General features: G+C 69.3%; 56 protein-coding genes (2 of these 56 running past the window's edge). 18 read left to right on the top strand and 38 right to left on the bottom strand.

Annotated elements, in window-relative coordinates; all coding sequences use genetic code 11:
• The 3 genes from IG04_RS44210 to IG04_RS44215 all read right to left on the bottom strand — a co-directional run.
• A protein-coding gene (locus IG04_RS44210; protein WP_051770570.1) for a serine/threonine-protein kinase crosses the window boundary here: on the bottom strand, positions 1–916 show its 5' portion. Its footprint begins 359 nt before the window's first position; 916 of the gene's 1275 nt are visible here — the first part of the coding sequence; it begins with the start codon at positions 914–916; the stop codon falls past the left edge of the window.
• Between the two features lie 209 nt (positions 917–1125).
• Positions 1126–1743 carry a ScbR family autoregulator-binding transcription factor gene (locus IG04_RS0124610; RefSeq protein WP_030479069.1) on the bottom strand — a complete coding sequence of 206 codons (618 nt, stop codon included), beginning with the start codon at positions 1741–1743 and terminating at the stop codon, positions 1126–1128.
• Positions 1743–2150, bottom strand: a complete 408-nt coding sequence (locus IG04_RS44215) for a nuclear transport factor 2 family protein (RefSeq protein ID WP_051770572.1) — start codon at positions 2148–2150, stop codon at positions 1743–1745. The genes IG04_RS0124610 and IG04_RS44215 overlap by 1 nt, the downstream gene beginning before the upstream one ends.
• A gap of 253 nt (positions 2151–2403) precedes the next feature.
• Between IG04_RS44215 and IG04_RS0124620 the strand changes: the two genes are divergently transcribed.
• The 4 genes from IG04_RS0124620 to IG04_RS0124635 all read left to right on the top strand — a co-directional run bounded on the left by IG04_RS0124620 (position 2404) and on the right by IG04_RS0124635 (position 8080).
• Positions 2404–2712 carry a helix-turn-helix transcriptional regulator gene (locus tag IG04_RS0124620; protein ID WP_030479071.1) on the top strand — a complete coding sequence of 103 codons (309 nt, stop codon included), beginning with the start codon at positions 2404–2406 and terminating at the stop codon, positions 2710–2712.
• Positions 2713–2861: 149 nt separating this feature from the next.
• Positions 2862–3380 carry a lamin tail domain-containing protein gene (locus IG04_RS0124625; protein ID WP_030479072.1) on the top strand — a complete coding sequence of 173 codons (519 nt, stop codon included), beginning with the start codon at positions 2862–2864 and terminating at the stop codon, positions 3378–3380.
• A gap of 136 nt (positions 3381–3516) precedes the next feature.
• Positions 3517–4152 (top strand): lamin tail domain-containing protein, encoded by a 636-nt coding sequence (locus IG04_RS0124630; protein ID WP_030479073.1) that lies wholly within the window; start codon positions 3517–3519, stop codon positions 4150–4152.
• Positions 4153–4336: 184 nt separating this feature from the next.
• Positions 4337–8080, top strand: coding sequence for a S8 family peptidase (locus IG04_RS0124635; protein WP_051770577.1), 3744 nt, complete (start codon positions 4337–4339; stop codon positions 8078–8080).
• Here IG04_RS0124635 and IG04_RS0124640 read toward each other — a convergent pair.
• A complete protein-coding gene (locus IG04_RS0124640; RefSeq protein WP_030479075.1) occupies positions 8065–9036 on the bottom strand; it encodes a helix-turn-helix domain-containing protein in 972 nt (323 codons plus the stop codon). The genes IG04_RS0124635 and IG04_RS0124640 overlap by 16 nt on opposite strands.
• A gap of 116 nt (positions 9037–9152) precedes the next feature.
• Here IG04_RS0124640 and IG04_RS0124645 point away from each other — a divergent pair, with 116 nt between their 5' ends.
• Positions 9153–9959 carry an intradiol ring-cleavage dioxygenase gene (locus IG04_RS0124645; protein ID WP_030479076.1) on the top strand — a complete coding sequence of 269 codons (807 nt, stop codon included), beginning with the start codon at positions 9153–9155 and terminating at the stop codon, positions 9957–9959.
• Here the strand turns inward: IG04_RS0124645 and IG04_RS0124650 are convergent.
• Positions 9933–11195, bottom strand: coding sequence for a helix-turn-helix domain-containing protein (locus tag IG04_RS0124650; protein ID WP_030479077.1), 1263 nt, complete (start codon positions 11193–11195; stop codon positions 9933–9935). The genes IG04_RS0124645 and IG04_RS0124650 overlap by 27 nt on opposite strands.
• Before the next feature lie 81 nt (positions 11196–11276).
• On the opposite strand from IG04_RS0124650, the gene gabT reads away from it, so the two are divergent.
• From gabT to IG04_RS0124665, 3 genes are read left to right on the top strand one after another with little or no spacing between them, the layout of a single operon-like run.
• Entirely contained in the window at positions 11277–12560 is a 1284-nt protein-coding gene (gene gabT / locus IG04_RS0124655) for a 4-aminobutyrate--2-oxoglutarate transaminase (RefSeq protein ID WP_030479078.1), read from the top strand.
• Entirely contained in the window at positions 12455–13867 is a 1413-nt protein-coding gene (locus tag IG04_RS0124660) for an aldehyde dehydrogenase family protein (RefSeq protein ID WP_420843955.1), read from the top strand. The genes gabT and IG04_RS0124660 overlap by 106 nt, the downstream gene beginning before the upstream one ends.
• Positions 13868–13922: 55 nt before the next feature.
• Positions 13923–14885, top strand: a complete 963-nt coding sequence (locus IG04_RS0124665; protein ID WP_030479080.1) for a LacI family DNA-binding transcriptional regulator — start codon at positions 13923–13925, stop codon at positions 14883–14885.
• Positions 14886–15327: 442 nt separating this feature from the next.
• Here IG04_RS0124665 and IG04_RS0124670 read toward each other — a convergent pair whose 3' ends face one another.
• Positions 15328–15822 (bottom strand): hypothetical protein, encoded by a 495-nt coding sequence (locus IG04_RS0124670; RefSeq protein WP_144065290.1) that lies wholly within the window; start codon positions 15820–15822, stop codon positions 15328–15330.
• A gap of 116 nt (positions 15823–15938) precedes the next feature.
• On the opposite strand from IG04_RS0124670, the gene IG04_RS0124675 reads away from it, so the two are divergent.
• Positions 15939–17261, top strand: a complete 1323-nt coding sequence (locus IG04_RS0124675; RefSeq protein WP_245816058.1) for an amino acid permease — start codon at positions 15939–15941, stop codon at positions 17259–17261.
• Between the two features lie 3 nt (positions 17262–17264).
• Here the strand turns inward: IG04_RS0124675 and IG04_RS0124680 are convergent, their stop codons facing one another.
• The 4 genes from IG04_RS0124680 to IG04_RS0124695 form a co-directional block, all read right to left on the bottom strand.
• Positions 17265–17792, bottom strand: a complete 528-nt coding sequence (locus tag IG04_RS0124680; RefSeq protein WP_144065289.1) for a hypothetical protein — start codon at positions 17790–17792, stop codon at positions 17265–17267.
• Between the two features lie 134 nt (positions 17793–17926).
• The gene (locus IG04_RS0124685; protein WP_030479084.1) at positions 17927–18184 is read right to left on the bottom strand and encodes a helix-turn-helix domain-containing protein; all 258 of its coding nucleotides are present in this window, start codon (positions 18182–18184) and stop codon (positions 17927–17929) included.
• A 267-nt stretch (positions 18185–18451) separates the two neighbouring features.
• A complete protein-coding gene (locus IG04_RS0124690) occupies positions 18452–19087 on the bottom strand; it encodes a UdgX family uracil-DNA binding protein (RefSeq protein WP_030479085.1) in 636 nt (211 codons plus the stop codon).
• Positions 19065–19244: a CsbD family protein gene (locus tag IG04_RS0124695; protein WP_030479086.1), complete on the bottom strand. Its 180-nt coding sequence runs from the start codon at positions 19242–19244 to the stop codon at positions 19065–19067. The genes IG04_RS0124690 and IG04_RS0124695 overlap by 23 nt, the downstream gene beginning before the upstream one ends.
• A gap of 186 nt (positions 19245–19430) precedes the next feature.
• On the opposite strand from IG04_RS0124695, the gene IG04_RS45520 reads away from it, so the two are divergent.
• Positions 19431–19775 (top strand): ANTAR domain-containing protein, encoded by a 345-nt coding sequence (locus IG04_RS45520; RefSeq protein WP_245816057.1) that lies wholly within the window; start codon positions 19431–19433, stop codon positions 19773–19775.
• Here the strand turns inward: IG04_RS45520 and treZ are convergent.
• The 7 genes from treZ to IG04_RS0124735 form a co-directional block, all read right to left on the bottom strand.
• A complete protein-coding gene (gene treZ, locus IG04_RS0124705) occupies positions 19694–21376 on the bottom strand; it encodes a malto-oligosyltrehalose trehalohydrolase (protein WP_030479088.1) in 1683 nt (560 codons plus the stop codon). The two genes, IG04_RS45520 and treZ, sit on opposite strands and share 82 nt — an antisense overlap.
• On the bottom strand, positions 21373–23451 hold the full coding sequence (gene treY, locus IG04_RS0124710) for a malto-oligosyltrehalose synthase (protein ID WP_030479089.1): 2079 nt from the start codon (positions 23449–23451) through the stop codon (positions 21373–21375). The genes treZ and treY overlap by 4 nt, the downstream gene beginning before the upstream one ends.
• Positions 23451–25556 carry a glycogen debranching protein GlgX gene (gene glgX / locus IG04_RS0124715; protein ID WP_030479090.1) on the bottom strand — a complete coding sequence of 702 codons (2106 nt, stop codon included), beginning with the start codon at positions 25554–25556 and terminating at the stop codon, positions 23451–23453. The genes treY and glgX overlap by 1 nt, the downstream gene beginning before the upstream one ends.
• A gap of 676 nt (positions 25557–26232) precedes the next feature.
• On the bottom strand, positions 26233–26535 hold the full coding sequence (locus IG04_RS0124720) for a hypothetical protein (protein WP_030479091.1): 303 nt from the start codon (positions 26533–26535) through the stop codon (positions 26233–26235).
• Positions 26536–26629: 94 nt separating this feature from the next.
• Entirely contained in the window at positions 26630–28444 is a 1815-nt protein-coding gene (locus IG04_RS0124725) for a 4-alpha-glucanotransferase (RefSeq protein ID WP_030479092.1), read from the bottom strand.
• Between the two features lie 105 nt (positions 28445–28549).
• Positions 28550–28975 (bottom strand): RidA family protein, encoded by a 426-nt coding sequence (locus IG04_RS0124730; RefSeq protein ID WP_051770627.1) that lies wholly within the window; start codon positions 28973–28975, stop codon positions 28550–28552.
• Positions 28976–28989: 14 nt separating this feature from the next.
• Positions 28990–29901, bottom strand: a complete 912-nt coding sequence (locus tag IG04_RS0124735) for a LacI family DNA-binding transcriptional regulator (RefSeq protein ID WP_051770629.1) — start codon at positions 29899–29901, stop codon at positions 28990–28992.
• 31 nt (positions 29902–29932) lie between these two features.
• Between IG04_RS0124735 and IG04_RS0124740 the strand changes: the two genes are divergently transcribed.
• Entirely contained in the window at positions 29933–30382 is a 450-nt protein-coding gene (locus tag IG04_RS0124740; protein ID WP_030479095.1) for a peroxiredoxin, read from the top strand.
• Here IG04_RS0124740 and IG04_RS0124745 read toward each other — a convergent pair.
• The 16 genes from IG04_RS0124745 to IG04_RS0124820 all read right to left on the bottom strand — a co-directional run bounded on the left by IG04_RS0124745 (position 30369) and on the right by IG04_RS0124820 (position 47630).
• The gene (locus IG04_RS0124745) at positions 30369–30899 is read right to left on the bottom strand and encodes a hypothetical protein (RefSeq protein ID WP_030479096.1); all 531 of its coding nucleotides are present in this window, start codon (positions 30897–30899) and stop codon (positions 30369–30371) included. The genes IG04_RS0124740 and IG04_RS0124745 overlap by 14 nt on opposite strands.
• A 104-nt stretch (positions 30900–31003) precedes the next feature.
• Positions 31004–31573 carry a TetR/AcrR family transcriptional regulator gene (locus tag IG04_RS0124750; protein ID WP_030479097.1) on the bottom strand — a complete coding sequence of 190 codons (570 nt, stop codon included), beginning with the start codon at positions 31571–31573 and terminating at the stop codon, positions 31004–31006.
• A gap of 2 nt (positions 31574–31575) precedes the next feature.
• The gene (locus IG04_RS0124755) at positions 31576–32526 is read right to left on the bottom strand and encodes an LLM class F420-dependent oxidoreductase (RefSeq protein ID WP_030479098.1); all 951 of its coding nucleotides are present in this window, start codon (positions 32524–32526) and stop codon (positions 31576–31578) included.
• Between the two features lie 61 nt (positions 32527–32587).
• Positions 32588–33244 (bottom strand): O-methyltransferase, encoded by a 657-nt coding sequence (locus tag IG04_RS0124760; RefSeq protein ID WP_030479099.1) that lies wholly within the window; start codon positions 33242–33244, stop codon positions 32588–32590.
• 13 nt (positions 33245–33257) lie between these two features.
• On the bottom strand, positions 33258–34016 hold the full coding sequence (locus tag IG04_RS44220) for a hypothetical protein (RefSeq protein WP_051770585.1): 759 nt from the start codon (positions 34014–34016) through the stop codon (positions 33258–33260).
• On the bottom strand, positions 34013–35524 hold the full coding sequence (locus IG04_RS0124770; protein WP_051770587.1) for an HAL/PAL/TAL family ammonia-lyase: 1512 nt from the start codon (positions 35522–35524) through the stop codon (positions 34013–34015). Before IG04_RS0124770 ends, IG04_RS44220 begins: the two co-directional genes overlap by 4 nt.
• A gap of 96 nt (positions 35525–35620) precedes the next feature.
• Positions 35621–36346: an SDR family NAD(P)-dependent oxidoreductase gene (locus IG04_RS0124775; RefSeq protein ID WP_030479102.1), complete on the bottom strand. Its 726-nt coding sequence runs from the start codon at positions 36344–36346 to the stop codon at positions 35621–35623.
• Positions 36343–37791, bottom strand: coding sequence for an AMP-binding protein (locus tag IG04_RS0124780; protein ID WP_245816056.1), 1449 nt, complete (start codon positions 37789–37791; stop codon positions 36343–36345). Before IG04_RS0124780 ends, IG04_RS0124775 begins: the two co-directional genes overlap by 4 nt.
• Before the next feature lie 73 nt (positions 37792–37864).
• Entirely contained in the window at positions 37865–38605 is a 741-nt protein-coding gene (locus tag IG04_RS0124785; RefSeq protein ID WP_420843957.1) for a M23 family metallopeptidase, read from the bottom strand.
• Between the two features lie 1030 nt (positions 38606–39635).
• Positions 39636–41753 carry a transglycosylase domain-containing protein gene (locus IG04_RS0124790; RefSeq protein WP_036015572.1) on the bottom strand — a complete coding sequence of 706 codons (2118 nt, stop codon included), beginning with the start codon at positions 41751–41753 and terminating at the stop codon, positions 39636–39638.
• Between the two features lie 97 nt (positions 41754–41850).
• Positions 41851–42885, bottom strand: coding sequence for a carbohydrate kinase family protein (locus IG04_RS0124795; RefSeq protein ID WP_030479106.1), 1035 nt, complete (start codon positions 42883–42885; stop codon positions 41851–41853).
• 100 nt (positions 42886–42985) lie between these two features.
• Entirely contained in the window at positions 42986–43681 is a 696-nt protein-coding gene (shbA, locus tag IG04_RS42870) for an RNA polymerase sigma factor ShbA (RefSeq protein WP_036015763.1), read from the bottom strand.
• A gap of 146 nt (positions 43682–43827) precedes the next feature.
• Entirely contained in the window at positions 43828–45054 is a 1227-nt protein-coding gene (locus IG04_RS0124805; RefSeq protein WP_030479108.1) for an SAM-dependent methyltransferase, read from the bottom strand.
• Positions 45051–45731, bottom strand: a complete 681-nt coding sequence (locus tag IG04_RS0124810) for a DUF1365 domain-containing protein (protein WP_245816054.1) — start codon at positions 45729–45731, stop codon at positions 45051–45053. The genes IG04_RS0124805 and IG04_RS0124810 overlap by 4 nt, the downstream gene beginning before the upstream one ends.
• Complete coding sequence (locus IG04_RS0124815) at positions 45728–46966, bottom strand: NAD(P)/FAD-dependent oxidoreductase (RefSeq protein ID WP_030479110.1); 1239 nt, start codon at positions 46964–46966, stop codon at positions 45728–45730. Before IG04_RS0124815 ends, IG04_RS0124810 begins: the two co-directional genes overlap by 4 nt.
• Complete coding sequence (locus IG04_RS0124820) at positions 46959–47630, bottom strand: alpha/beta hydrolase (RefSeq protein ID WP_245816052.1); 672 nt, start codon at positions 47628–47630, stop codon at positions 46959–46961. Before IG04_RS0124820 ends, IG04_RS0124815 begins: the two co-directional genes overlap by 8 nt.
• A gap of 90 nt (positions 47631–47720) precedes the next feature.
• Between IG04_RS0124820 and IG04_RS0124825 the strand changes: the two genes are divergently transcribed.
• Complete coding sequence (locus tag IG04_RS0124825) at positions 47721–48545, top strand: alpha/beta fold hydrolase (RefSeq protein WP_030479112.1); 825 nt, start codon at positions 47721–47723, stop codon at positions 48543–48545.
• On the opposite strand, the gene IG04_RS0124830 is transcribed toward IG04_RS0124825, so the two are convergent.
• A complete protein-coding gene (locus tag IG04_RS0124830) occupies positions 48478–49875 on the bottom strand; it encodes a DUF1349 domain-containing protein (RefSeq protein WP_051770589.1) in 1398 nt (465 codons plus the stop codon). The two genes, IG04_RS0124825 and IG04_RS0124830, sit on opposite strands and share 68 nt — an antisense overlap.
• A gap of 86 nt (positions 49876–49961) precedes the next feature.
• On the opposite strand from IG04_RS0124830, the gene IG04_RS0124835 reads away from it, so the two are divergent.
• Genes IG04_RS0124835 through IG04_RS0124845 form a run of 3 tightly spaced genes read left to right on the top strand, consistent with a single transcriptional unit; the run spans position 49962 to position 52334 of the window.
• Positions 49962–51089: a sensor histidine kinase gene (locus tag IG04_RS0124835; RefSeq protein ID WP_030479114.1), complete on the top strand. Its 1128-nt coding sequence runs from the start codon at positions 49962–49964 to the stop codon at positions 51087–51089.
• A complete protein-coding gene (locus tag IG04_RS0124840) occupies positions 51086–51748 on the top strand; it encodes a response regulator transcription factor (protein WP_030479115.1) in 663 nt (220 codons plus the stop codon). The genes IG04_RS0124835 and IG04_RS0124840 overlap by 4 nt, the downstream gene beginning before the upstream one ends.
• A 10-nt stretch (positions 51749–51758) precedes the next feature.
• Entirely contained in the window at positions 51759–52334 is a 576-nt protein-coding gene (locus IG04_RS0124845; RefSeq protein ID WP_030479116.1) for a nucleotidyltransferase family protein, read from the top strand.
• Here the strand turns inward: IG04_RS0124845 and IG04_RS0124850 are convergent.
• On the bottom strand, positions 52309–52917 hold the full coding sequence (locus tag IG04_RS0124850) for a C39 family peptidase (RefSeq protein WP_030479117.1): 609 nt from the start codon (positions 52915–52917) through the stop codon (positions 52309–52311). The two genes, IG04_RS0124845 and IG04_RS0124850, sit on opposite strands and share 26 nt — an antisense overlap.
• Positions 52918–53142: 225 nt before the next feature.
• Here IG04_RS0124850 and IG04_RS0124855 point away from each other — a divergent pair, with 225 nt between their 5' ends.
• Positions 53143–54093, top strand: coding sequence for a MarR family transcriptional regulator (locus IG04_RS0124855; protein ID WP_030479118.1), 951 nt, complete (start codon positions 53143–53145; stop codon positions 54091–54093).
• Between the two features lie 31 nt (positions 54094–54124).
• Here IG04_RS0124855 and IG04_RS0124860 read toward each other — a convergent pair whose 3' ends face one another.
• On the bottom strand, positions 54125–54307 hold the full coding sequence (locus tag IG04_RS0124860; protein WP_030479119.1) for a hypothetical protein: 183 nt from the start codon (positions 54305–54307) through the stop codon (positions 54125–54127).
• A gap of 101 nt (positions 54308–54408) precedes the next feature.
• Here IG04_RS0124860 and IG04_RS0124865 point away from each other — a divergent pair, with 101 nt between their 5' ends.
• Both IG04_RS0124865 and IG04_RS0124870 read left to right on the top strand, forming a co-directional pair.
• The gene (locus tag IG04_RS0124865) at positions 54409–55149 is read left to right on the top strand and encodes an SIS domain-containing protein (RefSeq protein WP_030479120.1); all 741 of its coding nucleotides are present in this window, start codon (positions 54409–54411) and stop codon (positions 55147–55149) included.
• An 80-nt stretch (positions 55150–55229) separates the two neighbouring features.
• A complete protein-coding gene (locus IG04_RS0124870) occupies positions 55230–56789 on the top strand; it encodes a penicillin-binding transpeptidase domain-containing protein (protein ID WP_084401055.1) in 1560 nt (519 codons plus the stop codon).
• On the opposite strand, the gene IG04_RS42875 is transcribed toward IG04_RS0124870, so the two are convergent.
• Together IG04_RS42875 and IG04_RS0124880 are read right to left on the bottom strand one after the other, a co-directional pair.
• On the bottom strand, positions 56779–57027 hold the full coding sequence (locus IG04_RS42875; RefSeq protein WP_030479122.1) for a LuxR C-terminal-related transcriptional regulator: 249 nt from the start codon (positions 57025–57027) through the stop codon (positions 56779–56781). The genes IG04_RS0124870 and IG04_RS42875 overlap by 11 nt on opposite strands.
• A gap of 307 nt (positions 57028–57334) precedes the next feature.
• Positions 57335–57401: the final stretch of an ABC transporter ATP-binding protein gene (locus IG04_RS0124880; protein WP_051770591.1), read on the bottom strand. The gene runs 1823 nt beyond the window's last position; the window shows 67 of its 1890 coding nt (coding positions 1824–1890); its start codon lies beyond the right edge, outside the window; it ends in the stop codon at positions 57335–57337.

Raw genomic sequence — 57401 nt, forward strand, 5'->3', positions numbered from 1 at the left:
CGATCGCCGCGCGCTTGCCGCGCCAGGACCGGGGCTCGGGCACGGCCGCGGGCTCGTCCGGTGCGACGGCCGCGTCCGGCAGCAATGCCGGCAACCCGCGGCTGGCCTCGAAAGCGGCCTCCAACGACCGGGAACACTGAGCGGCGGACGGACGGCGCGCCGGGTCCATGTCCGTCATCGCGGACAACAACGACACCCACGCCAGCGGCAGGTCGACGGGAATCCGCGGCGACCGGGCGAGGCGGGCGAGCGCGGCCTCGGCGTCGCCGCCGGGGTACTCCGTCCGCCCGGTCAGGCACTCCAGCAGCACGAGGCCCAGCGAGTAGACGTCCGCGGGCGGGCCGACGTCGGCGCCGCGCACCTGTTCCGGCGACAGGTACCCGGCGGTGCCGACCAGCACGCCGGACGTCGTCACCCGCGTCACCTCGGCCACCAGCGCCAGGCCGAAGTCCGCCAGGTAGGCCTGCTTTTCGGTGTCGTCGAGCAGGATGTTGGACGGCTTGATGTCCCGGTGCACGACACCCAGGTCGTGCACGTGGTCCAGCACCGCGGCGACCTGGCTGCCGACCCGCGCCACGAACCGGGGTGGCAGCGGTTCGCGCATGCGCTGGCGCAGCGTGCCGCCGGTGATCTCGCGCATCACGAAGTACGGGCGGCGCGACACCGTCCCGGAGGCGTAGACCGGGATGATGCCGGGGCAGTCCAGCGAGACCAGCATCGAGGCCTCGCGCTGCAGGCGCAGTTCGTCGTCGGGCAGGCCGGGGCCCGAGAAGATCTTGATCGCCACCGAGGACGTCGTCGATCGGTCGTACGCGCGGTAGACCTCCGCCATCCCGCCGGACCCGAGGAGTGTGCCGACCACAAAACGGTTGTCGATCACCGACCCGGTCAGATCGCCGTCCCAAGGTGCGCTCATGGGCCTCCGCTCGCCTGCGCAGCAACCTAACGGGTCGCCTGGAATTCCGGTACCCGCCCTACCCGAAGATCAAACTATATTCAGTCCGGCTTCGATCTCCCGGATCACCGCCAAGTCGTGTTCCCGCTGGTGAAAGCCACGGTGCCCTCCGCGAGTTCCTGCACAAGCACCTTGTCGTCGCCAAAGGTCGGCTTGTTAACGAGCGACAGTCACTCGAACCGCAGCCTCTCCCGGACGGGAGCGGTCACGAGGCAGCCGGAGGTGGCCCGCCAGAGCCGGCTCAGCCGGACGCGGAGGTCGGTGCCGCCGGTCAACGCCTGTGCCACGAACTGCAACCCGAGCAGCTCGGCCACTATCTGTTCGGCCGCGTGCCGCACGTTCACCTCCGGCCGCAACTCGCCGCGTTCGGACGCCAGCGACAGCAGGTCCCGCACCACCGTGACCCAGCCGATCACCTGCGCGGCCGCGGCGACGTCGAAGAACACCGCCTCCCGCAACAGCTTCGCGCTCACCCGCACGGTCAGGTCGGTCTCGAGCCGACCGACGAACTCGAAGGACATCACGATCAGCGCCTGCACCGGTGACGACTCGACCGCGAGCACCTCGTCGCGCAGCCGGTGCCACAACAGGGACTGCTCCTCGATGATGGCGACGCCAAGGGCTTCCTTCGAACGAAAATGGCAATACAGCGCACCTTTGGAAACATCCGCCCGCGCGCACACGGCCGTGAGGCTCGACCTGGAGAACCCCTCGCGGTCGAAGACCTCCGCCGCGGCCCGCAGCAGTTTCGCCCGCGTGTGCGCCGACTTCTCGCGCTTGGAACTCATCACGTGGCCCGTGCGACGCCGGTCGCGACCGCTGTGGCGAAGGTGTCCGGCATCTGCCAGTACTGCTCGATCTCCCCCAGGTGCACCGATATCACCGCGGCGAAGCGCACCTCCACCGGTGTCCCGCCGGCACGGACCCGCCAGCGCGCCGAGCCGATCACGGCGGCGTCTCCGCCGTCGACGATCACCTGGCGCACCGAGAGCTGCTCCAGGTCGAACGTGGCGAACAAGGTCAGGAACTGGGACTCGACCTCACGGCGGGTGCGCCTGCCGAGTGCCCAGTGGACGCCGTTCGGGTCGGGCGCCTCCCATTCCACGGCCGGTGCGCACAACCGCGCGATGCCAGGTGCGTCCTGTGCCGCGAGTCGTGCCAGGAAGACCTGCACCGCTTCGACCGTCGAGAACATTTCACTCACCTTCTCATCCCGGTCATTGCTGCGGCAATGAACTCGGTGCAGTCACAGTAGCGAGGCGCTCGAAATGTGAGTGCGCACACCCCATTGGACCAGCTTCGTTTCACCCAAACATCCGATCGGTCGATTCCGTTGGTACCTGAACTTTCAACGACCGCCGGTATCACCGCAATGCACGGCACGAACTCGTGGACTTTGCGGCATGGTTGATGGCGCACCCGTCATCTCACTGAAACGGAGCAGAACCGTGCTCAAGGCAGCCACTGAAGCCCGCGAGCACCAGGACACCCCGCCGATTACAGCCTTGATTCCACAGGCACGGCGAGAACAAGGGCTCACCCAGCGCGACCTCGCGGACCTGTTGTGCGAGATCTCACAAAATGACAGCGTCACCCGTGAGGAAGTGTCGAGATGGGAACGCGGTAAACGCATTCCCGGCCCTTACTGGCGTGCCTGGATCAGCGAGGCCCTCGACGTGCCGCACGCGGCCCTCGACCGGGCCGCCGTGATCGAGCGGGAATGCCGCAGGGCGAAGGAGGAAGACCACTCCTGCTAGCGGTGCGCGGGCAGACGGCAGGGGTCTGCCCGCCCGCAGCAGGGCGGTGCCCGCAGCGGCCGCCGCGGGCACCGCCCTACCACAAGTCCCAGGCAGGAACGACCTTTGGCCCCCTGTGCGTCCGCGCACAGGGGGCCAGACTGCGTCACGTGACAGCCTTCGGACACTCCTTCGCGACATTGCTGCTACTCGCCGGTAGCACGATCGGCGGCACACCGGGCGTTTCCCCGGTCAAAGTCAACGAGATCACACTCGGCCCCGCCGGATTCGTCGAACTGCGCAACACGGCCTCCACCACGGCAGACATCGGAGGGTGGACGGTCCAGACCTGCACCGGCGGCACCGCCGAAATCCTCGCCACCATCTCACCCGGCACGCCCCTGGCCCCCGGCGAATACTTCGTCATAGTCGGTGCCGCGTTCAGTGGAACAGTGCCGAACGGCCTGATCGTGGAGACCGTGGACGGAAGTGGCGTAATCGCCAGGAACCGGCATGGCGCACACACCGACAGCGTCGGCCTCAGCTCCTCCTCGCCGTGCCGGGAAGCGGGCCCCGCGACACCCTGCGCAGATTCATCGCTCGGCCGTGACGGCTCCTCGCGGGACACAGATCACAACTCGGCCGACTTCACCTGCCGAATTCCCTCTCCCGGAGAAAGCAACCACTGATCAATAAACAATGGCCCCTTTCGAGTCCGAACGAATGCGAGCAAAGTCAGTCCCAGCGGCAATACAGGTCGTTCCCCTCGATCAGAGGGCCGCTACGAGGAATACCCCGAATTCACTTTCTCGAAGGGACAGGACTATGCGTCGACTGCTGAGCGGAGCTGCCGCCCTGGCAATCGCGAGCACCATCGCGTTCGCCGGACTGGCAACGGCCGCCGAGGAGCCCGAGTCTCCCGAGGTCATGCAGCTGCCGGCAGTGCTGATCAACGAGGTCTCCACCATGGGACCGAACGGCCAGCTCGACGAGGCGATCGAACTCATCAACACCACGAGCGAGCAGGTCGACCTGAGCAACTGGGTCATCAGGATCTACAACCAGCGCAACGAGGTCGTCCAGACGATCCCGTTGGTCGACGCTCTCGGCGGGCCGCTCACGCTGGCACCGGCCAACAACGTCGGCAGCACGCTGGTGCTGACGGGTGCGGAGTTCTCCGGCACCACGTCGACGCCGAACGTTCTCCCGGTGCGATTCACCGGTGCCGAAGGCATCCCGGCCCTCGGTGGCGTGGCGGTGTTCGGCAGCCTGGCCCCGACGGCCTTCAAGATCGACGGTGTCGCATTCTCGTCGCCGGTGACCACCGCCAAGGAAGGCGTCCACGCCCAGCCCGAGAACCAGCGCACCGCGCAGCTCGCCGGTTCCAACACGCGCAACCTGCTGAACCAGGACACCAACAACAACCAGCGGGACTTCTCGCTGCAGGAACGCACCTTCTGATCAAGTTGATCTGACCGTCAAGCGGGTGCACCGATCGAAGTGCCCGGACCACCTCCCCCGGTGGTCCGGGCACGTCCGCGTGTGGCGTGAAGTCGCCAACGGCGACTAACCGCCGCTTTTTACTGTTTCCCAACGATTTGCGGCCCCTCATCCTGCTGTGACCTGATCACCGAGGGAGTGCGCCGTGATTCGACAAGTTCTGGCACTTGCCGCAGCTGCCGCAACGCTCGTCGCACCAGCCGCGTCCGCCGCGTCACCACCGACGCAGGCGCAGACATCCGAGGCCTCACACCGGATCACACTCATCACCGGTGACGTCGTCGACTACACCGAACGCCCGGACGGGCGAAAATTCGCCCAGATCCACGCCGCGCCAAGGGATGGCGAGCAGCCGATCTTCCACACGATGACGACGGCCAAAGGTCTGCACGTCTACCCGTCGGACGCGATGAGCGCCGTCACGTCCGGAACGGTCGAGCGCACACTCTTCAACGTCACCGATCTCGTGCGCACCGGGCAGTCCGATGACCGCACGCCAACGGTTCCGGTGCTGATGACCGGTGGCTTCTCCGCCAGTGCCCACACCCGGATCAGCAGTCTGGACGCCTCGGGCATCCGGGTCGAGAAGTCGAAGGCGCAGGAGTTCTGGCGCTCCCTGGACATGAGCGCGAAGTCCGGCGTGCGGCTGAAGTACGACCGGCCGGTCCGCGTCGCGCTCGACCAGACCACCAGGCAGATCGGTGCCCCGGAGGCGTGGAAGGCCGGCTTGGACGGCACCGGTGTCACGGTCGCCGTCGTCGACACCGGCATCGACGCGAACCACCCCGACATCGCCGGCAAGATCACCGCGACGGAGAACTTCTCCGACGAACCGGACGTCGTCGACCGGCACGGCCACGGCACGCACGTCGCCTCGACCATCGCGGGCACCGGTCAGGTTTCCGCCGGCAGGTACAAAGGCGTGGCCCCCGGCGCGACCCTCGTGATCGCCAAGGTGTTCAACGGCGCCGGCGAGGCGGACACGTCCCAGGTGCTCGCCGGCATCGAGTGGGCGGCCCGCTCCGGGGCGAGGATCGTCAACCTCAGCCTCGGCGGTGCCGTCACGGACGGCAGTGACGAGATGAGCGCGCTGGTCGACCGGCTCTCCGCGGAGACGGGCGCGCTGTTCGTGGTGGCGGCGGGGAACAACGGCCCGGCCGGCCGTTCGGTCACCTCACCCGGCGCCGCCGCGTCGGCGCTCACCGTCGGCGCGGTGGACCGGCAGAACAGGCTGGCTCCATTCAGCAGCACCGGTCCTCGCGTCGGTGACGCGCACGTGAAACCCGAGATCAACGCACCCGGTGCCGGCGTCGTGGCCGCCCGGGCGGCGAACACGTCGATGGGCGCCCCGGTCGACGGCCGCTACACGGCCGCCTCGGGAACGTCGATGGCGACACCGCACGTCGCGGGCGCCGCGGCGCTGCTCACGCAGCAACACCCCGGCTGGGACGCGCAGACGGTGAAGGACGCGCTCGTCACCAGCGCCGCCGACGTCGGCATGCCGTGGTACGAGCAGGGTGCCGGCCGTCTCGACGTCGCACGGGCCATCACGCAGAAGGCCACGGCTACCGCGTCGGCGAGCTACGGGCGCCACGAGCGCGGTGCGGGCGGCGTGCTCACCAGGGAGCTCCAGTACGTCAACACCTCCGGCACCGCGCTGACCCTCGACCTCACCGCGACGATCAAGGGCTGGGACGGGAAGTCGACGACCGGGTTCGCCCTCAGCGCCTCCCGGGTGACCGTTCCCGCCCGCGGCAAGGCGTCGGCCACCCTCACCCTCGACCCGGAGGTGGGCCCGGCCGGCGTGTACGGCGGCGTGGTCACGGCGACCGGGACCGGGACGACGTTGCGCACCCCGGTCAGCGTGTACGAGGCACCCCAGACGTTCCCGGTCTCCGTGCGAGTCCGCGACGCCGTCGGCAAACCGCCCGCACCGGCGATGGGACAGCTGATCGACGACACCAACGGTGGCGACGACGTCAACGACCCGTTCGACGAGACCCTGAGCTACTACTTCGACGTCGTGAACGGCGAAGGCATCGCGAACGTGCCGACTGGCCGCTATTCGGCGGTGACGTGGGCGACCGAGAACACGGCGGGAGTGCGGCGCTGGTCCGCGCTCGCCGCACCGGAGCTCACCGTCACCGGCGCCGCAGCCATCTCGCTCGACGCACAGAAGACCGTGCCGATCGAGATCGTGCCACCAGGCCCGGCCGAACAGCGCGACCGCACCGTGACGATGCGCCGCGTCCTACCGGCCGAAGGGGAGAAGTCGCAGCTGATCACCGAGATGGCCGCCGCGCTCGGCAGCGCACCGTGGGAGATCCGCGCGACGCCTTCCGCGGCGGCGAAGAAGGGCGCGATCTCGTTGCAGGACAACGTGACCCTGCAGACCGCGACGGTCACCGCGTCCTCGGGAGGCCGCACGATCACAACGGACGGCGACGTGGCCGTGCTGTCCGCGAAGTGGTCCGGTGAGCGCGACCTGACCCTCGGCGGGGACACGGCGCTGGTGAAGATCAAGCCGGACACGCCCGCCAACATGGTCAAGGCGGCGAACATCGCCGCCACCGCCGCGGCCCAGGCCGGCCAGAAGGCGATCTTGTCCTATGTGGACGCACCGGGTGCGCTCGCGCTCACCGGGCTCTCCAGCGCCGCGCTCCCGGCGCTGGGCGTCGGCAACGCGGACGGGGAGTTCCTCGCGAACCAGAAGTCCTTGCGGCTGACCGTCAAACCCGGCCCGGAGTCGGTGTTCAACCTGAGCTTCCTGGACGCCAACGGCATCCCGGCCGACCACCGCCGAGTGGTGGACCCCGCCAAGCTGGTCAAACGGCCGACCGCCTACCACGCCGACAAGCCGGGCCTGACCGTGCAGAAGACGTGGTACCCGTTCCCGACCGGCCTGTGGCAGACGCAGATCCTGCGCGGCACGACGTTCACCCCGCCGGCCGCGTGGACGGAGTACATCGGCCCGGGAGACGACCGGATCGTCTGGAAGCGGCACGTGACGCTGAGCGGAACCGACTCCAGGGGCCAGCGTGCGGCCATGACCATGTTCCAGGAGAACGTGTTCCGCGAGGGTGCCGCTCCCGCGCCGGAACGGTGGTTCGCGGGACCGATGCACAGCACCGCGGTAGCACTGCAGTCCGACCACCCCGCCCGCTACCCCGCCGCGAACGGCGCGTGGCGGCAACTCTGCTCGAACTGCCGGACGGGCGACACGTTCGTCCCCGCCCTGCAGTGGACCGACGGCAACCCCGGTCACTACACGAACCCTTATCAGAACAGCAAGTTCTTCACGACCACCAAGGTCCGCCTGTTCCGGGGCGACGCGGAGATCCCGGCCACCCAGCAGCCACTGGCCTTCTACCCCACCTTCACGATGGCGCCGGAGAAGGCGGCCTACCGCCTCGAAACGGTCGAGACGCACGCTCCGGGAGCCGTGGCGGGCGCGGTCAACCCGGTGCTGTTCACCCTCGCCCCGCGCACCGAGACCACGTGGACCTTCCAGTCCTACCGCTCACAGAACCCTCCTCCTACCGGATACGCGTGCCACGCGGGCCAGCCGGCCTGCCAGTTCCAGCCGCTCATCCGGCTCCGCCACGACCTGCCGCTCGACCTCACGAACTCCGCACCGGCGGGGACACCGTTCACCTACCACGTGCACGCGTCCAACAGCGCGCCCATCACCCTCGTGAAGGTGCGGTGGTCGGCGGACGAGGGCAGGACGTGGAGCCAGGCGGCGATCCAGCCGAGCGGAGATCGTTGGCAGGTCACGATCGACAATCCCGGCGGCGACGTGTGGCTGCGTACCGAGGCCAGGGACGGGGCGGGGAACACGGTCGTGCAGACCATGCAGAAGGCGTTCCGCACTCACTCCGGTAGCTGAGGTGGCAGCAGAGAGGTAGCACCCCGTGCTGCGGCGCGCAGACCCGCCTGGAACCGGGTCTGCGCGCCCAGTTCGTCCATCAGCCGGTGCAGCCGCCGCTGGAAGGTCCGATAGCTCAGCCCGAGCTGCTTCGCGATGCTGCGATCCGGCAACCCGGTGGCCAGCAACGCGAGCAGTCGCGCGTCCTCGATCGAGATCTCGGTGCTCGCGGGCTGCCCCGGCAACGACAACGGCACCGCGTCCTCCCACAACCTCGCGAACAGCGCGCCGAGCGAGTCGAGCAACGCCGACCGGTGCACGATCACCGCGCTCTCCAGCGCCGTCTCGGTGCTGTGCAGCGGGATGAGCCCCAGCTGGGCGTCCGCGAGGATCATCTTCGTCGGCGCGGCGGCGACCACCCGCGCCTCCTCCCCCAGCGACAGCCCCATCTCCAGGTCGGCGCGCAGGTCGTGCAGCTCCAACGCCTGGCGCTCGTAGATCCCGCGGAACCGGACGCCGCGGCTCAGCAGCTCCTCCTCCACCGGGTGCAGGGACGTGGGCGCCTTGGCATACGGCGGCTTGTCCACGAAGCAGACCTCCCGCCGCGCGGTGCGCATGACCAGGTCGACGCGCCGCGAGATCGCCTCGGCTCCGTGCACGACCTCGACGAGATCGGCGGGCGCGCGCACGCCGGCCGCGCGTTCGTACCGGACCTGCAGCTCACCGGCCAGCAGCCGGTCACGCCGCAGGTCGTCCTCCCGGCGCAGGAAGTGCATGGCCAGCGCGACGTCCGGGGCCACGGCCGTGTGCAGCCCGTTGACCTGGTGGACGAACCCCAGCTCCGTCAACGACCTCAGCACGGGGCCGACGGCCGGCTCGGCCAGGTCCGTGGCGAGGCAGAGTTCGGCCACACCGAGCTGGTAGGAGTCCACGAGCGCCTCGTACACCGCGAACTCCGCCGGACGCAATCCGAGCACGCAAGCAGTATGCCGACTCCCGGGCACTCGCCGGCGTCGACTGCGGAGCAGCGGCAATAAAACACAGACAGGTTCTCCACAGGCGGCTCACAGGATTCGGCCGCAATCTGGGTCGCATGACGGACAACCACGACCGCGGCCTCCAGTTCGACCTCGCCACGCTCTTCGGGCGCAGGCGGGCGTTGTCGCTGCTCGGCGGCGCAGGCCTCACGCTCGTGGCCTGCGCCCCGTCGACCACCACCACCGCCGGCTCGACCACCACCACCGCCGGCTCGTCCACCACGGCCGACGGCTCGCCGTTGGAGACCATCCCAGAAGAGACCGCCGGCCCCTACCCCGGTGACGGTTCCAACGGCCCGAACGCGCTGACGCAGAGCGGAATCGTGCGTTCGGACATCCGGTCCAGCTTCGGTTCCTCCAGCCGCACGGCCGAGGGTGTGCGGCTGACCATCGACCTGACCGTCCAGAACGACGACGGCAAGCCGTTCGCGGGAGCCGCGGTCTATTTGTGGCACTGCGACATCAACGGTGACTACTCGATGTACTCGGACCGCGTGAAGAACGAGAACTTCCTGCGCGGGGTCCAGGAGGCCGACGCGTCCGGCAAGCTGACGTTCGTCAGCGTCTTCCCCGGCGCGTATGCCGGGCGCTGGCCGCACATCCACTTCGAGGTCTACCCGAGCCTCGCCGAGGCGACCAAGGCCGGCAACAAGATCACGACCTCGCAGCTCGCGTTGCCCGAGACGACGTGCAAGGAGGTCTATGGCACGGCCGGGTACACGCAGAGCGTGCAGAACATGTCGCGGACCTCGTTGAAGCAGGACATGGTGTTCCGCGACGGCGTCGACCACCAGATGGCGACGATGTCGGGCGACGTCCGGTCCGGCTACACCGCCTCACTGACCTTCTCGGTGGAGGGCTAGCCACAGTTCCGCGCGCAGGCCGGGCGAGTCGAGCGAGCGGTTCAGCGCCTGCTCGGCCCTGCGCACCCGGTTGCGCAACGTGTGCCGGTGCACGCCCAGTTCCGTCGCCGACGGGTCCCACGCGCCGTGGTGTCCAAGCCACACTCGAAGCGTGGCACGGGTTTCCGCGTCGAGCGGCTTCAGCAACGCGTCGGCGAACCCGTCCGGCAGCGGCAGGTTCCCGGCGAGCTCCTCGAACGTGCGGACGCCGGCCTGACGGGCCTGACGGGCCTCGCGGTACCCCCGCGCGACGCCGGTCTGGTCCACTTCGGACGAAGCGACGCCGTCGAACTCGTCGGTGAGCACGACGATGTCGCCGTCGTGCTCGGCCCAGAACACGTCGTCGTCCGGTGGCTCGGCGGCGAGGAAGACCCGGAACCGGCGGGGCAGTCCGTCAACCGCGAGCCCGGCCAGCAGCATCCGGAACTGGCCTGCGCGGAGTTCTCTCCTGGCCGCGTCGACGGAGTCGTGCTGGACGAGCGCGAGGACGAGCAGCGACGCGGCCGTGTTGACGATCCCCGGATCCGGCCTGGCGGTGCCGACCGCCAGAACGCCTCGGGCGCGGCTGCCGAGGACCTGCAGGAACACGTGCACGCCGGCGAGCTCGAACGCGACGCTGGCCAGGCCGCCCGCGGTCTTCAGCCGGGCGAGCTCGGCGGTCAGGTCCGGGACGAGGCGGGGGTTGTGGGCGTGCACGGGCTCACCGGCCGCGTCGAGGAGCACGACCCAGCCGTCGATCCACTGGCCGAGCCTGCGCACCACTCCCCCGACGCCGGTCCGGACCGCGGCTCTGGTGAGTGCGCGCTGGGCTTCGCTGGTCCTGGCCAGCGCCGCGTACTCGTCGGCGGCCAGCGCCTTCGACACGGCCTTGCTGATCGCGATGAACGGCACCTCGCGCGGCACCTCGACCAGCCCCAGTCCCGCCTCTGCCGCCGCTGCCACCAGCGCGGGCGGCACGACGTCGTGCCCCAGGCCGGTGCCGAAGCCGAGCCCGACGACCCCAGCGCGCACGAGCCGTTCGACATAGCCGTCCCGCAGGGCGTTGAGGCCCGTCGTGAGCAGCAGTTCGCCGCCCTCCAGGAACGGGGTGGGGTCCGCGAGCTCCGTGCCGTGCACCCACCCGACCGGCTTCGACACGTCCCCCGCCAGCACCGGGAGGCCCAGCGATCGAGCGAGGTCGTCCAGCGTGATGGGCATGTGCCAATTTGTACAACTTCAGTCCTGAAGATCGCCATTTCGGACACTGCGCACGCCGCTGACCAGGGCCATGCTGGGCACATGACCCGACTGCGTACCGCGATCCCCGGTCCCAAGTCCCTGGAGCTCCAGGCTCGGCGCAAGGGCGCCGTCGCCGCCGGAGTCGGTTCGACGCTGCCCGCCTACATCGACTCCGCCGACGACGGCCTGCTGATCGACGTCGACGGCAACCAGCTCATCGACCTCGGTTCCGGCATCGCCGTGACGAACGCCGGCAATCCCGCGCCCGCCGTCGCCGAGGCCGTGCACGCGCAGATCGACAGGTTCAGCCACACCTGTTTCATGATCACGCCGTACGAGAGCTACCTCGAGGTCTGCGAGCAGCTGAACGACCTCACCCCCGGCGACCACGAGAAGCGGTCGGTGCTGTTCAACTCCGGCGCCGAGGCCGTCGAGAACGCGGTCAAGATCGCCCGGCACGTCACCGGCAGGCAGGCCGTCGTGGTGTTCGACCACGGCTACCACGGCCGCACGAACCTCACGATGGCGTTGACCGCCAAGAACATGCCGTACAAGCACAGGTTCGGCCCGTTCGCGCCCGAGGTCTACCGCGTGCCGGCGTCCTATCCGCTGCACGACGGCCTGACCGGTCCCGAGGCGGCGTCCAGCGCGATCGCCGCCATCGAGAAGCAGGTCGGCGCAGACAACACCGCCGCCGTCGTGATCGAGCCGATCCAGGGTGAGGGCGGGTTCATCGAACCCGCCGAGGGCTTCCTGCCGGCGATCGCGCGGTGGTGCCGGGACCGCGGCGTGCTGTTCGTCGCCGACGAGATCCAGACCGGCTTCTGCCGCACCGGTTCGTGGTTCGCGCTCGACCACGAGGGCGTGGTGCCGGACCTGATCACCACGGCCAAGGGCATCGCGGGCGGGCTGCCGCTCGCGGCCGTCACCGGTCGCGCCGAGATCATGGACGCCGTGCACGTCGGTGGTCTCGGTGGCACGTACGGCGGCAACCCGGTGGCGTGCGCGGCGGCGCTGGGCGCCATCCGCACGATGCGCGAGCGGGACCTCAACGCCGCTGCCCGCCGCATCGAGGAGACGGTGCTGGGCCGGCTCAGGGCGATCGCGGAGAAGACCGACATCATCGCGGACATCCGCGGCCGTGGTGCGATGCTCGCCATCGAGTTCACCGAACGCACGCCCGACGTCGCCGCGCGCGTCGCGAAGGCGTGCCACGAACAGGGTGTCGTCGTGCTGACGTGCGGCACCTACGGCAACGTGATCCGCCTGCTGCCCCCGCTGGTCATCCCGGACGACCTGCTCGCCGAAGGACTCGACGTGCTCGAAGGAGCCCTGCTCGCATGATTGACTTCCACACCCCCGAAGACGTCGAGAACGCCGTCGCGAAGGCGCACGCCGTCGCTCCCGAACTGGCCGCGCTGCCCGCACACCGCCGCGCGTCCGCCCTGGACCACGTGTCGCGGCGCCTGGCCGAGCGGGCCGAGGAGTTCGCGCAGGCCATCAACGACGACTCGGGCAAGCCGCTGAAGTGGGCGCGGGTCGAGGTGACCCGCGCGATCTCCACGTTCCGCTGGGCCGCGGAGGAGGCCCGCCGGTTCTCCGGTGAGCTGCAGCGCCTCGACACCGACCCGTCCGCCGAGGGCCGTCTCGCGCTGGTGCGCCGGGTGCCGCGCGGTTCGGTGCTGGGCATCGCGCCGTTCAACTTCCCGCTGAACCTGGTGGCGCACAAGGTGGCGCCCGCGCTGGCCGTCGGCGCGCCGATCGTGCTGAAGCCCGCGCCCGCCACGCCGAAGGTCGCGTTCCTGCTCGGCGAACTGCTGGCCGAGACCGACCTGCCGGGCGGCGCCTTCGCGATCCTGCACCTGTCCAATGAGGACACTGCCGCGCTGGTCGGGGACCCGCGCCTGCCGGTGGTCTCGTTCACCGGTTCCGGTCCGGTCGGCTGGGGCATCAAGGAACGCGTGCCGCGCAAGCACGTCACCCTCGAACTGGGCGGCAACGCGGCCGCCATCGTCGCCCCCGACTGGCAGGACGTCGAGTTCGCGGCGCAGCGCATCGCCACGTTCGCGATGTACCAGGCCGGTCAGTCGTGCATCTCGGTGCAGCGCGTCTACGTGCACACCGACGTGTACGACGCGGTCTCGGAAGCCGTTGTGCAGCACGTGAACAAGCTCGACGTGGCCGGAGACGTCGGCCCGTTGATCAACGACGCCGCGGCCGACCGCGTCGAGTCGTGGGTGCGGGAAGCCGGTGCCACGGTCCTGACGGGCGGAACCCGTGACGGTCGCACGTACGCGCCCACCGTGCTGACCGACGTGCCGGAGGACTCGAAGGTCAACGCCGAGGAGGTGTTCGGCCCGGTCGTGACCCTCACGCGGGTGGACAGCGTCGAGGAGGCGTTCGACCGCGTCAACGCGTCCCGGTACGGCCTGCAGGCGGGCCTGTTCACCACGGACGTGCGGCTGGCTTTCCGTGCCGCGCAACGGCTCCAGGTCGGCGGCGTGATCGTCGGCGACGTGCCGAGCTACCGCGCGGACCAGATGCCGTACGGCGGCGTGAAGGAGTCCGGCATCGGCCGGGAGGGCCTGCGCGCGGCCATGGACGACCTCACCGAACAGCGCGTCCTGGTGCTGACCGGCCTGGAGCTGTGACCACCGGACGTCCGGTGAATGGGCCGTTCTTGACCTTGACTGCGATGATTTGCCCGTGGCCGTCACGATCAGGGATGTCGCACTCCAGGCGCAGGTCTCCGTTTCGACCGTCTCGCGCGCGCTGAGCGCGCCGGGACTCGTCAAGGAAGCCACCCGGCAACGGGTCCTGGACGTCGTCGCCGGGCTCGGCTACCAGCCGAACCGGGCGGCGCGCAGCCTGATCACCGGCCGCACCGGGAACCTCGGCATCGTGGTGCCCGACCTCCTCAACCCGTTCTTCCCCTCGATCCTGCGCGGCGTGCAGACGAAGGCGGGCGAGGCGGGCACCTCGGTCTTCTTCTGCGACAGCAGGGAGGACCCGGACACCGAGGCCGAGCTCGTGCGGACGATGGCGGCGCAGGTCGACGGCGTGGTGCTGTGCGCGTCGCTGCTGTCCGACGACACGATCGCCGAACTGGCGGCGGTGACCCCGCTGGTGCTGATCAACCGCATCGTGCCGGGCGTCTCGTCGGTCCTGATGGACAGCGCGTCCGGCATGGACCAGGTGGTCGCGCACCTGGAGTCGCTGGGCCACGAGGACTACGTCTACCTGGGCGGCCCTGCCGCGGCGTGGTCGAACAACCGCAGGATGCAGGGCCTCGCCGGCCGCGCCCGGCTGCTCGGCTCGTTCGAACCGAACTTCAACGGCGGCTACGCGGCGGCCGAGCAGGCGCTCGGCACCGGCGCGACGGCGTTCATCTGCTACAACGACCTGATCGCACTGGGTGCGCTCGCCTGCCTCGCCGCGCACGACGTGAAGGTGCCGGAGCAGATCAGCGTGACGGGGTTCGACGACATCCTCTACGCGACGATGTGCTCCCCCGCGCTGACGACGGTCCATATGCCGACCGAGGCCGCCGGCGAGGTCGCGGTCGACCTTCTCGCCTCACTGCTCGACGGCGGACCGGCCGAGCACCGGGAACTCCCGACGACACTCGTGGTCCGCGCGAGCACGACCGGACGTCCGATGTCGGCCTGATACCCGGGAAGGCTTGAACGCATTCCTGGCGACGAACGGACAACTGGCTCACTCGGGCCGAGGGAGTCGCTTCGGGGTGACTCCCTCACGCAGCCGATGAGTGATGTCTAGTCGTAACCGCGAACGTGCCCGTCCTCGTCGGCGAGAATTTCGTAGCCGTCCATGCCCAGCTCCTTCCGTTGGTGTGTGACTCATAAACCGTAGAGCCTCAGACGCGTCCTGTGGAGTGAATTTACATCGCAACCGGGGTAGCCGCCGATAACCCAGAGGAGTCGTGGTGACGGCTCTATCTCGATTCCGAAGTGTCAAGAACGGCGCAAGAATGGGCTGATCACCTACGCGTAACAAAGCGTTCCCGGACGTAACGGGAAATCGATCCAGTGATCGTGAAAGCCCTGGAAGACCGGTATGGCGAATCGCGCCGTTACGACTGCGCGAAGAGTCAGCTCGACCCGGCAGTCTCGGTGACCGCCCTCAGCGCCGCGACCACGGCCGAGAACGGCGGCAGGAACGGCTTCGCGGCCGGCACCTCGCCGAGCCACCGCACCCCGCCCCCGTCGATCCGCGACGGCGGCAACGGCACGAGCGTCCCCAGCCGGTGCGTCAGCGCGCCTCGCGCCCGCAACCGGATCAGGTTCACCTGCGACGCCTCGTCGGCGGACTCGGTGAGGATGAGCCATCGCCCGGGAGCCGCCGCGGCCGAAGGCAGCACCACCACCGGACCGCCCAGCATCCGCATGGACAGGTAGTGCTGCACCTCCTCACCGATCCCCGCCGCCATCTCCACGGCGGACACCGTGTGATCGGTGGTCAGCAGCAGCCGGTTCTCCGACCGCAGCACCAACCATCCCCAGCCCGAGCAACGCTCGAGCGCACCGGCGAACGTGTCGAGCCGCGGCAGAACTCCGGACGGTAGTACTCCCTTAGGCGAGTTCATGGATCTCACCCTCACTTGTTTCAGTGCCGTGTAACTCCGATCACACGATTTGACTCTCCGCCGCCATGAACTCACTATCGGCCCGCCATCGGCACACTCGAACGGGGCTGGAGAGCGTGAGTCACCTGCGGGAACGGCATGTCACCATGATCGCGCTGGGAGGCGTGATCGGAGCGGGCCTCTTCGTCGGGACGGGCACCGGTATCGCGCTCGCCGGACCGGCGGTGCTCATCTCGTTCGGTCTCGCCGGAATGCTGGCGTTGCTCGTCCTGCGCATGCTCGCGGAAATGGCGGCCGAGCATCCGAGCGGTGGCGCGTTCTCCGTGCACGCGGAGAAGGCGATCGGGCCGTGGGCCGGATTCACGGTCGGCTGGACGTACTGGGCGGCGGTCGGTGTCGTGCTCGCGGTCGAGGCGACCGGTGCGGCCAAGATCGCGTCGGGATGGCTCCCGGCGGTCCCGCAGTGGGCCTGGGTGCTGCTCTTCATGAGCACGCTCACCGCCGTGAACCTCGTGGGCGTCCGCAACTTCGGCGAGTTCGAGTTCTGGTTCGCGGGCCTCAAGGTCGCCGCGATCGTCCTCTTCCTCGCGCTGGGCACAGCCGCCATCGCGGGCCTGCTCCCCGGCGTCGACTCCCCCGGCACGCAGAACCTGAGCGACTTCCTCCCCCACGGCTGGGGCGGCGTCATCGCCGGGTTCATGGCGGTGGTGTTCGCGTTCGGCGGGCTGGAGGTCGTCACGATCGCGGCCGCCGACGCCGAGGACCCCCGGCACGCCGTCAAAAAGGCCGTCCGGACGTCCATGACGCGGCTGCTCGTCTTCTACCTCGGCTCGATGGCCGTGGTCGTGACGCTCCTGCCGTGGAACAACTCCGAGGTAGGCGCCAGCCCGTACGTCGCCGTGCTGAACCGGATCGGGATCCCGGCGGCCGGGCAGATCATGAACGTCGTCATCTTCGTGGCTCTGCTGAGCGCCATCAACGCCACGCTCTACGGCGCCGCCCGCATGCTGAGCTCACTGGCCGAACGCGGCGAGGCTCCGAAAGCCTTGCTGACCAAGAAGAACGGCGTGCCGCGCAACGCGGTGCTGGCCTCCACGGCGTTCGGGTTCTTCTCCGTGCTCCTCAACTACCTGTGGCCGGACACGGTGTTCCTGCTGCTGCTCAACGCGGTGGGCTCGGCGCTGCTGGTCGTCTGGGCGTTCATCGCGATCTCGCAGATCCGGCTGCGCCGCACGATGGCGAACCCGGCGGTCCCCATGTGGGGTTATCCGTACCTCTCCTGGCTGGCGCTGGCCGTGATCGGCGGCATCATCGTGCTGATGCTGAGCGACGAGCAGGCCCGCGGGCAGATCCTGTCCACGGGCGTGCTCGTCGCCGTCGTCGCGGCGGTGGCGCTGGGCAGGTCGGCCTTGCGCCTGCGCCACCACGACCGAACCTGACGGTCAGCCCGTGACGTTCTTCAACCGGTAGGGCTTGTACTTGGTGTTCTTCAGGCCGTAGGTGAGCACGCGGTGGTCCGTGCCGTGGCTGCCGCGCTGCTCGTAGGCCATGTACTGCGACTTGTCGGCCTTCGTCCACTTCTCGAAGATCACGACATGACGGAAGTCGTCACCCGGTTCGTCGACCGGGTCGATGAAAAGATCACCGGGCTTCATATCGGCGATCTTGATCTGTGTCGTGTACTTGCCGGTGGCTAGAGCGACGGTGTTCGGCCCGCCCTTGGGATTGGCGTTCCCCAGTGTCGCGGCCATCGAGACAAAACCCGAACAATCTTGCCGATACCCGTCCTTCCAGTACTTGGACATGCTGTACGGCACCTGCTTGCCGTTGTTCGCGGTCAGCCACGTCGCCGCCCGCTTGAGCACCTCACCCCTGCTGATCTGCGCTTCCGGTGTCGCGGACGCCGCGGGCGCACCGACGAGAACGAACGCGAAGAAAGCAGCGACCACAGCTGAAATGAATTTCACCATTTCCCCCTGCTTCAAGAAGAGCGAATCTCGCGGATCCACCCGAACACGGGGAACGATGAGACGTCAAGGTCACCTACTGGATTGCCGGTGATCTCAAACTATAGTGGTAACTCGACCGAGCGAATTCTCCGCGATCAGGCCGATCGGCTCTGCGGAGTCAGCAGTTCGTTGATGGAATCGAGAGAGATCCCGAGTGCACCGGCGAGGGCGGCGATGGTGAAGAACGACGGCGTGGGGGCACGTCCCGTCTCGATCTTGCGCACGGTCTCGGCGGACAGGCCGGCGCGGGCCGCGATCTCGACCATGCTCTCCTCGCCGCGGGCATCCCGCAGCAACTGACCGAGCCTCCTGCCGCGCTCCCGCTCCAGCGACGTCAGTGGGATGCGCACCATGCCTGCGGATTCTACGCGAATCAGGCGCACGGCGTGGCGTGAGAAAAGTCCGTTGCGAGCCCGGACGAGCTCGACGTAGGTTCGTTGTACACACGAGAGGAGGTGGTCCGAAGTTGTATAGCAACAGGACTCGTGAGGTGGCTGTCCGATAGGACCGCCTTTTGGTGACGCCTAGTCGTAAACCCAGGCAGCCACCCGACCCCCGGACTTCGAGCGCTGGTCCCGCTCGGCCTGCTCGCGCAGGAGTCGTCCGGGGGTTGTCCCGTTTCAGGACTCCCGCACGGCCTTCAGGTCAGCGACGAACGCGTCGAACGCCTCGGTGAAGTTCTCCGCGCGCACGACGGACGACGGGTGCACCGTCACCCCGACCCGCAACCCGTCGTGGTCCAGCACCTGACCGCGGTGCTCCGTCAGCTTGAACGACGGCCCCAGCACCGCCTTGGCCGCCACGGCCCCCATCACCACCACGAGCCGGGGCCGCACCACCCGGATCTCCTCGCGCAACCACGGGAAGCACGCCACGACCTCGCTGCGCCGGGGCTGCTGGTGGATCCGGCGCTTCCCGCGCTCGGTGAACCGGAAGTGCTTCACCGCGTTCGTCAGGTACGCCTTCGAACGATCTACGCCGGCGGCCTCGAACGCCTTGTCCAGCAACCGCCCGGCGGGCCCGACGAACACGTGCCCCTCGGTGTCCTCGCGATCACCCGGGCACTCCCCGACCACCATCAGGCGGGCCGGTACCGGCCCCTCACCGAACACGGTCTGCGTCGCGTCCCGGTAGAGCTCACAGCCGTGGCACCCCGCGGACGCCGAACGCAAAGCCGCCCAGTCCGCCCCCTCAGGGACGTACTGGGCGGCATCCGCGGTCTTGCCAGGACTCCTACTTGTCCGAGCGGAAGGCATCCTTGACCTTCTCGCCGGCCTGCTTGATGTCGGCCTTGGCGCGCTCCGCGCGGCCCTCGGCCTGCCACTGCTCGTTGTCGGTGGCATCGCCGACGGCTTCCTTGGCACGACCCTTGAGTTCTTCGGCCTTGTTGTCGAACATCTCATCGGCACCCATGCAACCCGGTTACCCGGCGAGCACCGTCCGAAACAGTTGATAAGGTGATCACTCGCGGTTGAGAACCCAGCCGCAAGCCGATGTGACGGCTTGCCCTGGGTGTGCCCGCCCTTCGCAATGCAGCTCCAGAGCACCGTCGTCACACCGGCATGCCGCTGTGACATGACGACGCGAAAGGAGCCGGCGGTGTCGTCCGCGAGAATCACCGCCCTCGAGGCCGAGGTGGCGGGGCTGCGCAAAGCTCTGGTGTCCCGGACTGTCATCGGGCAGGCCACAGGCCTGATCGCCGCACGCAAACCCTGCACACCCCAGCAGGCTTTCCAGCTGCTGGTGCACATCTCCCAGCACCACAACATCAAGCTGCACGTCGCCGCGGACCGGCTGGTCATGGCGTTCGTGCAGGCGTACCTGGGACGGCCCGTCGACCTGGCCGACCAGATGCTGTGGGATCACGTCGACGCGACGACCGCGAACGAGTCCGGCGGGAGCAGCGACGGGTTCGCCGAGGAGGCGAGCAGCACTTCTCCGTGAGGCAGCGGAACGGGGGTCGTGCCGAGGTTCACCACCACGCGGATCGCTCCGCGGTGCAACACGAAGCACTCCCCGTTCTGCGTCACGACGAACCGGTCCAGTCGTGGGTCGGCCAGCTCCGGGCGGGAGCGCCGCAACGCGATCAGGGCCTTGTAGGTCTCCAGGACCTTGCCGTGGTCGCCTTCCCCTGCCTCGTCCCAGCGCAGGCGCGAGTTCTCGACGGTCTGGGGCGACATCGGGTCAGGCACGTCGGACTCGCCCCAGCCGTGCCGCGAGAACTCACGCCGCCGGCCGGTCCGGACGGCCTCCGCGAGCTGCGGGTCCGGGAACGACGCGAAGAACTGCCACGGCGTGGACGCCGCCCACTCCTCCCCCATGAAGATCATGGGCGTGTACGGCGAAGTCAGCACGATTGCAGCGGCACACAACAACTTCCCCGTCGACACGGACGCGGGCAACCGGTCGCCGGTGGCGCGGTTGCCGACCTGGTCGTGGTTCTGCGTGTACGCGAGGAACCGGTAGCCGGGGATCAGCGCGATGTCGACCGGCTTGCCGTGGTGCTTCTCCCGGAACGACGACCAGGTGCCGGCGTGGAAGAACACCTTCTCCAGCGTGTTCTTCAACGCTCCCGGCGCCGCGAAGTCCTCGTAGTAGCCGAAGGTCTCACCGGTCAGCGCGACGTGCATGCAGTGGTGCAGGTCGTCCGACCACTGCGCCTGCAGGCCGTAACCACCGGCATCACGAGACGTCACGAGCCTGGCGTCGTTCAGGTCGGACTCGGCGATCAACGTGAGCGGGCGGCCGACGGACGCCGACAGGGCGTCCACCTCGGCGGCCATCTCCTCGAGGACGTGGGTCGCCCGCTGGTCGGCCAGCGCATGCACGGCGTCGAGCCGCAGCCCGTCGACGTGGAAGTCCCGCAACCACTGCAGCGCGTTGTCGATGACGTACCGGCGCACCTCGTCGGAGCCCGGCCCGTCCAGGTTCAGCCCGGGGCCCCAGTCGTTGCGCCCGGCGAAGTACGGCCCGAACTTGTCGAGGTACGCGCCGGACGGCCCGAGGTGGTTGTAGACGACGTCCAGCAGCACGGCCAGACCACGTGCGTGGCACGCGTCCACGAACCGCTTGAACCCGTCCGGCCCGCCGTAGGGCTGGTGGACCGCACCCCACAGCACACCGTCGTAACCCCAGCCCTCGACGCCGTCGAAGCTGTTGACCGGCATGACCTCGACGAACGAGATGCCGAGGTCCACCAGGTGGTCGAGCTTGCCGATGGCCGCGTCGAACGTGCCCTCGGGCGTGAACGTGCCGATGTGCAGCTCGTAGATCACGCCACCCGGCAGCGCCCGGCCGGTCCACGCGCCGTCGGTCCACGCGAACTCGTGGGTGTAGACCCGAGAGGCCTCGTGCACCCCGCCCGGCTGCCACAGCGACCGTGGATCCGGGTACGCGTGGCCCTCGATGACGAACGCGTAGTCCGTGCCCACCGGGGATTCGGCATCAGAGTGCCACCAGTCGCCGTCGCGCTTCATCTCGTGGTCGAAGCCGTCGACGCGCACGTGCACCGACTCGGGCGTCGGCGCCCAGACGGAGAAGCTCACTGATCCCCCTGCACCAGCAGCGCTACCGGATAGGTGTCGAGCAACGACGCCAGGTCCTCCGTCGCCGGACGCCCGGTGAGGACGTCCGTCCACTTCGTACCCGGCAGCGGCAGAACCGTGTCCTGCCAGCCCTTCTGCTCCAGTCCGACGGGCAGCCGCGTCGCCACCGTGATCACCCCGGACCGTTCGAACGCCAGCACGTGCTCGGCGGCCGGGCCCTCGGCGTGCAGCGGCCGGTAGCCGTGCAGGCCGCGCTTGCGCACGTGCAAAGCCTTCTGCACCACGAGGAGCTTGGCCGCGCCCGAGTCGTCGACCTCCGGCAGCCAGCCGGACTCGATGCGCGCCAGCAGGTCCCGGCGCACGTCGTAGTCGACGGGCCTGCGGTTGTCCGGGTCGACCAGCGAGAAGTCCCACAGCTCGGTGCCCTGGTACACGTCCGGCACGCCCGGTGCGGTGAGCTGCACCAGCTTCTGCCCCAGCGAGTTCGACCAGCCGGGAGCCTTGATCCGTTCGGCGAACGCGACGACCTCGGGCTCGTTCAGCGCCTTCGCCGGCCACGCGGCCACCTCGGCGTCGAACTCGGCGTTCCGGTCGACCCACGAGGTCTTGATCTTCGCCTCACGCGAGGCCTTCTCCAGGTACCGGCCCAGACGGTCCTCGGTGAGCGGCCACGCGCCGACGACCGACTGCCACGCCAGGCGGTTCAGCGTCGGTTCGGAGATGCCGTGCTTCTCGCTCATCGCGGTCTCGAACGCCAGGTAGGCGTCCGGGATCTCCGCCAGCACCGCGAGCCTTGCCCGCACGTCCTCCGAACGTTTCGTGTCGTGCGTCGACAGCGCGGTCATCGCGGCCGGCTCCGCGGACTCACGCCGGGCCGCGCGCTGGTGGAACTCGCTGACGGGCAGGCCGAACCTGTCCGGCGAGCCGCCGACCTCGTTGAGCGCCACGAAGTTCGTGTACCGGTAGAACGCCGTGTCCTCGGTGCCCTTCGCGACGACCATGCCGGACGTCTGCTGGATCCTGGTCGCCAGCTCACCGTGCGGGTCGGCACGAACCTGCTCGTCCAACGCGCGCACGGCGGGTGACCTGCTCAGCCTGACGGCGGTCTCCCAGTACCGCAGGCCTTCCGGCAGGTACGACCGGTACACCGGGAAGTTGACCATCACCTCGGCGACGGCCCGGCACGCCTCCTCGAACTCCACCCCTTCGACGAGGTGCGCGATCCGGCGCACCTCCGCCACCAGGATCGAGTCCGCGACCTGCCGCCGTGAGGCGTGCTCGACCGCGTGGAAATCGCCGTCGTAGGCGTCCGTGGGCGCGATGAACACGCCGCAGATCTCGCGCAACGCGTCGTAGCCCGTGGTGCCGTCGACCGGCCAGCTCTGCGGCAGCGACTCGTCCGGTCCGAGGATCTTCTCCACGACCAGCCAGCCGTCGAAGTGCTCGCGCAGCCGCCGGAAGTAGCCGCCGGGGTCGGCGAGCCCGTCCGGGTGGTCGATGCGCAACCCCGTGACACCCCACGACAACACCGCGCGGTGCGTCGCCTCGAACACCTCGGGGTCCTCGACCCGCACCGCCGCGAGCTCGGTGATGTCGAAGAACCTGCGGTAGTTCAGCTCGGTGTTCCCGCGCCGCCAGTTCGCTTTGAGGTAGTGCTCGTGGACCTCGTCGGGAGCGTCCTCGGCGAGCACGGGCAGCAGCACCTTGCCCGACGACCAGTCGATGTCGAAGTACCGCGCGTACTTCGAGGTCTGGCCGTGCGCGAGCACGTCCTCCCACCACGGGTTCGGCACGACCATGTGGTTCGGCACGATGTCGACCACCAGGCCGAGGTCCAGCGCCTTCAGCCGGTCCTGCAGCGCGACCCGCTCGGCGTCGCCACCCAGCTCCGGGCGCGCGAGAGTCGGATCGGTGACGTCGTAGCCGTGGTTCGAGCCCTCCCGGGCGTCGAGCATCGGCGACCCGTACAGCGCGCCCACTCCCAGGCGCGCCAGGTAGTCCGTGATGCCGGCGGCGTCGGCGAAGGTGAACGACGGGGTGAACTGGACGCGGTAGGTCGAGGACGGCGCGCCCATCAGCCCACCCGCTGCAGCACGACGAGTGACCGCGCGGTCAGCGCCAGCCGCCCGGACGCGACGATCGGCTTCTCGTTACCGCCGACCTCCCCGGTCGTGGTGTCCACGACGACCCTCCACTCAGGACCGTACTCGGGATCGGGCAACGTGACCTGGATGTCCTCGTGGTGCGCGTTGAACGCCATCAGGAACGAGTCGTCGACCACCCGCATGCCGCGCGAGTCGAGGTCCGGGATGCCCTCGCCGTTGAGGAAGACGACGATGCACCTGCCGAAGTCGTCCTCCCAGTTCTGCTCGGTCATCTCCTCGCCCGCCGGCGTGAACCACGCGATGTCGCGCAGCTCCTCGCCCTTGCGGATCGGCCGGCCGGCGAAGAACCTGCGGCGCCGGAACACCGGGTGCGCCTTGCGGAACGCGGCGAGCGCCGAGGTGAACTCGGCCAGCTCGGCGTTGGCCTCCAGCAGCGACCAGTCGACCCACGAGACCTCGTTGTCCTGGCAGTAGGCGTTGTTGTTGCCGTTCTGCGTGCGGCCGAACTCGTCGCCGTTCACGATCATCGGCACGCCCTGCGACAGCAGCATCGTGGCCATCAGGTTGCGCCGCTGCCGCCGCCGGAGCGCGAGGATCTCCTCGTCGTCCGTCGGCCCCTCGACACCGCAGTTCCAGGACCGGTTGTGGCTCTCGCCGTCCTTGTTGTCCTCGCCGTTGGCCTCGTTGTGCTTCTCGTTGTACGACACCAGGTCGTTCAGCGTGAAGCCGTCGTGCGCCGTCACGAAGTTGATCGACGCGTAGGGCCGGCGGCCGTCGTCCTGGTAGAGGTCGCTGCTGCCGGTGATGCGCGACGCGAACTCGCCGAGCGTCGCCGGCTCACCGCGCCAGAAGTCGCGGACCGTGTCGCGGTACTTGCCGTTCCACTCCGTCCACAGTGGAGGGAAGTTGCCGACCTGGTAGCCGCCGGGCCCGACGTCCCACGGCTCGGCGATCAGCTTGACCTGCGACACCACCGGGTCCTGCTGCACGACCTCGAAGAACGTCGCCAGCCTGTCCACGTCGTAGAACTCGCGCGCCAGCGTCGCCGCGAGGTCGAACCGGAAACCGTCGACGTGCATCTCGGTGACCCAGTACCGCAGCGAGTCCATGATGAGCTGCAGGGTGTGCGGCGAACGCACGTTCAGCGAGTTGCCGGTGCCCGTGTAGTCCGTGTAGTAGTGCGGTTCGTCGTCCTCGAGCCGGTAGTACGACTCGTTGTCGATACCGCGCATCGACAGCGTCGGCCCGAGGTGGTTGCCCTCCGCCGTGTGGTTGTAGACGACGTCGAGGATGACCTCGATGCCCGCCTGGTGCAGGGCCCTGACCATGCCCTTGAACTCCTGCACCTGGTTGAGCGGCAACGCCGAGTAGCCGTCGTGCGGCGCGAAGAACCCGATCGTGTTGTAGCCCCAGTAGTTGCTGAGCCTGCGCTCCGCCAGCGTGTGATCGCTGATGAACTGGTGCACCGGCATCAGCTCGACCGCGGTGATGCCCGTCTTGACGAGGTGGTCGATCATCACCGGATGCGCGAGACCCGCGTACGTGCCCCGCAGGCGCGGCGGGATCTCCGGATGGTCGATGGTGAGACCGCGAACGTGCGTCTCGTAGATGACGCTCTCGTTGTACGGCGTCTTCGGCAGCCTGTCGTTCGTCCAGTCGAAGAACGGGTTCACCACCACGGACTTCGACACGTAGGGCGCGGAATCCTCGTCGTTGCGCTCGTCCGGCGACCCGAACTTGTACCCGTACAGCGCCTCGTCCCACGACAGGCCGTTGGAGATCGCCTTGGCGTACGGGTCGATCAGCAGCTTGTTGGGATTGCACCGCAGGCCTCGCGCCGGGTCATACGGGCCGTGCACGCGGTACCCGTAGCGTTGGCCGGGGCCCACGCCCAGCAGGTAGCCGTGGTGGACGAAACCGTCCACCTCCGGCAGCCTCACGCGTGTCTCCGCGCCGTCCTCGTCGAAGAGGCAGAGCTCGACGTACTCCGCGACTTCGGAGAACAGGGCGAAGTTGGTGCCCACGCCGTCGTAGCCGGCGCCAAGCGGGTAGGACCTACCGGGCCAGGGTCGCACAATGCTCCTCGTCACAAAAACTAGTGGTGTGGCCCGGAACGTTGCCGGGGGAATTCGGGGTCAGACGGGTGCATCGTGGTGTCGCCCCCACGTTCTCGTACTGGTAGTACGGGGACGTGGGGGCGGCGCCGCGAGGTGCCCTGCTGAGCATGGATTACCTCGCCAACGTTCCGGGTCGCGCCACTAGCTACCGAAAAGACCATATCCGTGCGGCAACGTCGCGGCATCACGTCGTTGTGGCACGGCAGGCCGGGTTGTCAGCTGATCCGGTTGCCCGGTGCGGGGTCGACGTTTCAAGGCCACCAGCCCACGTGCAGCGGCTCTTCCGGTGTGTCGGCTCGGCCTTCACCGCAACACGAACCGAGGGGGTCTTGGACGACGGGAACCAGGCCACGACCGCACAAGTACCCCGTCGACGCGTTTTGTACTCCTGCCGCCGCCGGAACTCCGCGCGGGGGCTGCGAGGCGCACGCGAACCTCGCGGCACCACGGTGCGCGGGCAACACCCGTACCGGGGCCGGGTTCGGTGCGAACCGGTAGGCCTGGTGGACGATCACACTCGAACCCTACGAGCGGGCACTCACGATTCCGGCCCGCTGCAGCAAGGTTCTCACGAGAGTGGGAGCGGCTTTATTCGATCGTGTGATCGTCACCCGTCGGCGACTACCGGACGCAGTCACACTCCTTCGTGGGCCAGCACCAACTGGCCGCGGGCGGCGGTCAACAATGTGCGGGCTTCCTGGATCTCCACGTACTTCAGGTGTTCACACGCGGCCTGCGCACACGCCAGCGCGTGCTGCAGGGCGGTGTTGTCGTCCACGGGACCAGCGTCCCGCAGCGCGTCACGCAGGGATTCCTCCGCGCGCCGTGCGCCGACGACCGGGTCGCCGAGCGCAGTGGGCCTCACCGAAGCGAGGACCTGCTCGACGGCCAGTTCAAGCACGCCGGTCGATGTCCGCGTGCCCACGGCTGAGCTCATTTGGTACGCCACCTCCAAGAACGTTCGTCTTCCGCCGTCCGGTGACGGCCTTAGGGTACTCCTCAGGTCTATGACCTGCCGTTACGCAAAAGTTTCATCTTCCGCGGCTGCGGAGCGGCCGGGTGATCTCCCGGACGCGGGGGAAGAACTCGTCCAGTACCACCGGCAGGGGGATTCTCCAGTTCGGGTGCTCGTCGATCGTGCCCGGCACGTTCGGCTGCCGGGTTTCCCGCAGAGCGTCCTGAGGTGAAGTCAGTACCAACGCGCAGGGTGCCTGCGCGAGCAGTTCGTGGGCGCCCTCGACCCTGTCGGCGGGCTTGACGCCCTCCTGGCGCATCAGCTCGTCGAAGTCGGGGCCGTCCGGTCCGGCGAAGAACGTCGCCGCGGTCGGCAGGTCGTGCGTCGAGATGCTGGCCATCTGGTTCGGGTTCCACTGCGACGGCGGGACCAGCGGGTGACCCTCGGCGTAGTAGTCGCGCTGGAAGTAGAGGACGGCGCTGGTCAGCATGCCGTTCTCCTGCAACGTCTTCGTGACGATCGGTTCGACCGTGCCGAGGTCCTCGCCGACCACGACCGCGCCCGCCCGGTACGCCTCCAGCGCGAGCACGCCGAGCATGGCGTCCGCGTCGTAGTGGACGTACGTGCCGCGTGACGGCGGTTCGCCCGGCGGGATCCACCACAGCCGCCACAGACCCGCGACGTGGTCGATGCGGATGCCGTCCGCGTGCTGCAGGACGCTGCGCAGCACCTGCCGGAACGGCCGGTAGCCGGTCTCGGCGAGCCTGTCCGGGCGCCACGGCGGCAGGCCCCAGCCCTGGCCGTCCGCGCTGAACGCGTCGGGCGGCGCACCGACCGTGACGTCGATGGCGAACGCGTCGGGGTCGGCGAACGTGTCCGCGCCACCGGGATCGACGCCCACCGGCAGGTCGTGGATGACGCCGACGGCCATGCCGGCCTCGTGCGCGGCGAGCCGGACGTCCTGGAGCTGGCGGGTGCAGAGGTGCTGCAGCCAGGCGTAGAACCCGACCCGTTCGGCGGGTGGGTCTGCGCGGTCGGCCGGCCACCGGCGCCAGTCCTTGCCGTGGATCTCGGCGAGCGCGCAGTAGGTCGCGAACTTCTCGAGTTCGGCGTCCATCTCGACCTCGCCGCCGGGGAAGAGCAGCTCCAGGGCCTGCTTCTTCGCTTCCCACACGGCGTCGTAGTCGATCAGGTCCTGGTTCGCGGGCTTGAGGTCGCGGATGAGCTGCCGGGTGCGCGGGCAGGCCTGCAGGAACTCGGCCGTGTCCGTGACGCGCAGGTACAGCGGGTTGACGAACCGGCGGCTGGTCGGCGAGTACGGCGAGCGCTCGACGGGGTGCGTCGGGCTCGGCGCCTGCACCGGGTTGACCAGCACGACGCCGGCGTCGAGTTCGAGGGACGACCTGCGGGCGATCGTGGCGAGGTCGGCGAAGTCGCCCATCCCCCACGATTCCTTCGAGCGCGCGGCGTAGAGCTGCAGCATCCAGCCCCACGTGCGGGGCACTTCGGGCAGCGTCCTGGGCGCGACGGCGAGCGTGACGGTCTGGTCCTCGGTCACCACGCGGTGCCAGCCGAGTGGCACCGAGTCCGGGACGTGCCGTTCGACGGTGAACGAGGTGCCGTCCTCCAGCTCGATGGTCGCGGGCCCGCTCAGGTCGTACGTCTCGTACTCGCGGATGACGATCGTGGGCGGGAGCTTCCGCTCGGCCCTGCGCCGCTCGACCTCGGCGAGCTCGCGGGCGACCGAGTCCTCTGTGGACGCGTCGACTCCGAACTGGGCGAGGATCTTGACCACGACGTCGCGATCGACCGAGACCTCTTGCTGGTCCGCGTTTTCGTACCGAGTGGCCACGCCCCAAGCGTCCGCCAGCCGCGTCACCGACTCCTCCACAGGTACAAGCTATGTCACAGCTCGGTCCGCATTACCAGAGCAAATGGTCCCTGGTCACCCGATGGGTGCAGGCCGGTTGGGACACACACGCAGAGATGCTTTTACTTAGACATCCGATGCTTCACTCGGAATGGCGACGACGGCCTCGACCTCGACCAGGAAGTCGGGCCCGAACAACGCCGCGACCTGAACCAGCGTGCTGGCCGGGTTGTGCACCTCGCCCAGCGCGGGCCGCAGGATTTCGTCACGCACGGCACGAATGGTCTGAATGTCTGATGCGTCGAGCACGAACCAGGTGAACTTGACGACATCCGACCAGTCGGCGCCGAAACTGCGGATGACGTGATGAAGATTGCTCAGTGCCTGCCGCGTCTGCGCCGCCAGGTCGTCGACCCCGACCACGCAGCCGGCCGCGTCGATCGCCACCTGACCGGAGATGAACGCGAGCTTGCCGGTGACCGCCACGGCGTGGGCGTAGCCGGGGGTGGCCGGCAGCGCGGCGAGCTCGGTCAGGCGTTCTTCGGCGGGCATGGCCGCCACCCTACTCAGGCGACGGGCCCGCTGGAGTTGCGCACGACCAGCCGCACCGGGTGCTCCGCCGGTTCGATCTCCCCGCCCCTGATCAGCGTGAACAGGTCGGCGACTGCCCGCTCCCCCTGCGTCTTCGCCGCCCCCTCGACGGCGGTCAGCCCGACGACGCGGGTGAGCTCCTGCCCGTCCAGCGACACGATCGACAGCTCGTCCGGCACCGCGCGCCCGTCCCGCTGCATGCGCAGGAAGATCCCCACCGCCGCGGCACCGTTCGAGCTGATCACCGCGGTGGGCAGGCGTTCGCCGTCGAGCAGCACGTCGACCACCTGCTCGCCACCGTCGACGGTCGGCGAGCACCACACCGTCCACTCGGGACGCACGGTGAGCCCGGCGGCGACCAGGATCTCGTCGTAGGACTCGTCGACGCCGTCGGCCAGCACCAGGGCCACGTCGCGGTGCCCCAGCCCCTGCAGGTGGGACACGGCGGTCCGCAGCGCGTGGCGCAGGTCGGTGTCGTCGACCGTGACGTGCGGGACCTCCAACGACTCCAGCGCGACCTGCTCCACCGGGGACAACGACATCGACAGCAGCAGCACGCCGTCCACCCGGCGTCCCAGCGGCAGTTCGCCGAAGAACTTCGCGCGCGCGTCCGCGTCACCCAGCACGTAGAGCAGCACGTCATATCCGGCCTGCCGCAACGCGCCCTCCGCGCCCGCCAGCACAGGGCTGACCTCGGATGTCAGCACCGCGATCGCGTACCGGCGGCCACCGGCCAAAGAGGATGCGTCACGCGCGATCGCGTACTTCATCCGCCGCGCGATCTCGCTCACGTGCTGCCTGGTCGCCTCGGACACGCCCGGTTCGCCCCGCAGCGCACGCGATACGGTCGCAGCGGACACCCCTGCGGCCTTGGCCACGTCGGACATGCTGGTCACGGCCCGAGCGTATTGGAGATCCATGAAGCCCGGCGACCTCGCCCCCGACTTCACACTGCCCGACCAGGACGGCACCGACCGCAAGCTGTCGGCACTGCTCGAGGCCGGCCCGGTCGTGCTGTTCTTCTACCCCGCCGCGATGACGACCGGGTGCACCGCGCAGAGCTGCCACTTCCGCGACCTCGCCGCCGAGTTCGAGGAGGCGGGCGCCCAGCGCGTCGGGATCTCGATGGACGACGTGGCGAAGCAGAAGCAGTTCGCCGAGCTGAACAACTTCGACTACCCGCTGCTCTCCGACACCGGCGGCGACGTCGCGGAGCAGTACGGCGTGCGGCGCCGGTTCGGGCCGATCCCGGTCAAGCGGCACACGTTCGTCATCGGCGCCGGCCGCGAGGTCATCGAGGTGATCAGGAGCGAGTTCTCGATGAACGCGCACGCGGACAAGGCGCTGGCGGCACTCAGGAGTCGGTGATCGTCAGGACGCCGTAGGGCCCGGAAGCCTTGCCCTCGCGGACAGTCGCGCCGTCGATCGTGTACCTGCCGTGCACCTCGGCTCCGTCCGGGCCCGCCACCACCACGAGCATCACGGAGTCGGACGCGGGGTCGGCGGGCACCTCGACGGTGCGTGTCCACGGCAGCGTCACGCCCGCCTCGTTGTGGATGGAGGTGCCGACGGTCGCGGTGACGTTGAACGCCTTGCCGGTGCCGGTCACCTCGAACACCACGACCCGCTTCGACGGTGGGGCGGGCGGTTCCGGCCGCGCCACGGGCGGCGGTCCGGGCGGCGGCGGCCCGGGCTCTGGTTCGGCCTGCGAAACGGCGTCGCGCACCGCGTCCACCGCGCCAGGCCCGTACATCACGCCGCCCACCGCCAGCAGCGCGATGATCAGGAGGAAGATCCACGGACCCTTGCGGGTCTTGCGCACCTCGTCGTGCAACGGCGGCGCGACGCCGTACTCCGGTGGCTGGTGTGGTGGCAAGTGCGACATGTGACCCCCTGCTGAGGGAGTCGATCTCGCGCCTCCCGCCGTTACTCAGGAGCTAAGACGCGGCGCGGCACGAAAAGGATCCGTGCGGCACCTCGTGCACTTCGTCATCTCAATCCGGCCAGCACGAAGTCCGCGATCTCCCCGGCCAGCTGGGCGGGCGTCTTCTGGCCGTCCGGCCGGAACCACATGGGCAGCTGGTTCACGACGCCCAGCGCGATCCGCACGACGGTGTCCGCGGGCACGACGGAGCTGAACTCGCCGGCCGCCTGCCCCTTCTCCACGACCGCGAGGAACGTCTCGTGGTAGCGGCGGCGTTCGGCGCGGAAGTCCGTCATCCGGTCCTCGCCGAGCCGGTGCAGCTCCCGGACGAACACCGCCGTCTCGTCGACCCGTTCGGCCGTCGAGGTGACGAGCGACGCCAGAATCTCGCGCACCGTCTCGGCGGCGGACAGGCCGAGGCCGATGATCCGGTCCATGTCGGCGGACTGGGACGTGATCAGCAGCCGGTAGATCTCGAAGAGCAGGTCGTCCTTCGAGCGGAAGTAGTGGTACAGCGCGCCCTTGGTGACCTCGGCGGCCTTGACGATCTCCTGCACCGAGGTCGCGTCGTAGCCCTGCGACGCGAACAGGCGCACGGCCGCATCGATGATCTTCTGCTCGGTCGCGCTGGGCACGGTTATCCCCGGGGTGCGAGCGCGCGTGCCTGCTCGGCCTGGTCGCCCCCGGTCGGGAGCAGCGCGATGATCGGGGTGTCGACGCCGTTGGCCTGGTACTCGGCCACGCGGTCACGGCAGTGGCCGAGCGATCCGTGCACGACCAGCGCGTCCACGACCTCGTCCGGGATCGCCTTCGACGCGGCCTTGCGGTCGCCCGCCGCCCACGCCTCGTGCATCGGCCGCAGCGCCTCGCCGCGGCCGAGCCAGTCGTGGAACGCGGCGTACGCCGGCACGGTCAGGTACGTGCTGATCAGCATGCGTCCCAGCGCCCGTGCGGCATCGGCGTCCTCGGTCGGGCACACGAAGATCCGCGCCGCGAGCTCGGCGTCGCCCAGTTCGGAACGCACCTGGGCCACGTCGGAGGCGGCGAGCCAGTTCGTGATCGCGCCGTCGGCCTCACGACCGGCCAGGCGCAGCATGTTCGGCCGCAGCGCCGCGAGCATGATCGGCACCTTCTCCGCGGGCGGGCGCTCCAGCTTGAAGCCCTTCACCGAGAACGTGTCGTAGTCGGCGGAGACCTTCTCCCCCGCCAGCGCGGCCTTCAGGAAGCGCAGCGTGTCGCGGGTGCGCTTGAACGGCTCCTCGAACGGGATCGCGTTCCAGCGCTGCACGATGGCGGGCGACGACGAGCCGATGCCCAGCACGAACCGGCCGCCGGTCACCTCCGCGAGCGTCGCGGCGGTCATCGCCAGCGTGGCCGGGCCGCGCGTGTAGACGGGCGCGATCGCCGTGCCGAAGCGCAGCTCCGAGGACCACTGCGCGGCCAGGGCGAGCGGCGTGAACGCGTCGGTGCCGGTCGTCTCGGCCGACCACACGTCCGTGTAACCGAGCCCGGCGAGCTCGGACACCAGCGCGCGGTGCTCCAGCACCGGCATACCGATCAGCGGCAGCGTGATTCCCCAACGAGCCATGAACGCCTCCAGTTCAGCGACTTCAGGGCCACCCTACCGACCGGTCGGTATGCCCACAACCTCACCTCTTGCGGGCCATGGTCAGCCCGTCCGCGATCGGCACCAGCACGGACTCGACCCGCTGGTCACTGAGCACGAACCTGTTGAAGGCGTCGATCGCGGCGGCGTTGCCCTCGGGCTGATCGCCGGCCGCCTCGCCGTAGTAGAGGGTGTTGTCGGCGAGCAACAGGCCGCCCTGCCGCACGCGCGGCACCAGCAGGTCCCAGTAGTGCACGTATCCGACCTTGTCCGCGTCGATGAACACCAGGTCGATGACCGGTTCCTCCGGCATCTCGGCCAGCGTCTGGGCGGCCGCGCCGAGCCGCAGGTCGATCCGGTCGCGCACGCCCGCCGCCTGCCACGCCTCCTCCGCGATCGAGGTCCACTCGGCGGAGACGTCGCAGGTGATGACCTTGCCGGACGGGGGAAGTGCCTGCGCGAACGCCAGCGTGGAGTAGCCGGTGTAGGTGCCGACCTCGACCACGGTCTGCGCGCCCGTGATCTTGACCAGCAACGACAGCAGCACCGCCTGCTCGTGCGGGATCTGCATCTCCGCCGAGTCGCCGAGCTCCAGCGTGCGGGCGATGAGCTTCTCCTGCACCGCGCTGGGCCGGCCGGCCTGCTCGCGCACGTAGCGGTAGATCTGCGGGGTCATGACCACGGCCTTGAAGTCGTTCACGCGCGGCCTTCTCTCATAGTCGGGTGGCGAACGTCCTGAGTGTCTCTCCGTACTCCGGGCTCAGCGGGTGTTTCGCGAGGTCGTGACCGATCGCGGACAGAACGGCGGCGCGGTGCGCGCGGTAGCGGCTCACGCACACGTTCTCCCGGCTGACGAGGAAGAACTCGTCGAACCGGGCCCGTTCGGCCTCGGTGGTGAACATGCGCGCACGGCCGGACTCGCGCAGCAGCGACGGGCCGCCGGGCACGAGCCTGCGCATGACCTCCATGTGCGCCACCAGGTTCGCCTTGCTCGCAGAGGTGAGCGGTGCGGCCGCCACGGACCCCAGTGCGGTACGCGCCCGGCGCAGCAGGCCGGGCAGTGGCTCGTGGTCACGTGCCCATCGCCCGCTGAACGCCGGGTCGAACGTCACCATCATCGGCCGGATGACGTCCTCGTACACCTCACGGGAACAACTGCCCGAATAGGCGAGCATCACCGAGTACGCGTCGTATCCAAGCGCAGCGAGGCGGACCAGCTGCGAATCAGGCTCACGTATCAGCCGATCGAGTGAAGCCGAAAGAAACCTCCAGACCAGGAACGCGCCGTGATGGCCGAGGAACCACCGGTGCACGGCGCGCTCGACCGGATCTTCCGGGGTGTCGATGGTGATCGGCAGCTGGAAGCAGCCGGTCGCGCACGGGATCAGTTCCTCCTCCGGCATCGGCAGTCGCAGGACGGGCAGGTCGACCCAGGTGTGCCCCCACCGGGGGAGGCAGACGGGAGCACTCATGAAGCACCCTCCACTTCGGACACGAGACTGTCGAGGACGTCCGCCACCCGGCCCAGCGCGGTGTCGAGCGGCCGGTCCTCGGTGATCGGTGGCACCTCTTGCGCGAGCCGGTCGAACACCGCCGCGAGCCGCGGTCCCTGCGGACGGCGTGCGCCGACGTGCACGGCCTGGCGCAGCCCGATCGCGAGTCCCGCGTGCAGATAACGCAGCAGCCGCGCCTGGTCGAGCGCCGTCAGCGCGGCCTGGGTGCCGAACGGGACGACGTCCTGGTTGTGCAGGTTCGTCGGCAGGCTCTGCACCGAAGCCGGCGTGGCCGCCCTGCGCATCGCGGCGACGGTGGCGGTCGCGCAGAGCTGAACGCCCTGCAGCGCGTGGTGCTGACCGGGCAGCGGACTGAGCATCGGCGGCAACCCGTTGCTGCGGCAGGGATCCACCAGCAGGTCGAGCTGGCGTTCGGCCAGATTGCCCAGCTGCACCAGGGCGACGTTGAGCTGGTCGGCCGCGAAAGCGCTGGGCTGGCCGAAGAAGTTGCCGCCGTGCACGACCTCCCCGGTCTCCGGGAAGAACAACGGGTTGTCGCTCACGCCGTTGAGATCGCGGCGCACCACCTCGCCGGCGTGCCGCACGCTCGTGCCGGCCGCGCCGATCAGCTGTGGCGTGCAACGGATGCTGTACGGCTCCTGCAACGGGCGCGCACCGGATGGCGTACTGCCTTCGAGCCAGGTCCTGATGGACGCGCCCGATTCAGCGACGTCCGGATGCCCGAACGCGGCCAGTAGTCCAACCGAGGTGAACTCGGTGCCGCAACCGAGGACGTCTGTCATCAAGGCGGACAACAACTCCGCCGTCCGGTGCGCCCGAACGGCCTGTGCGACAGCGAGTCCGAGTGCTGCGGCGGTCACCGAAATGCCGTTCACCAGCGCGAGCGCGTCACGCCCGTCCAGCACGAGTTTCTTGAGTCCAGCAAGTGCGAGCGCTTCCACGGCAGGCATCAGCCGCCCCTGGAAGAAGGCGTTCCCGTTACCGCGCAAAGCATGTGCCACGTAGGCGAGCGGCTGGAGATCACCACTCGCACCGACTGAGCCCAAACGTGGTACGGCTGGGGCGAATTCGGTGTCCAGCATGGCAGTCAGCGAGTCCACGACCTGCTCGGACACTCCGGATCGCCCTTGCGCCAACGAGAAAAGCCGCGCGAGCACGGCCGCCCGCGCGACGGCGGGCGGCAGCAGTTCACCGTGGCCGACGATGAGGTGGAAGATGGTGTTGTCACACTGACCGGCACTGTCCGGACGGCCCGCGAACTCGACCAGCGGGCCGAAACCCGTTGTGACACCGTAGATCGCGCGTCCGGACGCGCTGACTTCGAGCACGAACCCGCGGCAGCGCGCGATCCGGTCGCGCACGTCCGCCGGCAGTTCGACGTGCACCGGGTCGCGGGCGAGTTCGAGGTGAGCCGGTTCGAGGTGTTCGGCCAGATTCAGGGCAGCAGGGGATGTTCCGACAGGCACGACGCCTCCTGAGGACTTGGGGAGCCACTCGCGACGATCCCCGTTGACCCGTCGGCGAGGAAGGGCCTTATGTACGCATCAAACGAGGAAAATTTCTCAGCTGTCCTTCGGAGTGATCAAGCCACCGGAGAGATGATCGAACTCTCCGCGCACGATTCGTGCCAAAAGATCGGCCGACTGCTCCACCGGGGTGAACATGCCCGCGGCACGCTGAGACCTCGCCCACTCCGCGATCTTCCGCCGGTGCGGATCGCCGGAGTCCATCGTGGCGCCGCGGCGCATCAGGCCGATGTCGACCATGCCGGGGTCGTAGCTCAGCACGGCGATCGGCCGGTTCTTCAGCTCGACCGCGAGGTTCTCGGTCAGCTTGACCACGGCCGCTTTGGACACCGAATACGCCGTGACGTAAGGCCATCGGTGCACACCGGCGTTGCTGACCACGTTGATCATCCGCCCGCTCGTCATCGTGCGAATGGCGGCGTTCGCGGCGAACGCCGTGCCGCGCAGGTTCACCTCGAACGTGTGCCACCAGTCGTTCTCGTCGACCTGCCACGTCGGACCGACCGGCCCGCCGAGCGCACCGTTGTTGACCAGCACGTCGATCCCGCCGAGGCTCTCGATCAGCTTGGCCGTCGCGTGCGGATCAGCGAGGTCCGCGACGTGGGTCTCGACGGCGACGCCCTGGGCTTTCAGTTCGACTTCGGCGGTGGCGAGCGCCTCCTCGTCGCGGCCGGTGAGGACGAGCTGATGTCCCTGCGCGCCAAGGACACCGCTGAACGCCCTGCCGAGCCCCTTGGCGCCACCGGTGATCAGCACCTTCACTGCGAGGGGTCCTTCAGCAGGCGACGAAGGATCTTGCCTGACACGGATCTCGGTATCTCTCGCACGAACTCAACCTTGCGGATCTTCTTGTAGGGCGCCACCTCCGCCGCCACGAAACCCATCAGTTCGTCCGCCGTGACGTCGCCTTGCGTGACCACGAAGGCTTTCGGGATCTCGCCGTTAACCCGATCGGGCGCACCGATCACCGCCGCGTCCCGAACTGCGGGATGGCGCCGCAACACCGCCTCCAGCTCGGCAGGCGCGACCTGGTAACCCTTGTACTTGATCATTTCCTTGATGCGGTCCACGACGTGGAACCGGCCGTTGTGGACGCGCACCAGGTCGCCGGTGCGCAGCCAGCCGTCCACGAAGGCTTCGCGCGTGGCCCGTTCGTCGCCGAGGTAACCGTCCATGACCTGCGGGCCGCGGATGAGCATCTCGCCCTCCGCCGCATCCGTCGTGGTGCCCGGCTCGACGATCCGCGCTTCCGTGCCGGGACACAGCACACCGACGCTCATGGGATCGGATTCCACGTCGTCGTCGAATGTCTGGTGTGTACCACCGGCTTCGGTGAGGCCGTAGCCCTGGCGGACGGGCGCCTGGAGTGTGCGCTCGGCTTCCCGGCGGACGGTGTCGTCGAGTGGCGCGGCGCCGCAGAGGACGAGCTTGAGGCCGAGTTCCGGGACCGGTTCTGCGTGGTCCGCGATGGCCGCGGCGAGTGGCGGCACCAGGAACGCCCGCGTGACGCGGTGTTCTTCAAGGCGCCGCAAGTAGGTGCCGGCGTCGCTGCGGGGCATGGTGACGAGCGTGGCGCCGCCGAGCAGACCGGAGTTGAGGATGATCGTGAAGCCGTAGACGTGGAAGAACGGCAGGTTCGCGGCGAGGACGTCGGTCTCGTCGATGCGCCAGCCAGGCCGGTGCTGCTCCAGGTTCGCGACGAGCGCGCGGTGACTCAGGCCGACGGCTTTGGTGAGACCCGTTGTGCCGCTGGAGAAGAGGACGACGGCGGTACCGGCGGGGTTTCCCGGTGGGAGCGAATCTGCGTCGCTCGCGGGAAGGTCGTCGAGGTCGAGCGTCTTCGTGACGTTCGCGAGTTCCTTGAGCCGCGCGATCTCCGGCGGCGTGAGCATCGGGTTGATGAGCGCGACCGTCGCCCCCGCAGCCAGGACCGCGTGCAGTCCGACGGCATAGCGCGGCCGGTTCAGGCTGACGATCGCGACGGTGTCACCTGGCCTGATCCCGTTACGCACCAGGCCTTTGGCCGTCGTCTCGACCTGTCGCGCCAACTCGGCGTACGTGAGCGACTCGCCCGTGACAGCGTCCACGAGAGCGAGCTTGTCGTTGTGCCGTGCGCGTTCCAGCACGTGCTCGGGGACGGTGCGTTCGGGAACGGCCACCGCGGGCAGGGGGCTGCGGTAGATCACTGGCTCGGCTCCGGTCTCCACGCCGCCGCACCTCATGCACGGCGGCGTGGCCGGAGACTATCGAGACTTCTCGTGATCGTGTGACCGGATTCGGTCAGAGACTCACACCGCGCTCGGCCAGCCAGCCGACGGGGTTGACCTTCTGCCCGCCCGCGACCCACACCTCGAAGTGCAGGTGCGGCCCGGTCGACTGGCCGCGGTTGCCGATCGTCGCGATCTGCTGCCCGGCCTTGACCTTCGCACCCTGCGCGACGTCGATGGTGTTCATGTGCCCGTAGACGGTGATGGTGCCGTCCCCGTGCTGAACGCGAACCCACAGCCCGAACCCGGACGCGGGCCCGGCTTCGACGACGGTGCCCTCCATGACGGAGACGATCGGCGTGCCGATGGCGTTCGCGATGTCGACGCCGTTGTGGCTGGTACCCCAGCGGGCACCGAACCCGGACGTGAACGAGCCCTGGGCGGGCCGCACACACTTGGGCCGCTTCGCCTCCTCCTCGGCCGCGATCCGCGCCTTCTCGGCCGCGATCCGCGTGGCCTCGGCCTGGGCGACCGCCTGCCGCTGCGCATAGGCGCCCTCGGCGGACCTGAGCGCCCCGGCGATGTGGAACTGCGCCTGGATCTGCTCGGCCTGCAACAGCTTGCGCGCCTCAGACCCGGCGTTGACGTCGTGGATCGTCTGCGGACCCTGCGGCCGGGCCTCGGCGGTCATCACCGCGGCGAGGTTCTTGGTGGCCGCGACGGGGGCGATCATGCGGTCCACCGGGCTGACGGTCGTCGCCGCCTGGGCGAAACCGGCGCCGGCGAGGGCGCCCGCGGCGACCACCACCGCCACTACCTTCTTGCGGTCCAGGTCCACCTTGGTGATGACGTCGACCAGGGGACCCTTCGTACGATGCCGTGCCAAACCTGTCTCCATGCACTCGGGGGAGTTCGGCATCTGCGCTTCGCCTGGCGTCGGGGGGCCTGGCTGCGGGCTTCGGGGGCCCGGTGGTGGACTGGACCGCTTCGGGGGAGATCCGTGTCCTTGCAGTTATCGAACCGTGACATGCGGCGCAGAACGTAACCTCGCGTGACCGGCGCGGGCAAGCGATGTGGGCGTTCAGGTGATTAGGCCCACTGTTGGTTACTTTGCGTAGTCGGTTGATTTGAGGCTTGGTCAACTCTGTTTGGACCAATCCTTGGGTTGGTGTTTGTACTGGTCAGTCGCTTTATCGTGAAAGGTTTGGTGGGGGTGGGGTGGGGAGTTGACCTTGCCTGGGTGGTCATTTGTGGGGGTTGGGTCGTTTGGGTGGGCGTTGGGGTGGGGGTGGTGGTTTCGGGGGCGGTGCGCGGGCTGGGCGGACGGTCGGGTGCGTGGGTGGCGGCGGACGGCGGTGGGGAGCGTGCGGGCGGGCGGGCAGCCGGCGGCGGGCGCGCGGCAAGCAGGCGCGCGGCAAGCAGGCGCCGGCGGACGTGAACGGGCGCTGCCGGGTGAGCGGGGTCGTGCGGGTCGGCTTGCGTTTGCGTGTCGCGTTCCAGCGGGATGGTCACCTGCCGTGCGGGCGGTCACCTTGCGAGGGTGGTCGGGCGGGCAGTACCGGGCCGGTGCCGGTCATCGCCGCTTCGCGTCGATAGCGATTGGGGCTTGACCTTGAGCCTCTGGCGGGATGCTTGACGGCCGGAAAAGGCCGGGCTGAAAAGCGCCCGGCGCGTCCTACGTCCTGCCTCGCTCTGACCGAACGGCCTTGCCTCGCTCTGGGCTGCCCACCTCATCCGGTCCCACCCCTGCCTCAGCCCGCTCCGCCTGGCCCTGGGCTCCCCCGCCCAACGCAAAGGGCCGCCGGACGCGCTTGGCGTCCGGCGGCCCTCTGGCCGAGCTGTGCTTACTTGTACCTGGCTGCTGCCGGGGGCAGTGGCGCCACCGGGAGGCCCTCGTGGATCACCTTCATGGCGTTGAACCAGGTGGGTGCGGCTACCTGGCCACCGAAGACGCCCTGCGAGCTACCTGGGCAGAGGCGGATCGGGTTGGCGCAGATTACCTGCGGGCTGTTGCCGTCGGCGTAGGTCATGACGGCGCCCGCGTACTGCGGGGTCGCGGCCAGGAAGGCCACCGACTTGTGCTCTTCGGTGGTGCCGGTCTTGCCGATGGCCGGGCGGTTCCAGCCGGAGCCGCTCGCCGCGGTCGCTGCCGTGCCGCTGCCGGTCGTGTCGTGGGACATGCCCTGGGCGAGGCTGTTTGCCAGGTCCGGTTCCACGGCCTGCTCGCAGGGCATTTCCTTCAGCGGGACGTCCTTGCCGTAGCGGTCGATGACCTTCTCTACCGGGGTCGGCGGGCACCAGGTGCCGCTGGAGACGATGGTCGCGGCCACGTTGGCCAGCTCGAGGACGCTGGTGGCGCCGGGGCCAAGGGTGTACGAGCCGGCGTTGTTCTGCTTGGTCCAGTCGCCCTGGGACGGGCCGTTCGAGCCGTCGGACTTCAGGGGCTCCGCGCCGCGGTTGACGCCGGTGAGGGTCTCGCGCATGCCGAGCTTGTAGGCCATGTCGACGACGTTGTTGAGGCCCGCCTGCTCCTGCAGGATCACGAAGCCCGTGTTCGGGGACGTCGCGAGGGCCTGGGTGAGCGTCATCTCCTCGGGGTAGTCGCCCGCGTTCTGGACGCGCCAGGCCGAGCCGCCGTTCGGGTAGACCCGGGAGTTGTAGACCTTCGGAACCTTGATCTTGCGGTCGATTCCGGTGACACCGTTCTTCATCGCGGCGGCGGCGGTGAAGATCTTGTTCACCGAGCCGGGACCGAACGGCAGGACCTCGGCGGGCACGGGGCGGGCGACCTGGCCGAGTTCGGCCTTGTTGCCGTAGTCGCGGGAGGCGACGAGGGCGCGCACGCGGTGCTTGTCGGTGCCCGGCTGCACGACGGACATGACGTTCGCGATGCCGTTCTGGGTCTTCGGCACCTGCTGCTCGGCCGACTGCTTCGCGGCCTTGGTGGCCTTCGGGTCCATCGTGGTCTTGATGGTGAGGCCGCCGCGCTGCAACTGCTTGTTCGTGATGCCGGAGGCGCGCAGGTAGTCGAGCAGGTAGGAGCAGAAGAAGCCGTAGATCGGGCCGTCACCCGCGCCGACGCAGCCCTTGGGCAGGATCTGCAGGTTCTCGACGATGCCCATCGGCTGGGCCTTGAACTCCTCGGCCTTCTTCTTGGCCTCGGTCTCGTCGGAGCCGAACGCACCGTTCTCGCGCATCTTGTCGATGACGATGTTGCGGCGCTCCAGCGCCTTCTCCGGGGACGCGCCGGGGTTCAGCGACGACGGGCGGTTCGCGATCGCGGCGAGCAGTGCGGCCTGCGGAACCGTCAGCTTGTCGGCCGTGGTGTTGAAGTACGCCTTCGCGGCCGCACCGACGCCGTAGGTCTGGTTGCCCAGCGGCACGATGTTGAGGTAGCCGGTGAGGATCTCGTCCTTCGTCATCTGCTGCTCGAGCTGCAACGCGACGCGCGCCTCGCGCATCTTGCGGCCGACCGTCGCCTCGGTGGCCTTCTCCCAGGCCTCCTGCTCGTTGTCGGCGCCGAGCACGAACGCCATGTAGTTCTTGACGTACTGCTGGGTGAGCGTCGACGCGCCCTGCGTCGCCCCACCGTCCACACCGGCCTTGGCGGCGGCACGGGCGATGCCCTGCCAGTCGACGCCCTGGTGCTCGTAGAACCGCTTGTCCTCGATGGCCAGGATCGCGCCCTTCATGGTGTCCGCGATGTCCTTGGTCTCCAACGGGATGCGGTACTGGTCGTACAGATAGGCGATCGGGTCGCCGTTCATGTCCTGAATGGTGGTGACGAGCGGCAGCTCGCCCTTCGCGAGGTCGCCCGACGTCTGGTCGACCGTGTCGGCCGCGCGGTTGGACGCGAGCCCGAGACCTCCGACGAACGGGAACACCATCGCAGCGAGGAGGACGCCCGCCGTCAGGCACAACCCCAGCAACTTGACCAAGCCTGACGCGCGTGCGGCGAACAACCCGCAACTCCTTCCGAACAAAACCCCAGAGACTCTCTACGTATTAAGTCGCGCGGGAGGCCCGTGAGGTTGCGTCCGCTGATCGACTGTTTCCAACCTACCGGAGTAGCCGGAGACCGATCGTCGGACTGGCCCTGCGCACCTCGACGCCCGTGTGCTCGGGAAGCAGGTCGTCCAGGAACCCGTAGCGCGACAGTTCTTCGTCCGGCCGCCTGCTCACCGTCCGCCACCAGACCGCGATGTCTCCCCAGCCCGGTGCCGACAGCGAACCACCGAAGTGCTGCACGGACAGCGCGGCACACAGGTTCGCGAACCGCACCCGGTGTTCGAGCGGCCACCCGGCCAGAGTGCCCATCACGAACCCCGCGCCAAACACGTCACCGGCACCTGTCGCGTCGAGTTGCGCGACGTTGAGCCCCGGCACGTCCACGCATTCGCCGGTGGCGCCGTCGACCGCGACCGCTCCCCCGCCGCCCCGTGTGACGACCACCACTGGCACGTGCTCGGCGAGCCGGCGCGCGGCGGCCTCCGGGGTGTCGGTGCGGGTGTACCCCTGCGCCTCCACGTGGTTCGGGAGGAACACGTCGTACCCGTCGAGCCTGCGCAACAACTCCGGCGACCACGCCCCGGTGCGGTCCCAGCCGATGTCGGCGAAGAGCTTCGCCCCGTTCTCCTTCGCCGTGCGCACCCACTGCTCGTCCTCCGCCTGGATGTGCACGAAGCACGCCCGTGTCAAAGGCGGCGGAGAGAAGAGGTCATCGGCGATGACGGGCGACTTGTGCCCGTGCGTGACCATGCTGCGGTCGCGCTCCATCGCCATGGACACGGTCACGGGCGAATGCCACCCGTAGAAACGGCGACAGTAAGAGAGGTCGACGCCTTCCTGGTCCGCCAGCACGTCCCAGCAGAAGTCGCCGTACGCGTCCTCCCCGAACGCCGCCGCCAGCGCTGTCTTCAGTTCGAGCCGGCGCAACGCCACGGCGAGGTTCGCGATGCCGCCGGGACACGACCCGAGTCCCTCGGCCCACACCTCGGTCCCCGGCTCCGGCGGCCGGGGCAGACCGGTGAAGATGATGTCGAGGAAAACGGTGCCGGTGAGCAGCACGTCGTAGGCGGGTTCCGGGTCGGCCATGCGTAAACCTTGCCATCCGCGGCCGATGATCATGCGTTACGTCGTCACCGACGCGTCGGTAGCGGCCCGGGCGACCGCGGCGCCGCGATCAGCGAGCGCGTCAGCCTTCCTCGGCGATCATCTCCCGCATCCGGGTGAGCGCGCGGTGCTGTGCGACCCGCACCGCACCCGGAGTCGACGAGACCGCCAGCGCGACCTCGTCGGCGGACAGGCCCACGGCCACCCGCAGCACGAGGATCTCGCGCTGGCGGGGCGGCAGCTTGTGCAGCAGGCGCGTCACCTGGGCCATCATCTCGCCGTTGACGGCGTGCTGTTCCGGGCCCGTGTCCAGCGACGGGCAGTCCGGCAGTTCCGGTACGACCTCGGCACGGTTGCGGACAGCACGACGGCGGGCGTCGGCGACCTTGTGCGCGGCGATGCCGTACACGAACGCGAGGAACGAGCCGGGTTCGTAGCGGTACTTCGACAACGCGCCGAGCACCGCCACGCACACCTCCTGCGCTATGTCCTCGGCTGAGACCAGCGTGCGTTCACGGCCGCCGACCCTGGCGCGGCAGTAGCGCACGATCAGCGGCTGGATCCGGCCGAGCAGGTGCTCGACCGCCCGTCTGTCTCCGGCAAGAGCGGCATCGACGAGGTCGGCGAACTCGGCTTCGGCGAGCCACTGATTGGAGACCGGTGCCTGGAGCACCCGACGGCGCATGGGCACCGTTGGCCGGTTCCAGGCCTCTGTGCCTTCACCGGGCACGAGAACCGCGACACCGCCACCGGCCCGCACGGCTGTGGGTAGAACCATCCCGGCGACCTCCTCCACTACAGCGACACTTGGGGCTTCACTGAAGAAGAGACCGCAGCGAGCCGATTGATACCGCCTGTCTCAAAGAGGACCACGAAGTCCGCACGGGTGGGGGGACCAGCACCCTTTTGGGGTAGAAGGTGGTCCTAACGGCCCAGTCGTTCGGCCATGCCGAACTGCTGTACCCCGAGGTATCCGACGCGGAAGCCCGCCTCCGAGTAGGCCAGGTAGAACTCCCACATCCGGCGGAACGTGTCGTCGAAGCCCAGCTCCCGCACCTCGTCCCAACGGGTGAGGAACGTTTCGCGCCAACGGCGAAGCGTCTCGGCGTAGTCGAGGCCGAACGACCTCGACTCGACGATCTCGAGCCGGGTGTTGTCGCGCACCGAGTCCTCGATCGACCGCACGGACGGGATGAGCCCGCCGGGGAAGATGTACTTGTGGATCCAGGTGTAGCTGGCCTTGCTCGCGATCATGCGGTCGTGCGGCATGGTGATCGCCTGCAGCCCCACCCGGCCACCCGGCGCGAGCACGCGGTCGAGCACCGAGAAGTACTCGGGCCAGTATTCGGCACCGACTGCCTCGATCATCTCGACGCTGACGACGGCGTCGTACCGGCCGTGCTCCTCTCGGTAGTCACGCAGCTCGACCGTCACTCGATCGTGGAGACCCGCGTCCCTCACCCGGTCCAGCGCCAGCTTGCGCTGTTCGGCGGAGATGGTCAGCGACGTGACCGTGGCACCCCTCTGGGCGGCGCGGATGGCCAGCGCGCCCCAGCCCGTGCCGATCTCCAGCACGCGTGAGCCCTCGCGCACTCCCGCGTAGTCGAGCACGCCGTCGATCTTGCGCAGCTGGGCCGTGCGCAGGTCGGCGTTCCCGCCCTCGAACAACGCCGACGAGTACGTCATCGTCTCGTCGAGGAACACCGCGAACAGCTCGTTCGACAGGTCGTAGTGCCGGTGGATGTTCTGCCGCGAGCCCGCGACGTCGTTGATCTCGGTCTGCCGCCGCTCCACCCACCGCCGCATCAGCTGCAGGCTGGGCGGGATCAGCGTCGAGAGCTTCGCCGCGAACACCGAGAGCACGTCCGCGAGCTCGTCGGTCTCCCAGTCGCCCACCATGTAGGCCTCACCGAAGCCGATCTTGGCGTCGGCTCCGAGGCGGTGGAAGAACTCGCCGGGCCGGACGATCCGCATCACCGGACCGCCCGCTCCCCACGTCCTGCCGTCGGGGAACCGGACGGTCACGGGCAACGGGCGCACGGCCTTGCGGAACAACGTCTCGGCGATGCGGGCGCGCATCGGCGAACGCGGTGCCGTGAACAGTCCGGGCCACATGCCCTGGCCGGGACGGGGCAGTGACAACGTGCTCATCCATCGCTCCTGGGGATGATCGGAATACGCCTCAGGTAGAGGGCAATGCCATGACGGCGGATCAACGCGGACACGCGTTGGGGCATCAGGGGACGGCGCAGCAGCATGCGCAGTCCCGAACTGCGCTCGCCCTTCATCGTCGCGCTGAAGGTCGTCTTCCCGTTCTGCCGCAACGCGATCGTCACGGACAGCTGGTCTCCCGGCTTCGGCATCTTCATGACGTAGTGGCCGTCGACCTCGAGAAACGGGGAGACGTAGAACTCTTTGTCCACCGACGCACGACCCTTGTCGTCGGTGCGCAGCAGATAGCAATGCCGTCCGCCGTAGGTGTTGTGCACTTCCGCAGCGACGCACACGAGCTCTCCAGAAGCGTCGTGGCACCAGTACACGGACAGCGGGTTGAAGACGTAACCGAGCACACGCGCGTTGGCGAGCATCAGGACCTGCCCGCCGCCGAGATCGATCCCGTGCCCGGCCAGCCACTCGTCCAGGTTCTCCCGGATGGTCCTCGACGGTGACCCGAGGTGGTCACGGGCCTCGAACTTCGCGAACGGGCGTGCCCACCAGGGCAGCCGCGGTAACTCGGCCAGGTCGACCAGCCACATGTAGGCGCGGTGGCTGAACGCCCGGTCGATGAGCTCGCGGCGGGCGTGCGTGATGACGACGTCGTAGATCACCACGTGACCCCGAAGTGCTGGGCCGCGCGCACTCCCGACGCGCAGCCGTCCTCATGGAAGCCCCAGCCGTGGTACGCGCCGGCGTAGGCGGTCGAGCCGGTGTTGATCTCGGGCAGACGTCGTTGCGCCGCAACGGATTCCGGCGTGTAGATCGGGTGCTCGTAGACCATCTTCGCGAGCACGAGGTCCGGGTTCACGTCGTGCGGGTTGAGCGTGACGACGAAGTCGCGCGGTTCGTCCAGGCGCATCAGCCGGTTCATGTGGTAGCTGACGAGCACCTGGTCGTTCGCTTCGTGGCACGCCCGCTTGTAGAGGTTCCACGACGCCCGCGCACCGCTCGCGCGCGGCAGGATGGAGGCGTCGGTGTGCAGCCAGGTCTCGTTGCGCGAGTACTGGAACGCGCCGAGCACCTCTTTCTCCTCGCGCGTCGGGTCGGCCAGCAGTCCCAGCGCCTGGTCCGGGTGCGTGGCGATGACGACGTGGTCCGCGGTGTGCAGCACGTTGTTCTCGTCGCGGATCTCGACGCTGGTGCCGCCGCGGGTGACGGCCCTGACGGGTGTGCCGACGTGCACGGCCTTGAGGCCCTTCACCGCGCGGTCGACGTACGTGCGCGAGCCGCCGGCGACGGTTTTCCACTGCGGGGTGCCGCCGATCGCGAGCATCCCGTGGTTCGCGAGGAACTCGAACAGGTACCAGGCCGGGTACTTCATGCTCAGCGCCGCGCCGGACGACCACACCGCGCTGACCAGCGGAACGATGAAGTGGTCGACGAAGTAACGGCTGTACCCGCCGATCGCGAGGAACGCGCCGAGCGTGACGTCGTGCGCCTCCTCGTGGTCGAGAACGCGCTGGGCGTGCTTGTAGAACCGGGTGACCTCGGAGAGCATTCGCAGGTACCGCGGGTTGGCGGCGTTCTTCGGCTGCGCGAACAGGCCCGGCAGCTTCCGGGCGCCCGCGTACTCCAGGCCGCAGCCGTCGCACCGGACGCTCATCGACATCTCGGAGTCCTGAGTGGACACACCGAGCTCGCGGAAGAGCCTGATCAGGTTCGGGTAGGTCCGTTCGTTGTGGACGATGAACCCGGAGTCGACGTGCACGCCGTCCAGGTCGTGCGTGTGCGCGTGGCCGCCGAGCCGGTCGTCGGCCTCGAACAGCGTGACGTCGTGCTTGCGTTGCAACACATAGGCTGCCGTGAGCCCGGCGACCCCTGCTCCGATGACGGCGACCTCAGCCACGCGAGCCTCCCAAAGGCACGTCGAGGCCTCGTGGCGAGGCCTCCCGCATGGCATTCGCGATGTCGGGTGCGACCGGTTCGAACCCGAGTTCACCGTGGACGAAGGAGACGACCAGCCGGGTCCAGTCCCGCGCCCTCCTGAGCATCGCGTGCCCGTCGCCGACGACGCTGAACCGCGCCACCCGGTCCGTCACGGTCTTGGCCTGCCGGGCGAACGACAGCGACTTGGCCGGATCCGTCATCCGCTCACGGTCGCCGTGCGCGATGAGCAGCGCCTTGCCCCTGAGCTGCTCGAACGGCTCGCCGGGCACGAGCCACGGCGCCAGCGCGCACACGGCGACCACGCTCGGATGCCCGGCGACGCGCAGCGCGGTCCGGCCTCCCATCGAGTGCCCGACCAGCACGACCGGCCTGCCGGGGTGGAGCTCGGTGATCTTCTCGAGCGCCCACCGCGCGTCCTTCACCGGATCGAGACTCGGCGCGTTCCAGCCGCGGAGCCGGTAGCGCATGTTCCAGACCTCGATGCCGGGCGCGCGCAGCGCCCTGGCCAGCGGGACCATGCGCAGGTACGCGAGGTTGTGGCGCCGGACGGGTCCGGTGCCGTGTTCCCGGCCGCCGTGCAGCACGAGCACGACAGCGTTCGTACCGCCCTGCGGTTTCAGCACGTCTACATGCGGATGCACACCTGCTGTTCGTGAGGCCAGGCTCTTCGGCTCGCCCGTTGAGAGCCAGGTCACACCGGTAGTGTCGAGTCCGTGATCGACCACATCAGCATCCCCACCGAGGCAGGCACTTTCGACGCCATCGCGTCCGGCCCTGAGGACGGCCGCCCGGTGTTGCTGCTGCACGGCTTCCCCGAGGCCGCGATCGAGTGGGAGCACCAGGTCGCGGTGCTCGGCGTGAACGGTTTCCGCGCCGTCGCACCGGACCAGCGCGGCTACTCCCCCGGCGTGCGGCCGGAACAGGCGTCCGAGTACACGGTCACGCACCTGGTCGGCGACGTGATCGCGATGGCGGACTCGCTGGGCTGGGACACGTTCGACCTGGTCGGGCACGACTGGGGTGGCGCCGTCGCGTGGTGGACCGCGATCGAGCACCCCGAACGCCTGCGCACGCTCACCGTCTTCTCCACGCCGCACCCCGCCGCGCTGAAGGTCGCGCTGCAGTCCGATGAGGACCAGGCGATGCGGTCGCAGTACATGCGCGACTGGCGTGAGCGCAGCACCGAGAAGCGCATGCTCGACAACAACGCGCAGGCCATCAAGCAGATGTTCGAGTGGCGGATCAGGCCCTCGCACGTCGATGAGTACGTCCAGCGGCTCAGCGAACCGGGCGCGCTCACCGCCGCGCTCAACTGGTACCGCGCGGGCAAGCCGCACGGTGCCGCGGACAAGGTCGGCGTCAGGACCATGTACGTGTGGAGCACCGAGGACGTCGCGTTCGGGTCGGTGGCGGCCTTCGAGACCGAGAAGTGGTGCACCGGGCCGTACCGGTTCGAGATGGTCGAGGACGTCAGCCACTGGATCCCGGAGGAGATCCCGGAAGCGGCTTCCTCGCTGATCCTCGAGAACCTGAACTAGCCAGCCACAGTACGAGCGCCGTGTACGCGCAGAGCACGGCGAACCCGGCCCAGCCCGGCAGCGGGAAGTAGCCCGCCGACGGCGCGTAGTGGGCCGTGACCTGCGGATACTCCACCACCGTCTGTTTGACGGCGAAGCCCGCGGCCGGAGTGAGCCGCAGCAACCACTCCGCGACCGCGTCGGGCAGCAGCGGGACCGCGGTCACGGCGTAGGGCACGGCGACCAGCGTCAATCCGACGAGGATCGCCGCCCAGCCGCGGCGCAGCCACACACCCAGCCCGTACGACAGGACCGCGCACACCGCGAGGACCGCGGCGACACCGACGACCACCCGGACGAAGGTCGCCAACGGCGTCGTCGCGACGACGATCCCGGCGGCGAGCAGACCCGTGACGAAGGTGGCCGATCCGACGACGACCGTCCGGGCGGCGATCACCCGCCGGGGCGTCTCACGGGCGCCGTAGCGGGCCGCGACGACGAGCACGATGATCAGCGCGATCACCAGTCCGGACAACGCTTTCTCGACGCCGCGCGCACCGCCCTCGCCGATCGGCCCGATGTCGCCGGTGCCGCTGATGGTGACGACGCCGTCCTTCTCCACGGCTCCTGAGGCGTTGTGGAACTTCTCCCAGTCGGTGTGGTTCATCTCGCCGACCGAGCCGCTGTCCCACCGGCCGGTGCCGCCCTGGACCGTGATGTTGTCGAAGACGCCGACGGCCTGGGTGAAACGCACCTGCTCGATCGTGCCTCCGAGACCGGTCTCGCGGAGCGTCAGGTCGCCCGGCGAGGTGGCGAAGAGTCCGACCTGGACGGTCTCCGGGAGCCCCGTGAGCTCCGCGGTCCCGACGACGTGCCACTGCTCGCCGTCCGCCGACTCGGATCCGGTGATGGTGTCGCCGGAACGGGTCAGCCGCAGCCAGCGAGGAGTCCGGGCCGCGCTTCCGGCGACGTCGTGCACGTAGTCGTGCTGGAACCGCACGCCGTGGGCGCCGGTCATCGCGAGCGCCGCGTACCGCGAGCCCTGCCGCAGGCCGTCCTTGACGATGATCCCGGACTTCGCCCACGGTACGAGCCCGGCGACGATCTGGTCGTGACCCGGCGGTGGATAGGTGATCGTCCCGGTCATCGACGTCATCCTGACCGTGATGGCGCCGTCGCGGCCGAGGTCCTGGTACCGGAACCAGAAGGTGTCACTGACGCCGGACGAGGTGGCGCCGGCGAACAGCAGGCCCATCGTGATGACGGTGAGGCCCGCGACGGCCAAGGCGATCAGGCGGCCGGGCCTGCGGAACGCGGTCCACTCCCGCCGGAGGAGTTCGGTGCTCGACATGGCGCTTGGTCTACCGATCGGCGGGTAACACGGCCCGAACCCGCCTTGTCATGCCGTTGTTAGGTCCTCGCGGGCATGCTGACGGCATGAGCAGGCTGCGCAACGGAACCGTCGGGGCACGGTTCACGGTCTTGTACGCCGTCGTGTTCCTCGTGTCCGGCGCCGGGCTGCTGCTCCTGACCTTCCTGCTGTCCGGCGGCATCAGAGACACCGCGCCCGCCGGGAGCCCGCCCGCTCAGGGCGCGGCGCAGCAGCAGATCCAGCAGCTGCAGAACCAGCTGAACGAGGTGCACACACAGCAGGCACGCCAGCTGCTGGCCGGATCGCTGCTGGCGCTGGTCGTGATGGCGGTCGTGTCGCTGCTGGTCGGCCGGGTGCTGGCCCGGCGGGTGCTGCGGCCGTTGCGGACCATCACGAGCGCCACGCGGCGCATCTCCGCGGACAGCCTCGACCGGCGGCTGGCCGTCACCGGCCCGGCCGACGAGGTGAAGGGCCTCGCCGACACCATCGACGAGTTGCTCGAACGGCTCGAGGTGTCGTTCGCCGCGCAACGCCGCTTCGCCGCCAACGCCTCTCACGAGCTGCGCACACCGCTGACGACGATGCGTGCGTCCCTGGACGTCGCGGTCGCCAAGCCCGATCCGGCCGCATCGACGGTGGCACTCGCGGATCGTCTGCGCGTGCAGCTCGACCGGGTCGATCATCTGCTCGACGGGTTTCTCGTGCTGGCCAGGGCGCAGCACGGCGCGCTGGCCGACTCCGCCCCGGTCGGCCTCGGCGAGCTAGTGGAGGGAGCGCTGCGCGACCTGTCCGGCGAGGTACGGGCGAAGGGGCTGAACGTGGTGGTGGACGTACCGCCGGGAACGGCGACTCAGGGCAGTCCGGCGCTGCTGGCGCGCCTGGTGGGCAACGTCGTCGACAACGCCGTGACGCACAACGAGGCCGGTGGATGGGTCCGGATCACCGGATCCGTGAGCGAGAGGACGGCGCTGGTCGTCGAGACCGGCGGAGCCGTCTTCGAGCAGCGGGAGGTCGACCGGCTGGCGCAGCCGTTCGAACGGCTCGGCGGCGAACGCATCGGCTCCTCGGGCCTGGGACTGTCCATCGTGGCCGCGATCGCCACCGCGCACGGCGGCCGCCTCGACCTGCTCGCCCGGCCGAAGGGCGGCCTGCGCGTGTCGGTCACGCTGCCGGCCGCGGAGGTGCCGGCGTGAGGATCCTGCTCGTGGAGGACGACACGGCCCTCGCCGAGGTCATCGCGGAGGGACTGCGTGACCAGGGCATGCCCGTCGACCTGGCGCACGACGGGCTGGCCGCCGCCGGTCTCGACCTCCTCGGGTACGACGTGGTGGTGCTGGACCGGGACCTGCCGGGCCTGCACGGTGACGTGCTGTGCCAGATGATCATCGAGCGGCCCGGCCGGCCGATGGTGCTGATGCTGACCGCGGCGGGCGCGCCCGGTGACCGGGTCAGCGGGCTCACCCTGGGCGCGGACGACTACCTCGCCAAGCCCTTCCACTTCCCGGAACTCGTCCTGCGCGTGCGGGCACTGGCCCGTCGCAGACCGGACGCCAGACCGCCGGTGCTGCGCGCGGCCGGGATCGAACTGGACCCGGTGCGCCGGACCGTCGTGCGCGACGGGCGGCAACTCGCGCTCTCGGTGAAGGAGTTCGCCGTGCTGGAGGCGCTGATGGAGGCCAGCCCTGGGTTCCTGAGCGCCGAGGCCCTGCTGGAGCGGGTCTGGGACGAGCACGCCGATCCGTTCACCAACACCGTCACCGTCACCATCGGCCGGTTGCGCCGCAAGCTTGGTGAACCGCCGATCATCGCGACGACACCGGGAATCGGCTACCGGATCGGCGAAACGAACTAGATTAAACGCCATGCGCGTGGCCGGTCTTCTGCTCGCCGCGGGGGCCGGCCGCCGGTTCGGTTCCCCCAAGGCTCTCGTCCCGTTGCACGGCAAGCTCTTCGTGGACTCGGCCGCCGACCTGCTCAGAGCCGCCGGCTGCGACCCGGTCGTCGTGGTGCTCGGCGCGCAGGCGGCGGAAGTGCGGCGACAGGCCACCCTGCACGGCGTGACCGTCGTCGACAACCCCCACTGGGACACCGGCATGGGGTCGTCGCTGCGCACCGGCCTGCACGCCGTCGGCAGCGCGGACGCGGTGATCGTCCTGCCCGTGGACACCCCAGGCGTCACCGTCGAGGCGTTGCACCGCCTCATGGCTCTCGCCGAGCCGAAAGTGCTGGCCCGCGCCACCTACGACGGCGAGATCGGGCACCCGGTGCTGATCGGGTCGGACCACTTCGCGGGCGTCATGGCGTCGGCGGCGGGTGACCAGGGCGCGCGGGACTACCTCCAGGCGAACACCGTCCGCCACGTCGACTGCGCCGACGTGGCGGACGGTGCGGACATCGATCGGCCCGAGGACCTCAGGCGACGTACCGGCGGAGCTTGATGCCCGAGGACACGTTGGACGCGCTCAGCCAGTGCAGCTTGCCACCCGCGTAGGCCGGGTCGGACACGGCGAACTCGTTGCCGCCCGCGCGGTAGCCGACGATCGTGGCGTAGTGGCCGCCGGAGTAGCTACGGCCGTTGAGGCGGATCACGTTGATGACGACGGCGTGGCCGCGGTTGGCGTTGTAGACGACGTCGCCCTTGAGCTTCGTCAGCAGCTGCGAGTCGGTCGACCACTGCTTGACCTGGTAGTAGGTCGAGCCGGTGTAGTGGTCGAGGGCGTTCTCGAGGTTCTTGATGTTGGGCAGGCCGTTGGTCGTGACCTTCATGAACGAGGCCAGCGTGGACTGCTCGACGTACTTGCCGCGGGCCGTCAGCGCGATGCGGGCAGCGGCGGCCGAACACCAGTAGCCGGTCTTCTGCACCTGGAACTGGTGCGGCAGCACGCCTTCGCCCTGGATGCCGAGTTCGGCGGCGGCCGGGATGACGGTCTCGCCCGGCGCGGCGGACGCGACCGGCGCGGTCAGGATGGTCAGGGCGACACCGGCGGCCGCGATCGCCCCGGTGATCTTCGCGAGCTTCATCGAAAGAATCCCCTCAGTGGTGGCGCCGGTCCCCTGTCCGGCGCTCGCCGAGAAGCTTGGCGGTAGCGTGAGAAGAGCCGCCACAACATTCGGCCGAGCCCTAAAAAGCCAGGTAGTGGCACTCGGAGCCGTGCGAGAACCCACTCTGGGTGGGCGATGTGTACCTTTCGGCTGAGTGGTCTCGAATCCGGTACAGGCCGTGGTCCGCTGTGCCAATCTGCTGCTGTGCTGCGTGTCCACTTCACGGCGGAGGACCTGGCGAGGGTGCGTGTCGCCGCCGGTCCCGACCCGATGTGGGAGATCCTGCTGAGCCTGCACGTGCTGCGGCAGCGCTCGGCCACGCCGGTGTTCGGCCGGTGGCGTGCGACGGTGCGGACGACGTTGCCCGGCGACACCCGCTGGCTCATGCAGCTGGCACCACCCGTCGGCTACTCCCCCGACTTCCTGACCCCCACCGCGGGCTCGTGCGCGGTCGACGCGGGCATCGACGCGGTGCTGTCGACGCCGGTCGAGTCGCTGCGCGCGGACCTGGCGCAACTGGACAATCGGCACCGCCTCGACCCGCGCACGCACCTGCTGGCCGGCGGTGACGTGGCCACCCTGGACTCGCTCGGCGAGGCGTTGCGCGACTACCACCGGCACGCGCTCGCCCCGATCTGGGGCGACGTGCGCGCCGTCGTCGACGCCGACCGCGCGGTGCGGGCGCGGTCGTTCCTGGACAGCGGCTGCGAGGGCATGCTCGCGGCGCTGCACCCGACGATCTCGTGGGCACCGTCCGTGCTGTCGATCGAGTCCCGCTTCCCTCAGCGCGACGTCCACCTGGGTGGCCAGGGCCTGGTGCTCGTGCCGTCGTACTTCTGCTGGGAACGGCCGATCATGCTCCGGGACCAGAGCCGCACGCCCGTGCTCGTCTATCCGATCGCGCGCGACCTGCACGTGACGAGCACCGGGAAACGGTCGCTGGAGGCGTTGCTTGGCCGCACCCGCGCCGCCGCGCTGGAGGTCATCGCCGGCGGCTGCACCACCACGGAACTGGCTCGGCGCCTGGGCATCTCCGCCGCCTCGGCCAGTGCCCACGCCTCCGTCCTGCGAGACGCGGGCCTGGCCGTCGCCCAACGCCACCGCAACTCGGTGCTGCACACCGCGTCCGCGTTGGGTGTCGAACTGCTGGCTTAGGTCGCTTCGTTCGTCGCTGTCGTGAACGGTCTCAAGGCCTCGCCCGAACCGCCGCCCTGGCGCACCCGACGGAAACGACGAGCAGCGCCAGCCCCACCCACACCGGCCACAGCTCGGAGTAGGTGATCGCCAGCGCGATGTTCGTGGCCGCCGCTGCCGTGAACACCGCGACCAGCACGACCCAGAAATAGAAGTACCGCCTGATCAAACCCACCCCCTTCCACGAGCGCCACCGCACCCCTCATCGCGCGTATCGAGGTTTGTGGTGCCTGGGTTACTGGTGACCTCACCTGCGATCCGGTACTACTGACCGGCATGACGACCGACACCGTGACCGGGTCCGACTACGGCAATCTCGTGCGCACGCACCTCACGCGCGTCGAACAGCACAACGCGGCGGCACTCGACGACGTGGCCGAGCTCGTGCTGGCCGCCGTCCAGGCCGACGGCATCCTCCTCACCGCAGGCGCGGGGCACTCGCTGGCGGCGGTCGCCGAGACCTTCTACCGGGCCGGTGGCCTGGCCTGCGTCCGCCCGGTCTACCACCCCGAACTGCTCCCGATGCACGGCGCGATCAGCAGCACGTCGGCCGAACGCCGCTCCGGCCTCGCCGGTGAGGTCCTGCGCGAATCGGGTCTGGCCCCGCACGACGTGCTGTTCGTGTTCTCGACGTCGGGCGTGAACTACTACCCCGTCGAACTCGCCCAGGAGGCCGCGAACAGGGGCTGCCCTGTGGTGGGTGTCACCTCGGTGGCCTCGAGCGCCCAGGCCCCGCGCCGCGCCGGCGCGACCCTCGCCGAGGTCTCGACCGTCGTCCTCGACAACCTGGTCCCGCCCGGCGACTCGACCTACCCGGAGCACGCCCCGGTCACCGCGGCGATCTCCACTCTGGCCACCACGTTCCTGTGGAACCTGCTGATGGTCCGCCTGATCGACAAGGCGACCGAGTCCGGCGTGCGGCTCCCCCTCTGGCGCAGCGCGAACGTGGAGGGCGGCGACGCGGCCAACGCCGACCTGCTCCGCCACTACCAGACCCGCATCCCGCAGCTCGGATAGGTAGAAACCCTCACGGATCCTCAGCGACCTGCCGTTATTCTCCCACCGGGGAAAGCACTTACCTGGGGGGATTCGAACAAGTGGAGCAGAAGACTCGTAGATGGATCCTGATCGGCGGCGCGCTCGCCACGACGGCTGTGGTCGGCGTGGCGGGCGTCCTGCTCTGGTCGGGCAGCAGGTCGGTGGTGGTCGCCGACGCACCGGTCAAGCCGGCGGAGACTCCGGTGCAGGTGGCCACCTCCTTCCTGACAAGGGCGTTCTCGGGCCCCGCCAGCGCCGCCGTCTTCACCGACGCACCGGCGGTGGCGACCACGGCCCTGGAAGCCAGCAAGGCGGGCATGAGCACGTCCGCCTACCAGGCCACCGTGGCGGCAGCCGAACCACCGGCGCCTGACGCCACGACCACCGAGCTCACCGCGTCCGTCACCTGGACGATGCCGGGCGCAGGCCTGCTGAAGTACGACGTCAAGGTCCCGATGACCCGCGCCGACGGCGCCTGGAAGGTCCACTGGACGCCCACGGTCATCCACCCGCAGCTGACCGAGGGCGCGTCGCTCACCTACCGCAAGGCGCTGGCGGAAGGCGCCCTGCTGGGCCGCGACGGCAAACCGCTGACGCAGGGCACGGTCCCGGACGGCCTGTACAAGACGATCACCGCCACCGTCGGCGACGTGAAGGGCATCGACGGCTGGGAGGTGGGCATCACCGCGGGCGGCGCGTTCACCGTGCTGGACACCAAGAAGGCGGAGGGCGGCGAGAAGATCACCGTCACCATCGATCCGGCCCGCCAGGCAGCGGCCCAGGCAGCCGTGGACGCACTCCCACAGGGCGCGGCGATCGTGGCGATCGAGGCCTCCACCAGCGAGATCCTGGCCGTGGCGCAGAACAAGGCACTGGGCGGCACCAACCCGTTCGTCGGCCGTTACGCCCCCGGCTCGACGATGAAGATCGTCACGGCGGCGGCGGTCATGAACGCGGGCCTGGTGCAGAGCGGCACCGCCGTCCCCTGCCCGGCCACCGCCACCATCGGCACCCGCCGGATCAGCAACGCGGGCTTCGGCCACGACAGCCTGCCGTTCCACACGGCGTTCGCGCTGTCCTGCAACACGACGATCGGCGACCTGGGCTCCAAGCTCGACCCGAACGCCCTGCCGGACATGGCGAAGCGGTTCGGCCTGGGCGCCGACTGGGCCATCCCCGGTGCCGAGACGAACACCGGCAAGGTCCCACCGGCCACCGGCGACCAGCGGGTGGAGAACAGCTTCGGCCAGGGCAACGTGGTGGCCAGCCCGTTCGGCATGGCCCTGGTCGCCGCCACCGTCGTCTCGGGCAGGACCCCGACGCCAACGCTCCTGCGCGGCAAGCCGTCCGAGCCGAACGACGTGGCGGCCGGCCCGCCCGCCGCCGTGCTGCCGCCGTTGCGCGCGATGATGCGCGAGGTGGTCACCGCCGGTACCGCGAAGCAGCTCGCCGGAATCCCCGGCCTGGCCGGGAAGACCGGCACGGCCGAGGCGGGCGGCGGTGAGGCGCACGGCTGGTTCGTCGGCTACCAGAACAACGTGGCGTTCGCGGTGGTCGTGGAGAAGGCGGGCTCGTCGCAGAGCGCGCTGGACGCGACGGCGGCGTTCCTCAAGGGCTGAACCGCTGCTCGCGCGGGACGAACAGCCCGCGCAGGTGTGACTTGACGGTGGCCTCGGTGATGAAGAGGCCTTTGGCCACGTCGCGGTTCGTCGCCCCACCGGCGTCGAACCGCAGCACCTCCAGCTCGCGCGGGCTAAGCACCGCCGCGGCCGCGCTGCGCACCCGTCTCATCAGCAACGCCGCCGCGGCCGGGGCGAACACCACCTCGCCCCGCGCGGTGGCGCTGACCGCACGCACGTCACCCGGCGCGATCCGCCCGGCACCGGCCTGCGCGGGATTTCCCGGACATCAGCCGATCGGCTGGGCGGGCCCACCGCCCACGCGGGCGGTGAACGCCTCGAACAGCCGGACGTCGTTTCGCAAGCGAGCATCCCTCTCAGGCAAGCTCCGCGCGGCGCCCGCGCGGCGCCACCCTGGACAGCCATCCGGACAAAGTCTCCCCAGGCGCCCGTCTCCCAGGCGCCCGTCTCCCAGGCACGCTCCGCGGGCTGCCCGCCTGCATCTCCGGCGAGCGTCCGCGCCTCACGGGCCGCCCCCACCGGGATCAGTTCGTCTGCGGCACCCCGAGGCGCTCGCTGAACTTCGGCGTCGGCATCACCCCGACGACCGGA

The organism is Lentzea albidocapillata, from assembly GCF_000719115.1.
GTDB lineage: Bacteria > Actinomycetota > Actinomycetes > Mycobacteriales > Pseudonocardiaceae > Lentzea > Lentzea albidocapillata.

Excerpts from the sequence above, each read along its gene's own strand:
- IG04_RS0124850 (WP_030479117.1), bottom strand. The coding sequence starts at position 52,917 with ATGAAGCTCGCGAAGATCACCGGGGCGATCGCGGCCGCCGGTGTCGCC.
- IG04_RS0124865 (WP_030479120.1), top strand. The coding sequence starts at position 54,409 with ATGACGACCGACACCGTGACCGGGTCCGACTACGGCAATCTCGTGCGC.
- IG04_RS0124845 (WP_030479116.1), top strand. The coding sequence starts at position 51,759 with ATGCGCGTGGCCGGTCTTCTGCTCGCCGCGGGGGCCGGCCGCCGGTTC.
- IG04_RS0124645 (WP_030479076.1), top strand. The coding sequence starts at position 9,153 with ATGACGGACAACCACGACCGCGGCCTCCAGTTCGACCTCGCCACGCTC.
- IG04_RS0124805 (WP_030479108.1), bottom strand. The coding sequence starts at position 45,054 with ATGAGCACGTTGTCACTGCCCCGTCCCGGCCAGGGCATGTGGCCCGGA.
- IG04_RS0124735 (WP_051770629.1), bottom strand. The coding sequence starts at position 29,901 with ATGTCCGACGTGGCCAAGGCCGCAGGGGTGTCCGCTGCGACCGTATCG.
- IG04_RS0124695 (WP_030479086.1), bottom strand. The coding sequence starts at position 19,244 with ATGGGTGCCGATGAGATGTTCGACAACAAGGCCGAAGAACTCAAGGGT.
- treY (WP_030479089.1), bottom strand. The coding sequence starts at position 23,451 with ATGGGCGCGCCGTCCTCGACCTACCGCGTCCAGTTCACCCCGTCGTTC.
- IG04_RS0124680 (WP_144065289.1), bottom strand. The coding sequence starts at position 17,792 with ATGGTGAAATTCATTTCAGCTGTGGTCGCTGCTTTCTTCGCGTTCGTT.
- IG04_RS0124740 (WP_030479095.1), top strand. The coding sequence starts at position 29,933 with ATGAAGCCCGGCGACCTCGCCCCCGACTTCACACTGCCCGACCAGGAC.
- IG04_RS44215 (WP_051770572.1), bottom strand. The coding sequence starts at position 2,150 with ATGTTCTCGACGGTCGAAGCGGTGCAGGTCTTCCTGGCACGACTCGCG.
- IG04_RS0124755 (WP_030479098.1), bottom strand. The coding sequence starts at position 32,526 with ATGGCTCGTTGGGGAATCACGCTGCCGCTGATCGGTATGCCGGTGCTG.
- IG04_RS0124795 (WP_030479106.1), bottom strand. The coding sequence starts at position 42,885 with ATGGCCGACCCGGAACCCGCCTACGACGTGCTGCTCACCGGCACCGTT.
- IG04_RS0124650 (WP_030479077.1), bottom strand. The coding sequence starts at position 11,195 with ATGCCCATCACGCTGGACGACCTCGCTCGATCGCTGGGCCTCCCGGTG.
- IG04_RS0124830 (WP_051770589.1), bottom strand. The coding sequence starts at position 49,875 with ATGTCGAGCACCGAACTCCTCCGGCGGGAGTGGACCGCGTTCCGCAGG.
- IG04_RS44220 (WP_051770585.1), bottom strand. The coding sequence starts at position 34,016 with ATGAGTGCTCCCGTCTGCCTCCCCCGGTGGGGGCACACCTGGGTCGAC.
- IG04_RS0124685 (WP_030479084.1), bottom strand. The coding sequence starts at position 18,184 with ATGGTGCGCATCCCACTGACGTCGCTGGAGCGGGAGCGCGGCAGGAGG.
- IG04_RS0124690 (WP_030479085.1), bottom strand. The coding sequence starts at position 19,087 with ATGCCTTCCGCTCGGACAAGTAGGAGTCCTGGCAAGACCGCGGATGCC.
- IG04_RS0124670 (WP_144065290.1), bottom strand. The coding sequence starts at position 15,822 with ATGAACTCGCCTAAGGGAGTACTACCGTCCGGAGTTCTGCCGCGGCTC.
- IG04_RS0124745 (WP_030479096.1), bottom strand. The coding sequence starts at position 30,899 with ATGTCGCACTTGCCACCACACCAGCCACCGGAGTACGGCGTCGCGCCG.
- IG04_RS0124630 (WP_030479073.1), top strand. The coding sequence starts at position 3,517 with ATGCGTCGACTGCTGAGCGGAGCTGCCGCCCTGGCAATCGCGAGCACC.
- shbA (WP_036015763.1), bottom strand. The coding sequence starts at position 43,681 with ATGGTTCTACCCACAGCCGTGCGGGCCGGTGGCGGTGTCGCGGTTCTC.
- IG04_RS0124610 (WP_030479069.1), bottom strand. The coding sequence starts at position 1,743 with ATGAGTTCCAAGCGCGAGAAGTCGGCGCACACGCGGGCGAAACTGCTG.
- IG04_RS0124730 (WP_051770627.1), bottom strand. The coding sequence starts at position 28,975 with ATGCCCGCCGAAGAACGCCTGACCGAGCTCGCCGCGCTGCCGGCCACC.
- gabT (WP_030479078.1), top strand. The coding sequence starts at position 11,277 with ATGACCCGACTGCGTACCGCGATCCCCGGTCCCAAGTCCCTGGAGCTC.
- IG04_RS0124835 (WP_030479114.1), top strand. The coding sequence starts at position 49,962 with ATGAGCAGGCTGCGCAACGGAACCGTCGGGGCACGGTTCACGGTCTTG.
- IG04_RS0124720 (WP_030479091.1), bottom strand. The coding sequence starts at position 26,535 with ATGAGCTCAGCCGTGGGCACGCGGACATCGACCGGCGTGCTTGAACTG.